This is a genomic window from Pseudoalteromonas sp. SWXJ133, assembly GCF_015864365.1.
GTDB classification, from domain to species: Bacteria; Pseudomonadota; Gammaproteobacteria; order Enterobacterales; family Alteromonadaceae; genus Pseudoalteromonas; species Pseudoalteromonas arctica.
Window position 1 is genome coordinate 57,672 of sequence record NZ_JADYXJ010000008.1, and the last position, 57,671, is coordinate 115,342.

Consider the following 57,671-nt stretch of genomic DNA (forward strand, 5'->3'; position numbering starts at 1 on the left):
ATTCACGAAAAAATTAGATTAAATGCCAGCGAACAAGCAGCTAATGCTGTGGCGGAGTTAATAAATGCAAATTGATAGACCTAATGTATCCTTAATTGCCGGTGTAGATGAAGTAGGGCGCGGCCCGCTTGTTGGTGATGTAGTTACTGCCGCCGTCATTTTAGATCCCACTAAACCAATTGCTGGCTTAGCGGATTCTAAAAAATTAACAGATAAAAAACGCCAAGCGCTTGCGATTGAAATAAAAGAAAAAGCATTGTGTTATGCCTATGGGCGCTGCAGCCCAACAGAAATTGATGAGTTAAATATTCTGCACGCGACTATGCTTGCCATGACCCGTGCAGTAGAGGCATTAAGTACGCAACCTGAATTTGTATTTATAGATGGAAACCGCTTACCAAAACTCACTATGCCAGCGCAAGCTATTGTTAAAGGCGATAGCTTAGTGGCAGAAATTTCAGCGGCGTCTATTTTAGCTAAAGTAGCACGTGATGACGAAATGATTGAACTTGATAAACGCCACCCTAAATATGGTTTTGCAGGGCACAAAGGGTATCCAACAAAAGCACATTTTGCAGCGCTTGAGCAGTACGGCGCGATTGATGAGCATCGTAAAAGCTTTAAACCTGTGCAGCGTGTATTGGCGCAAGCCAATGGTGAGGGTTAAGCATGGCTGCTCCTGATTTTGTTCATTTAAGAGTTCATTCAGATTTTTCGATGGTTGACGGCCTTGCTAAAACAAAGCCAATAGTTGCTAAAGCGCAAGAGCTGCAAATGCCCGCTATTGCGATTACCGATCAAATGAACTTTTGTGGCTTAGTGCGTTTTTACGGCGCAACACATAACGCCGGTATTAAGCCTATTGTGGGTGCTGACTTTTGGGTTCGTAGCCCAGAATTTCCTGACGAGCCAAGCCGCTTAACCATATTAGCCAAAGACAACGACGGCTATAAAAATATTACCTTATTAATATCTAAAGCGTATCAACGTGGGCATGTGTTTCATCGCCCAGTGATTGACCGAGAATGGCTGGTGGAGCATAAAACGGGCCTAATTATTCTCTCGGGCGCTAAAGATGGTGACTTAGGTAAAGCGTTACTAAAAAATAATCCAAGTGTTATTGAATCGGTAGTTAGCTTTTATAAGCAGCATTTCAGCGATAACTACTACCTTGAGCTTGTTCGCACTAACCGACCGCTTGAAGAAGACTACTTACACATGGCGGTAGAGCTTGCTACCAAAGAGCAGTTACCTGTTGTAGCGACCAACGAAGTAGTGTTTTTAAAGCCTGAAAACTTTGAAGCGCACGAAATTCGCGTTGCTATCTTTGACGGCTACACGCTTGATGATAAACGCAGGCCTAAGCGATTCTCTGAAGAACAATACCTAAAAACATCAGAGCAAATGGCTGAGCTGTTTAGCGACATTCCAGAAGCTCTACAAAACACAGTAGAAATAGCTAAACGTTGTAATGTTACTGTTCAGCTAGGGACTTACTTTTTACCTGATTACCCAACTGGCTCACTTAAGATTGATGAGTTTTTAGTTAAAGTGTCAGAAGATGGTCTTGAAGAGCGATTACAGTTTTTATTCCCCGACGACGAAGAGCGAAAAGTAAAACGCGTTGAATACGATGAACGACTTGATATAGAGCTTGGCGTAATTAACCAAATGGGATTCCCAGGTTACTTCTTAATCGTAATGGAGTTTATTCAGTGGAGTAAAGATAACAATATTCCGGTTGGGCCTGGTCGTGGTTCAGGTGCGGGTTCGTTAGTTGCATACGCACTTAAAATTACCGATTTGGATCCACTTGAATTCGACTTGCTTTTTGAGCGATTTTTGAATCCAGAACGTGTATCAATGCCCGATTTCGACGTCGATTTTTGTATGGATAGACGAGACGAAGTAATTGATCACGTATCGGCTTTGTATGGGCGTAATGCGGTATCGCAAATTATTACCTTTGGCACCATGGCTGCAAAAGCGGTAATACGCGATGTAGGGCGAGTGCTTGGGCACCCTTACGGGTTTGTTGATCGTATCTCAAAAATGATTCCAGGTGACCCCGGTATGACACTTGCTAAAGCGTTTGATATAGAACCGCGCTTGCAAGAAGCCTACGATGGCGATAACGAAGTAAAAGATTTAATCGACATGTGTCGCATCCTAGAAGGGTGTACACGTAACGCCGGTAAACATGCGGGTGGCGTAGTAATATCGCCAACCACTATTACCGACTTTGCCGCGCTTTATTGCGATGACGAAGGTAAGTTTCCGGTAACGCAATTTGATAAAAACGACGTAGAAACTGCAGGCTTAGTTAAGTTCGATTTCTTGGGTTTACGTACACTGACTATATTGCAGTGGGCGGTCGAAATGACCAATGTGCGCATGGAGCGCCAAGGTAAAGACCTCGTTGATATAAATACCATCCCACTGGATGATAAAAAAAGTATCGAGTTACTACTTCGCGCCGAAACGACCGCTGTATTCCAGCTAGAGTCGCGCGGTATGAAAGACTTAGTACGTCGACTTAAGCCCGACTGCTTTGAAGATATGATTGCACTCGTGGCCTTGTTCCGACCAGGTCCGCTGCAATCAGGCATGGTAGATAACTTTATCGACCGAAAACTGGGCCGCGAAGAAATCTCATACCCAGATGCGCAGTATCAGCACGAAAGCTTAAAACCAATACTTGATCCAACGTACGGCATTATCTTGTATCAAGAACAAGTAATGCAAATTGCGCAAGTACTAGCAGGTTACACGCTAGGTGGCGCCGACATGCTGCGTCGTGCAATGGGTAAGAAAAAACCCGAAGAAATGGCAAAGCAGCGTTCAACGTTTGAAGATGGCGCAAGAAATAACGGCATTGACGGCGAACTCGCAATAAAAATCTTCGACTTGGTAGAAAAGTTCGCAGGTTACGGCTTTAATAAATCTCACTCGGCGGCGTATGCACTTGTTTCGTATCAAACGCTGTGGATGAAAACGCATCATCCTGCAGAGTTTATGGCTGCGGTAATGTCGGCTGATATGGATAACACCGACAAAATCGTTATTTTGGTGGATGAATGTGAAAACATGAAGCTCACCTTATTGCCGCCAGATGTGAATGCAGGTGAGTTTAAGTTTACAGTAAACTTGCAAGGCGAGATTGTTTACGGCATTGGCGCGATAAAAGGCGTAGGTGAAGCACCGGTTGATGCAATATTAGAAGCGCGTGCAAAAGGGGGCCCATTTAAAGATTTATTTGATTTTTGTGCCCGAGTTGATTTAAAACGCTTAAATAAACGCGTCACTGAAAAATTAATTTATTCAGGTGCACTCGATAATTTAGGGCCAGAAAAAACGCAATCTGGCCGTGCTACATTACTAGCTAGTTTAAAAAGTGCAATGCGTGCGGCCGACCAACACAATAAAGCTGAGCTATTAGGGCAAAGTGATTTGTTTGGTTTATTAGCCACTGAGCCTGACGAAGTTGAACAAGCCTTTATTAAAGGCACAGGCCTAACTGATAACGAATGGTTAGATGGTGAAAAAGAAACCCTAGGCCTTTATTTAACTGGGCATCCGATAAATCAGTACCGCCGTGAGCTTAGGCATTATACCAGCGGGAAAATAGTTGATTTACAGCCAACGAACCGCGATGTATTTGCAACAGCCGCAGGTTTGGTGATTGCTTCTAGGGTATTAATTAATAAAAAAGGAAATCGTTGGGCCTTAGTAACTTTAGATGACAAGAGTGCACGGATTGATGTACGCTTGTATTCAGACGAGTTTGAAAAGTACCAAGATATGCTCCAAGTTAACAATATCTTGGTAATATCTGGACAGGTCAGCTTTGATAACTTCTCCGGTGGTATTACAATGACCGCCAGAGAAATAAACACCATTGCTCAAGCGCGTGAAAAGCGTATTAAAGCGATTAAAATGACGCTGAACATGGTGCAAGTCGAGGCAGGTTTCTTCGATAAATTACAAAAAGTACTCGAACCCTATAAAATGGGAACGTGTCCGATCAAGGTTTATTACCAACGTCCAGATGCGTTGGCGCAATTAACTCTTGGGATCGAATGGTGTGTTACGCCAAGTGACGACTTAATTCATAAGTTATCACTAATGGCTGCGCAAGATGTAGAACTAGAATTTAACTGATTAGGTAGTTTAGAGCATGAGCCTCAATTATCTTGATTTTGAGCTTCCAATTGCAGAATTAGAAGCAAAAATTGAAGAATTACAAAATATAAGCCGCGCTGGCGAATTAGACCTTGAGTTAGAAGAGGAAGTCAGCAAATTAAAAGAAAAAAGTGCCAAACAAAAACAGGAGATTTTTTCTAATTTAGGCGCTTGGCAAGTATCACAGTTAGCACGTCATCCGTTGCGTCCTTACACTCGAGATTATATCGAGCGCATTTTCACGGAATTTGACGAGTTTGCTGGCGATCGTACTTTTGCTAACGATCCGGCTATTTTAGGAGGCGTTGCGCGTTTAGATGGCGAACCAGTAATGGTTATTGGCCAACAAAAAGGCCGTGACACTGCTGAAAAAATTAAACGCAACTTTGGTATGCCAAAGCCAGAAGGTTACCGTAAAGCATTACGCTTAATGGAAATGGCTGAGCGTTTTAAAATGCCAATCATGACTTTTATCGACACGCCGGGTGCATACCCAGGTGTTGGCGCTGAAGAACGTGGTCAATCTGAAGCAATCGCGCGTAACTTAAAAGTAATGGCGACACTTAAAGTGCCGACAATATGTACGGTTATTGGTGAAGGCGGTTCAGGTGGTGCATTAGCTATTGGTGTTGGCGACAGAGTTAACATGTTGCAATACAGCACTTACTCTGTAATTTCGCCTGAAGGTTGTGCGTCTATTCTTTGGAAAAGCGCCGACAAAGCACCACTTGCAGCAGAAGCAATGGGTGTAACCGCAGAGCGAGTTAAAGAACTAGATTTAATCAGTAACTTAATTGATGAACCTCTAGGTGGCGCGCACCGCAATTACGATGCTATGGCACGTAACTTAAAAGTTCGCCTTAAACGTGACTTAGCAGACCTACAAGCGCTTACGCTTGAAGAAATGCTTGATCAACGTTACAAACGTTTAATGTCGTTTGGTTATTGCTAAACACATTAAATGTTAAAAAAAAGCCGCTTATGCGGCTTTTTTGCTTTAAAATGTTCAGAGTTTTTATATAAAAGTGCGCCCATATGCATACATCAGCAATTTATCAGCAATTAAAAAAATCATTAAATAGCTATATTGAGCAAGGTAACACCGCTTTTACAGTGGCGCTTTCTGGTGGCGTTGATTCTGTGGTGTTGTTGCATTTAATGCGCACTTTAAAAGTAGATAACCCTGCAATTAATGTATCGGCTATTTATGTCCACCATGGCTTGAGCCAGTATGCTGATGACTGGCAACACTTTTGCAAAAACGTATGCATTGAGCTTAATGTGCCTTTTGAAACTGCGAAAGTTGTTATTGAGCCGCAGTCGCGCACAAGTCTTGAAGCCCAAGCACGCGACGCCCGTTATAAAGCACTTGATGAACTAAGCCCACAAGGCAGCATTATTTTACTGGGCCAACACTTAAGCGACCAAGTAGAAACGTTTTTATTGCGCTTAAAGCGTGGCTCAGGTTTAAAAGGGCTTGGTTCTATGTATAAAGAGCGCTTGCTGCAAAGTGGGCGTATATGTTTTAGGCCATTGTTAAGTGTAACGCGCAGCGATATAGAAGCGTTTGCAGCGCAGTTTAATATTAACCACATAACCGATGACTCTAATACAGATGAAAGCTTTGACCGTAATTTTTTACGTTCAAAAATAGTACCCGTGTTAGCTGAGCGCTTTAATGGGTTTGAACAATGCACTGCACGAAGCATTGAACTACTACAGCAACAGCAAACTCTACTTGATGAATATACCCAGCTTGATTTAAATAAGTGTATTAACGAGCATCAAGCACTGTGCATTAGCAAAATAAGCGAGTACAGCGCAGCGCGCATTGCAAATATAGTACGTGCGTGGCTTGCACTATTTACACAAGTGATGCCATCGCAAAAGCAGCTCGAGCAAATAATTAATCAAGCAATGTGCGCAAAAAACGATGCACAAATGCGTATTGATTTGCTCGATGGGCAAATACGTCGTCATCAAGGTTATTTGTATTTTGTAACACCAAGTGAAGTATTAACAGATATTGAGCTGAATCATTCACAGCTAAAACTGGCAGACGGGCGCTTATTAATTAAAAGCACCGGTTACGGAGTAAGACCTCCACACGCTAATGAGCAAGTAATAGTGCGCTTTAATTGCAATAGCGCACGCATTAAACCACTTAAAAAGCCTGGTAGTAATACAGTTAAGCATTGGTTTAAAGATGCAAAAATAGCACCTTGGCTTCGCGCCAGTGTGCCGCTTATTTTTTATAATGATGAATTAGTGCAGGTAGTTGGTTATTTTATAAGTGCTAAGCATATTGATGAAAATGGTATTTTTTGGGAGTGTAAATAAATGAGTAAACAGCCGCATGTTGGTTTGTCGTTAGTAACAAAAGCGCCAATGGGTATGCTAATAACGGCCGTTATAGCTATTATTGCTAATATTTTACTTGAGCTAAATATAGTTACGCTAGGTTATGCAGTTGCGGGTGGAATTGTATCTGCAGTGCTTTTATTAGCTTATTGGTTAGGTAAAGGTGGATTGTTTTTTATTTTAGGCGTGAGCCTGCCACTGCTTTTAGTATTATTTACACCGCTTGCTACTATTACCGCATTACTTAATTTAATTAGCGGATTCTTTTTTGGCTTTTGTGCTGCTTTGTTTATTTATAAATTGATATACCAACCGGCATAAATATTTGAACAATTTAACGAATTAAATAACTCTATAACGTTGTTAAAAATTTTTCATTTAGAACAACTAGATATAAAAACTTGTGCCTAGTTATAGCGCAATTCCCTTGTCGTTAAAGAGACCCCATATATAAGTCGGTTGGTAAGTACCAAGTCTTGAAGCTGGAAGCTTTAGCAATAAAAAAACCTAGCGGGGGAAGCTAGGCTTTTTCATTCAATTAGTGTGAGCAAATGTTAGTAGGCTTTTGCGCAGTTTCTGCCAGATGCTTTTGCTTTGTATAAACCTTTATCGGCGCGAGCAAATATTTCTGTTTCGCAATCTTTGCTGCTAGCTAAAGTAAAGCCAATGCTGGTTGTTACTTTGTATTTAGACATTAGGGGTGACTTTCTTACTAGGCACATTATCCGCTCAGCAATCACTTTATTCGTTGTAAACTCAGGGTCTTCAATAAGTAAAGCAAACTCATCACCACCAAATCTAAATACAGAATCAGTGCCGCGTATGCTGCTACACAGTACTTTTGAAAACTCTTTAAGTGTATCGTCACCAATTTTATGGCCGAAGTTGTCGTTAACTTGTTTAAAGTTATCTAAATCAAGCAGCATTAAACTGAATGGACGTTGGTAACGACGACAGTTTTCAAGCTTTTGAAGTAAAAAGTCATTAAATTGACTGCGATTATTTAAGCCAGTTAATGCATCCTTTGTGGCAAGCTTTAATACTCGGCTATACATCATCGCATTACGAAGTGGATAAACCAGCGCAGTATGTAAAGTATGTAGCTTTTTCTCAATTGCTTGACCAAGCGGAAATTTACTAAAATAAATTAGCTGCCCTAAATGTTCTTTACCAATCGCCAAGTCAAAAATATAGGGTGTACTGCTTGTTTCGCTCTGTGATGTTTGTATAGTTCCCAGTGTTGACTGAAACTGTAAACCAGAGAAATTTAACAATTGTTTTGTAAATTTTGCATATATAGCTAAAACATCCTCAATTACTAAGCTAGTTTGTAGCTCTGCGACGAGTTTATGCGCTTCTGTTATCTCATTGGTTGGTGAGTGTTCAGCCGAAAACGGCAAAAAATCACCGCGACCAGACACACGCTGCGTCAAAATATGGACGTTTTCCATTAAATTCTCCCCCGTGGGTATTACTTTGCAATACCTAAGCGATTTTTGTGCCACATTTAAAATTGCATGAAAAAAAGATGGTTGTTATATTTAAAATAAGTCCCTTGGTTTAATTGACGCGTGAGGCCGAATTTGCAGAGTATTAATGTTCAAATTTTTGGCTTGCTAGTGGCAGCCGTTCTTTTTGTGTGGTTTTTTAAACGTATTGGCTTGCCGCCTATTTTAGCGTACCTAGTAACCGGGGTTTTAGCCGGTAGCCATGGTATTGGTTGGTTAGCGCAATCTCACGAAATAGAGTTTGTAGCAGAGCTTGGTATCGTTTTTTTGTTATTTAGTTTGGGGTTAGAATTTTCTATTTCGCGGCTAATGGCAATGCGAAGCCTAGTATTTGGGCTGGGCTCGTTACAGGTGGGTATAACCAGTTTATTCTTCATTATTATTTTATATTGTTTAGACTTTTCTTTACTTACTAGTTTTACCATTGGCACAATTATGGCGCTTTCTTCTACGGCTGTAGTGGTTAAGCTATTAAAAGAAACGGGTGAGCTTAATCAGCGCCGTGGGCAATTGGCCGTTGGTGTACTGCTTTTTCAAGATATTGCTGTTGTTCCTCTATTAATAATACTTCCTTTATTTGCATCAAGCGACTCTCAAAGTATTGGCTGGGCTTTAGCGTTTGCCCTAAGTAAGGGCGCATTTGTATGCGTGCTTCTTTGGGCAATTGGTAAATGGGTATTGCCCATTGTGTTTAAAGAAATAGCGCAAGTACGAACCGATGAGTTGTTTGTGCTTACCACTATATTAGTAGCCTTATTTGCGGGCTTTTTAACGTATATGTTTGGCTTGTCTATGGCATTGGGCGCTTTTTTAGCGGGAATGATGTTAGGTGAGAGCAATTACAGGCATCAGTTAGAGGCCGATATACGTCCATTTCGCGATATTTTAATGGGGCTGTTTTTTGTAACTGTAGGCATGCAGCTCGATATTTTATTTGTGTTGGATCATGGCTTAATTATTATTGGTGCATTACTTGGTTTACTCATATTAAAAATAGCCGTGGTTACAATAAGTGCACGGCTGATGCATGAGCGAAATCAAGACTCGCTTGCCTGTGGCATCATGCTATGGCAAATGGGGGAGTTTGGCTTCGTACTTATCGCACTTGCTGGGCAGCATGAGTTATTAAATTCAGAGCAGGCATCATTTTTAATTGCCCTTGGTGTGTTATCAATGGCATTTACACCATTTTTGATTGATAAAACGCCATTTATTTTAAAGCGTTTGGGTATACTCGATCGCCCTAGTTTAGCGCTGGAGAGTGAGCCACAAAGTAGTACACTTTATAGTGACCATGTTGTTATTTGTGGTTTTTCGCGTGTTGGGCAAACTATAGCGCGTTTTTTAAAGCCCGAAGCAATAGACTACGTTGCCATTGAAAGTAACCCAATTTTAGTACAAGAAGGCAAAGCGGCAGGTGAGCCTGTTATATTTGGCTATGTTAAACAAAAAGATATTTTAAAGTGCGCAGGAGTAGAGCGAGCTCGCTTGGTTATTATTACTTTTACAGAGCTTGATCACGCACAAGTTGTTATTGATGCCATAAAGCAAATAGCACCCAATGTTAAAATACTTATTCGTACTCGTGACGATAGCCAGTTAGATTATTTAAAAGGGCTAGGCGTAACCGAAGTAGTGCCAGAGTCGTTAGAGGCGAGCTTAATGCTCGTGTCGCATGTGTTGTCTATGTCGGGCGTACCGATGACGCGTATTGTGCGTAGAGTAAGTAAAGAACGTCGTAATCGTTATCCATTAATGCAAAGCTTTTACGCAGGGTATTTTAAAGATAGCGAAGATGCCTCAAGTGATAGGCTAGAGTACTTACATGTTGTAGCGCTACCTCAGCAAGCTTATGCCGTGGGTAAAACAATTGAAGATCTTAATTTAGAAAAGCGGCGAGTACTGGTAAAAGCACTACGCAGAGAAGGAGCCGAAATAGATACGCCATCAGCGCAAACAACATTATTGGCTAATGACGTTTTAGTATTACAAGGTAAACCAAGGCGTGTTGAGCGGGTAGAGCACTACCTGCTCGACGGAATCGAATAGTGACTTAGATTAATCTAACTCTGAAAGATTAATCTAGCTCTAAAAATTCACGCATCTTAGGCAACTGCGCCATACCGTCTTCATAGCCAATTTGCATTAAATGCTGGGTGTAGCGTTTTTCAAACAATAGGTAACTGGTTAAGCTCGATTGCGAATGCTTTTTTACACCTATGGTACGTAGCAATACTTTAATGGCCCATGGCATATCGTCGTAATACTGCGCTGCAATTGCGTTAAAGTTTTGCGAAGGGTTAATGACAAAGGTATCGATTTGTTTAAGTTCTTGATGTTTATCACGAGCGGGTAACAGCCCTAATGTCCGGTTAATACGAGCTAAACGCTCCAAATCCGATTGCATGGTGTCGGTAAATACACTGTCGAGTAAATGCCCTGCAACAGCAGATAGACCCGGATAATGTGGCGAGTAACCCGGTGGATGTAATTCTTTAGGTTGGTCGACCCCAATAATAAATATTTTTTCAGCACCTAAATGAATCGACGGACTCAGCGGAGAAAGTTGATGTATAGAGCCATCCCCAAAGTAATGGTTATAAATATTTACACTTGGAAACACCATAGGGATGGCACTCGATGCCATTAAGTGCTCAACATTAATGCGCGTAGCTTGGCCTTCGCGTTTAGCACGCTGCCATGATGTTTGCGTATTAGATTGAAAAAATGCAACAGAGTCGCCCGTTGTATAACTTGAGGCCGTAATAGACAGCGCATCTAAATAATTACGATGTAAATTGCGCTCAATGCGGTGTAAATCTAAAATTTCGTTTAATAAACCACGCAGAGGGCGGTTGTTTAGCAAGCTCGCTGGTGGATGGTTAATATGTTCTGACTGAAAGCTCGTTAAAATATTACGCGCAATATGACCAAATACGCTTAAAAAATCACTTTTATAGACCATAGAGGTTGAAAAGTTTTTCCAAACTGATTCAAGCTTTCGTACAGCTAGATGCGCACAGGAGGCGTAACATGCTAAGGCAGCTGAGTTAATAGCCCCAGCAGAGGTGCCATTTATTACTCTAAATGGCAATGGAGCAGTACGAGGCATACTATGAGCTAGCGCTTTAAGGACACCCACTTGATAAGCAGCTCGTGCGCCACCACCTGTGAGTAATAAGGCAATTTTAGGTTTTTGTGGATCAACTTGCTTGATTTTCATATTGGTGGTTAAACTGTTCTACGTCTTTACTTTATTTATTAACTGTAAGTCTTTAAGCTAGAAGAATCAAAGGATAACTGCCCTAATACTTATTACATTGTTTAATCACCCAATTTAGTACGTAACTTACTTTGCTATAATTGCCGTATTATAAAATGTCATAGTATTTGTGTAAGAATGAATTTAATCCACTTAGCGTACTCTAAGTGATATCGCATTTTAATTTTTATGGAGTTTGTATGTCAGATAAACCAGAAGCGTCAGATGTTCAAAAACGTCCGCCTAATAATAATTTTCTTTTCGCCGTTATTGTTTTAATAATAGTTGTGTGCGCAGCCGCGTTTGTACTATTAAAGCCAAGTGATGAGCCACAAACACGTACAGAGGTAGAGCCCGCAGTTAAAGAGCAACCTATGATGGAGCTTAAACCTGAAAACGATCCCGTAGTTGACGCACCATCAGTTATGCCAGAAAAGCCAGCAGAGCTTGAAGTGCCAGTACAAAGCTCAAGTGAGCCTCTGCCTGAGGTAAAACCATTACCAACGCTTAACGAAAGTGATGCAGTTGTTGTTGCTAAAATGGACGAGTACCTAAGCGACTCAGTAATGAGCTTAATGGTGACTGACGATGTTATTCGTCGTGGTGTGGTATATGTAGATAACCTAGCAAAAGGAAAAATAGCTAAAAAACACATGCCTGTTGTACAGCCAGAAGAAAAATTTAGCGTGAATGAAGGTGATATCTTAACTATTAACCCTAACAGCTACGAGCGTTATACACCGTATGTAAAAATATTTACCAGTATGAGTGCAGCGCAAGCCGTTCGCATGTACGAAGAGTACAAGCCACTTATTAATAATGCATATAGTGAAATTGGTTACGGCGATGACGAATTTAATCAAACGCTAACGGATGCAATCGATTTATTACTTGATACGCCTGAGCCTGAAGGGGACTTGCCGTTACTTCGTGATTCAGTAACGTACCAGTATGCGTTTTCGGAGTGGGAGCAATTACCAGATGCACAAAAACAGCTTTTACGTATGGGTCCAGAAAACATGAAAAAAGTAAAAGCAGCATTACGTAATATAAAAGCGCAGTTAGAGAACAATTAATACGCACTAAAATAGCTAAATACGCCGCGATTGTATATGAAGTATGCAATCGCACTTTCTTTTTAGATTATCCCTTGAATAACAGAGCAAAAGTAGAGATAATCCCTCCCGCGCCAACCAAGGCCCTCAATGGTAGTCTTATTGGTCCTCTCGCAACACTAGCAGGCGAACCTGGTCAGGCCCGGAAGGGAGCAGCCACAGTTTGTGACGTGTGTGCCGAGATGTGGCTGGTAAGACTGCCACCCAAATTCCTCATTTGGGTGTTTAAATTAATAAATATTATTCTTCAAAAAATATTACATCCTTTTAATAAATCCCATTTGTTTTATAGATTAATTTACAGATTACTTTATAGAAATATGTGTCATTTTTGTTAAAGTAGTTGCCAAAAGGTATGTGGTGATATTAGCAAATAGTAATATTAACTCCCTTTTTAATATATTGCTCATCCTCGATTCGTAAATACGACTTAAGTCTATATTGTGTAGTACGAAGTTAGGATTAGAATAATGTCAAATTTAGAGAGGAGCTCAGTATGCACTTGGAACGTATTCGCAATAGTAACCTGCATGACAAGGTAATGCCGGCAGAACAAGCAAGCCAATTTATTAAAGATGGAATGACTGTAGGGATGAGTGGTTTCACTCGCGCCGGAGAAGCTAAAGCAGTACCCAGAGCATTAATTGAGCAAGTCAAAAAAAATCCAATCAAAATAAATTTAATGACGGGTGCGTCATTAGGTAATGATCTAGACAAGCTATTAACAGAAGCGGGCATTTTAGCGCGTCGTATGCCTTTTCAAGTAGATAGCACTTTACGTAAAGCGATTAATAACGGCGAAGTTATGTTTATTGATCAGCATTTATCTGAAACGGTTGAGCATTTACGTAACCATCAATTAACCATGCCTGATGTGGCTGTTATTGAAGCCGTTGCCATTACCGAAGAAGGGCATATTGTGCCAACTACATCGGTTGGTAATTCAGCGAGTTTTGCTATTTTTGCCAAAGAAGTCATCGTTGAAATTAATATGCTGCATAACCCGAATCTTGAAGGTTTGCACGATATATACATTCCATCTTATCGTCCTACTCGCCAACCAATGCCGTTAGTTAAAGTAGATGATAGGATTGGTAGCACTGCAATTCCTATTGATCCTGCAAAAATTGTTGGTATTGTTTTTACTAACCAAAGCGACTCGTTTTCTACAGTTACCGACCCTGATGAAGACACCGCCGCTATTGCGCGCCATTTAGTTAACTTTTTTAAAGACGAAGTGGCTCAAAATAAATTGCCAGCTAATTTAGGTCCGCTGCAAGCAGGTATTGGTAACATTGCTAATGCAGTGATGATGGGACTACTCGATTCTGACTTTAAAGACCTAACAATGTATTCTGAAGTACTACAAGATTCGACGTTTGACCTAATTGACGCAGGTAAGATGAGCTTTGCATCGGGCAGCTCAATTGTTTTATCGGAGCGTTGTAATGCGCAGGTATTTAATAATTTAGAACAATACAAAGATAAACTAGTATTACGCCCTCAAGAAATTTCTAACCATCCTGAAATAGTGCGCCGTTTGGGAATTATTGCAATAAACACTGCGCTTGAGTTTGATATGTATGGCAATGTAAATTCAACACATGTTTGTGGCACACGAATGATGAATGGTATTGGTGGCTCGGGTGATTTTGCTCGTAATGCTCATTTAGCAATATTTGTGACTAAATCGATTGCTAAAAATGGCGCTATTTCAAGCGTAGTGCCTATGGCGAGTCACGTTGATCATAACGAACACGATGTTGATATTTTAGTAACCGAGCAAGGCTTAGCTGATTTACGCGGTTTAGCGCCGCGTGAGCGAGCGATACAAGTCATTAAGCACTGCGTGCACCCAGATTATCGTGACGATATGTTAGATTACTACAATCGTGCTTGTGAGCGTGGCGGGCATACCCCTCATTTACTTGAAGAAGCGTTTAGTTGGCATATTCGCCTTGAACAACAAGGCAGCATGAAAAAAGTATCCGCAACAGATGCTCCAGTGCAACTGTCTGCATAAGCATTTTGGTTTATTAAAATTGAATTAGTTAGTTTTATACTTACTTTTGAACCGCACTAGTGTCAGCTCAATCAGCTTTGATTAGTGCGGTTTAATAAAAACTTTAAGCCCAAAATAATTTTATACCTACTATTTGCATACCTTTCCCAGCCACCTTTTATTTATATAATCCTACAAATACAAAATACATTGGTTTGAGCGATGGTTTAACTAAGGCTATTTAAATTTAATAACATATCCTTAAGTTTTGCTTGTTCTTGCATAGATAGAGGTAAAAGTGGCTTTCTAGGATCACCAACGTCAATCCCTTGCAGTGAAAAGCCCGATTTAACGGCAGCAGCCAAACCCGATTTAACAATAAACTCTAAAAATTCGTACTGTTGATAAAATAACTCTTTTGCTTTGTTGCTATTACCACTTTGAACAGCTTCAAATAGTTGCTTAGGTTTATCGCCAATTAAGCACGGAGCGGCAGTGCACCAACCAATGGCGCCAGCGTTTAGGGCCTCAAGAGCCGTATGATTACAGCCATTAAAAAATGGTACCGCGCCATTGGAAAGCTTATAAATTTTGTGCATACGTTGTATGTCGCCAGTACTTTCTTTAATCATGGTTGCATTTTTTATGTTGTTAACCATCTTCAGCATAAATTGAGGAGACATATCAACTCCACACGTCGCAGGGTTGTTATATATCATAATAGAAAGAGGAGTCGCATCAGATACACTTTGATAATGCGCATAAATCTCATCTTCACTCAATTTATAATAAGAAAATGGCGAAAGCATTATCACATCAGCACCAATGCTGTGCGCATACGTCGCGCGCTTTAGTGCTTGCTCAGTGGTTAATTCAGCAATACCAATAACAACGGGCACTCTACCTGCTACATATTTAACTGTGTAACTGGCAACATTTTCCCATTCGGTTTGGCTTAAATAAGCGGCTTCGCCTGCACTGCCTAAAGCGGCTATAGCATCTACTTTGGCTGTGAGTAATGTATCAATAACAGCTCTTAGCTTATCAAAGTCAACACTTTGGTCATTGTTAAAAGGGGTTATTGGGTAACCTATAATTCCTGATATATTCATTTTATGTGCCTTAAATACAGTTAGTGTGATTTTTTAATGCCTGTCTTGCGTAGTACGCAAAATTGACTTTATTTCGTTTGTCGGTAGAAACCCAGTCGTGAGCTTCTTGAGCTGGTTTGTGAGGAAGCGGCTTAATTTCACCTGCAGCCATTGCGAGTAATTGCAATTTAGCGGCTCGTTCAATCAATATTGCGAGGTTGCACGCCTCTTCAATATTTTTGCCTATAACAAGCTGCCCGTGATGTGCAAGAAACACAGCACGGTTTTTACCTAGTGCTTTTGAAATAAGCATTCCTTCTTCGTTACCAACCGGTACGCCAGGCCAGTCAGCCACAAAAGAACAATCGTTATACAACCCACATGTATCCATTTGAGATATGATCAAAGGGACTTCTAGCATCGATAACGCAGCAATATGTGTTGGATGTGTATGAATGATGCAGTTTACTTCTGGGTGCTCTTTATAAATCCATGTATGAAAACGGTTCGCAGGATTAGCCATACCTTCTTCATCTAAAGGCTTTAGATCCTGATCGACTTCAATTAGATTTTTGGCACTTACTTCGTCAAAACCTAATCCAAATCGTTGTGTTAAAAAGGTATTATTTTTCTCTGTACGGCTAGTAATTTGCCCCGCTAACCCAGAGTCGTGGCCTTTATCAAATAATATTCGGCATGTTAGCGCCAGTTTTTCGCGATCTGTTAAGTTGCTATCTTGAATGAGTGTTTGCATGTCTTGCTGCGCATTTTGCATCAAGGCTTCTTTAGTTGTATTTAGTGTTTTCATGTGAGTTATTCTCTTTTTATGTTTTGACAATGGCAGTAAGATAGCGATAATCTGGGTTAAAAATAAGAGCCAGAAATGCAAAGTTAAGGGGTCCAGTGATGAGGTATTTATGTTAAGACCTTGGGATATTCAGTTCACTTTTGAGGATAGCTGCGGTAAAACGCTCCATTCGAAACTATTGAACCGTATAACAAAAGACATTCAAACTGGGCGTTTAACGCCAGGAAGTATGTTGCCTGGCTCTCGCTCATTGGCTAATCAATTAGGTATTAATCGAAAAACAGTGCAACAAGTTTACGAAGAACTTGAGGTGCAAGGCTGGTTGAAAAGCAAACTGAGGCGCGGTACGTTCGTATCTGAAACACTACCAGAGCAAAGTTTGTCAGCTGCAAATACCAGTTTGATCAGCAGTACAAAAAAAACGAAACCATCATCTAAGCTGGTCGAAAATTTATATCTTGATGCTTTGGCGTTAGCTGATTGTGTATCAATAACAAATGATGGCACACCAGATGCTCGTTTAATTCCATATGAGTTATTGGCACGTACCTACCGGCGAGTATGCGTTAATTTAAGTCGTCATTCTAAGCTAGGTTACGGCGATCCTCGCGGTGCTATTGAACTTCGTAACTCAATACAAAAAATGCTCTCCAGCGATCGATTCATGAACTGCTCAGAACAAGAAATATGTATTGTGAGGGGGAGTCAAATGGGCATCTATTTAGCATCTAGAGTATTAGACTCCAAAAAAGGGGTCATTATTATGGAAGATTTATGTTACTTACCTGCAAAAGCCGCGTTTGAATCAAATGGTTTTAAAGTCGTTAAATGTAGATTAGATGACCAAGGGCTTGATATATCACATTTACGCGAAATACTCGAAAATCATAGTGTATCGGGTGTTTATGTTACTCCTCATCATCAATATCCCACAACGGTATGCTTGCCTATGCACAGAAGGCTGGCTTTGTTGGAGTTATCTAAAACACATCAATTTTCTATCATTGAGGATGATTACGATCATGAATTTCACTACGAGGCGAGTCCAATTCCGCCATTAGCGAGCCTTCCTAATTCTGAAAATGTAGTGCATATTGGCTCTATGTCTAAAGTGTTTGCGCCAGGACTTAGGCTTGGATACATCGTTTCGGATATTCAGTTTATTGAGCGTGCGGCACAAGAAATAGTACTTATTGATAGGCAAGGCAACACAATAACTGAGCATGTAATATCTGACTTGATGGAATCAGGTGAAGTAAAACGCCACATAAGAAAAGTAAGGCGTGAATATAAACAAAGAAGAGACTATACCGCGCAAGAGTTTACTCGAGTGTTTGGTGAAAAAATCTCTTTTATACTGCCCACTGGAGGTTTAGCTATTTGGGTTGATATTTCTAAGCTAGTTGAGGGAAGAGATCTTTCTGATTTTAAAAATAACGATTCGACGTTAAGTACGTTTTTTGCTATCGATCAAGAGTCACCGACCCACATACGTTTTGGCTATGGCGCTATTAGTATGGATGAGATAGCTGAATCGATTAAAAAATTATCGCAGCTACTAATAAAATAATGCCTTTATTGTAAGCTTGATGATCAATAAAAAAGTTTATAAGAGGATGAATAATGTATTTGTTGTTAGTACCTACTATTGCTTAGTAGCCTACATAATTAATCTCAGATTCATTCATTTAAAAAAAGAGATACTAAAATGGCGTTTGACAGAGGGTTAGAAGAGCGACTTTATGAGTTGTTTAATGCGCCCACGATTTAGTAGTAAAGAAAATGTTTGGTGGTTTATGTTTTATAATTTCGGAGTATATGTGCTGCGTAATAATAGGCAACAAGCTGATGGTGCGAGTCGGGCCTGAAAACTACAGCGATTGTTTAGCTAAACCTCATGTAACTGAAATGGACTTTACCGGAAAGCCAGTTAAGGGCTTGGTTTATATTTTGCCTGAAGGTTTTGAGTCTGATTCTGATTTAGCATATTGGGTAAATACGTGCGTTAACTTTGTAGAGTCTTTGCCGCCTAAACCTTTTAAAAAACGACCCGCACTTAAGTAAATTAGCGAAGTATCACCTTAATTAAAATAAGCACTGCAATCAAATTACTGGCGCTATGAGTATGAATACTTCATAATTGAGCGACTGCTCACTTATGTGTTTTTTACTTATGTATGATTCATACTGTTTCAAAAGACGCTTTAAATTTTTTAGTAAATAAAAGAGAGAATGTAATGATTAAAGTAAGCGTATTATACCCAAATAATGAAAGTGCTACTTTCGATATGGACTACTACTGTAAAACACATTTACCACTAGTTGCAGAGTTAGTTGGTAAAGCGCTTATATCAAGTAGTGCAGATGCAGGTTTAGCAGGTGGCGCACCGGGCGAAGCGCCAACTTATATTGCTATGGGGCATTTAGTGTTTGAATCGGTAGAATCTTTTCAGCAAGCCTTTGCACCTCATCAAGAAGTAATAGCGGCTGATTTAGTTAATTTTACTAACGTGTCTCCAGTAATTCAAATTAGCAATATTGCTGGGTAAATTACACGCTAAAACTAATTTAAGAATTACTTAATAACCCCTACTGTATTTAATACAGTAGGGGTTTTATTTTAACTGCAATAAAAGGGCTAGCGCTCTGTTTTAATTAATATTAGTTCTAATATTTAGATGTATTAAACCCGCCCTTGTGTTGATTATGAAAATGATAAGAGTTATCATTTAGCTTGTTGGCTATCTACACTTCTCCCAGGAATTATCATGTTTAACCCTAATTATTTGGCATTAAGTATTGCTGCGTCTTTATCTGTTTTTTCTAATATAGCTTTTTCACAACAAAACGACGACATTGAAACTATTGAAGTAACTGGCCGTGCCCAGCAATTTTACCTAGAAACCGAAAGCAAAATTGGGACTAAAACTAATTTAGATCTTATTAAGCTTCCGCAATCGGCTCAGGTTTTAACAGAGCAACTTATAATTGACCAAGCAGCGCGTGACATTACCGATTTGTACCGATCTATTGCGGGAGTGAGCGAATATAGCTACTCAGGCGTAACTTTTCGTGGTTTTAGAGATGACGCAAATGTATTTTACGATGGTGTGCGTGGCGACCCATATTCGGGCTTTGGTGTACCGCAGTTATTTAATGTTGAACGTGTTGAAGTATTAAAAGGGCCAGCCTCTGCTTTGTATGGCGGTGGCGAACCTGGTGGGATGATTAATTACGTAACCAAAAAGCCAAGCTACACACAAAAACGCGAACTAAAGCTTACTCTGGGTAATTACAACACCCGTGGTGCATCACTCGATATGACGGGTGGTTTAAACGATACAATGGCTTATAGATTGGGTGGTTATTATGAAGAGCAAGATAGCTTTCGTAACAATGCTGACTCAAAAAACACCGAGCTGACGGGTGGATTGTTATTTGATTTAAGTGATTCAACAACCCTAACCACAAGTGTTGACTACATTAAACAAGACCTAGGCGGAAACCGCCTACGTGGCGTACCGGTAGATGACAACGGCAATTTTTTAGTTGACCCAAGTTATAACGCTAATGAAGCGGTTGATTATCAAGATATGGAAGCGTTGGTGCTTCAAGCAGAACTTAGCCATTATTTTAATGATGATTTTTCTTTAAGTACTACGTTTCGTTACATGGATAACGAGCGAGACCAAGCCTACCATGAGTCGCAAAGTTGGGTAGATGTAAACGGCGATGGCATTGCCAATATTGACGACGAAACGATTAAGCGTGAATACCGCAAGCAATATCGCGCCAATAAAGAGGCAAGTGTAACCACCGACTTTGTTTATAACTTTGGACAAGGACAATTAACCCATCAGTTTTTATTTGGTGGTGATTACCACACCGTTGATACCGAATATGACTACTTACGTGCCCGATATGAGGCCGATGGCGTCGCTAATTTAAATATTTTTAATTTAAACTACGGTGAAACCGATCCAAGTACTTATAACCTCACCGACATGAACCGTGATGGCGTTGATACCGACCGATTTGGTGTATATGCACAAGACGTAATTAGCATAGGCGAGCAGTGGACAATTATTGCAGGTTTGCGCTATGACCATTTTAAAGAGTTTAATCAAGAAACTGGTTTTAGTTACTCAGATAACGACATAACGCCGCGCGTTGCTGTTACTTATCAGCCAGTAGAAAACACATCGGTATATATTAACTACTCAGAGAGCTTTAACCCTACATCGTCAGCCGACCAAGAAGATGTAGAAGGCGAAGGTAATTTAGAACCAGAAACCGGCAAGCAAATAGAGCTGGGTATGAAAAACCAATGGCTCGACGGCAAAATAATGAGCACCTTTGCAATTTACCAAATTAATAAAGAAAACGTGGTAATGAGCAACCCTGACGATACGGGAGCGGGGGATGGAATTGCTGCACTTTTAAATATAGGTGAAGTAGAAAGCCGAGGGTTTGAAACAACTTTAGTCGGCGATTTATCAGCGCACTGGACCGTAACGGCTAACTACGCTTACAACGATACGCAAGTGGTAGACGGCGTAACGGGTGATACGCTTTCAAATACATTTGGAGATGGTTCGCGCTTTGCTAATGCACCACGCCACCAGGCAGGTTTATGGACTCGCTACGCACTGGATTCGATTGACTCATCAATTGCCTTTGGTGCAAATTACGTAAGTGAGCAACTTAGTACAAGTGGTCAAAAAGTAAAACCATTTACCGTATTTGATATGAGCTGGACGAGTCGCTTTGACGACGTATTACTGAGTGTAAATATTAATAACCTGTTTGATAAAGAATACGCGGTTAGTGGATTTAGTGAACGAAACGGCCACTTTCCCGGCAGCCCTCGCGAAATTATTGGGCAAATAACCTACAAGTTTTAATACTTATTTAGCGCGAGAGTTACTCGCGCTTTGTTTTAAGTGTCGCCTTGCACCTTTTTATCACTATTAAATTTAGCTGATTCTTGAGTAGTGTTAATAGCCGTAATAGGGAAGGGGATTACAATACCTTCTTTTTTATAGCGTTTATGCAGGGCTTTTATAAAAGCAGATTTTACCCAAAAGCGATTAAAGTATTCTTTAGCTCTAAGCATTACCGTAAAGTTAATGCTTGATCTATCAAAGGTATGAAAAACCACAAAGGTATTGTAATCATCAACGCCCCATTCGTGTGAAATAAGTATTTCGCGAGCCACTTCAAGTGTTACTTGTTCAACAAATTCTAAATCTGAATCGTAATGTACACTTATATCAACAGGTACGCTTAGCTCTTTTTCAGGGTAAAAGTAATTAATAATACGCGACTTAGATAATTGGCTATTAGGTATAATAATCATATTGTTAGGTAGCATTTTAACCCATGTAGAACGCCAGCCTATATGATCAACAAAGCCTTGCTCCTTAGATTCAAGCTCAATAAAATCACCCACCCTTATAGGTTTATCTATTACTAGCTGCACGCCAGAAAAAAAGTTTTCAAGGGTGGGTTGCAAAGCAAGAGCAACAGCCAGTGACGTAATACCTAACGAGGCAATAATGGGCGTAATAGAAATACCTAACGTGCCCATTAAAACCAGTAATCCCACTGACGATAATGTAACGCGTATCACGCCTTTAATTATGCTTTTTGAATTAAAAACCACGGCTGATTGTTTACCATAGTAATTAATAGTGCCAATAATAAAGCGGTCTAAAAACATAATAAGTGCAAGCAGCGCTAATACAATATTAATGCTATTAAAAGGGATCTGCTGAGAAATAGAAGTACTAATAATGAAGGTGTCGTGCTCTAAAATGGTGAGCAGCACAATAATTGTGCACAGTGTTAGCGGCTTAGATATTGACTCTATTAGTAAAGTATCGAATATAAATTTGGTTTTTGAAGTCCATTTTTTTAGCCAGTACATTACAAAAAAACGAATTAAAAACAGTAGTATAGCTATAAGCAAAAGGGAGGACGCTGCGCCTAACCAAGGTGTGCTGTTAGAAAATTCCAGCGCTTTATTTAGCATAACTTAAACCTGTTCAATATAGTTTTATATATATTGCAGCAAGTTATGTACCTTTGTTTGGGTAAAAGTAGCTGCCGAGTTTAGTCGGCAGCAAATATTATACTTTTTTGGCTAACCACATACCGCCTAGCACGGCTGCAAAAAATAATAAAAACTCCATTTTAAGAGATACTAATTGAACCAAGCCCGGGCCTGGGCATATACCACTTAAACCCCAGCCTAAACCAAAAAGTACTGAACCGATTATTAAGCGTGCATCAATTTTTTTTAAATCACTTAAATTAAACGTTCCTGAAATAAGTGGCTTTTCTTTTTTTGCAACCCATAACCATGTAAGCATCATTATTAGCATGGCAACAGCCATCACTATAATTAAGCTTGCGTCCCATTGGTTTCCATAGGTAAGAAAGTTAATCACTTTAGCGGGGTTTGTCATCCCGCTAATAATAAGTCCTAAGCCAAATATAAAGCCTATAACAACCATCATAATTGCTTTCATTATTTATCCTACAAGGTTTGCTGTAATGAAGGCGACAAGCATAAATGTGCATGTTGCAACCCAAGAGCGAGCAGAAAAGCGCGACATGCCGCACACACCATGGCCACTTGTGCACCCATTAGCTAAAGTTGTACCAGCGCCAACTAAAAGCCCTGCAACAACAATAAGCCAAGGCGGTAATTGCAATTCGCCTTCTAATAAAGAAGGTGCAAATACCCTTACAGCCACTCCTGCCAACAACAACCCTAAAATAAAGTATAACTGCCAACGAGAGTCTGAATTTGCTTTAGCGAATACAGACTTAACAATGCCTGATATACCCGCAATTTTTCCGTATAAAACCAGTAATAACGTACACGCTATTCCTATTAATGCACCGCCTATTGCAGCCGATACTGGGGTGAATTCTGTTATCATTTTTAAATTTCCCAAACAATAGAAACGCCTAAACCGGTTTGTTTCATTTCGATTGATAATTGTTGATTAGGCGCTAAGTAGTTAGCACCCGTTACTTTTTTTGATGGCGAATAAAAAGCCATAGCGTTTAATTGTACCTTGTTGGTAAAAGAATGGCTAAAGCCAGTAGTAAAATGCCACTCTTGAACGCCCGGGGCTAAAATATTTAATATAACTTGAGAAGAAGGAATAGGCTGCTCGGTGTAAGACACCCCAAAACGAATCTTTTGTTGCGATGTACGCTGCCATTGATAACCAAGCTTATAAATAGTCATATCGTTCCAGCCAAACCCAGCGCCGGCGTTAGCTCCTAAAGGCGCTGACATTAAATTATTGACTGGATTTGCAATACTTTTTACTTCGCTGTAATTTATTTTTTGCCAATCAAATACAACCTGATTACTTGGGGTAAGCTTGTAGGCTGCGCCAAGTTGAAACGAACTTGGTAGATCAAATCCGCCTTGCTCTGCAAACAAACCTTTATAGCTATCAAACTCTTGCATAGACACTGATGAGCGGTAACTTGCCCCCCAGCTTAATGACGAATTTATATCTTGGCTAATACCCAGTTGAATGCCTAGGCCTGTGCTTGTATCGGTACCATTATTTGTAAGCGCTTCTGGTGATTGCGAAAAAGGAGCAAAGTTTCCAAGCCCTTGTGCTTCAAACTGTTGCACCACGTAAATAGGGGATACACCAAGGCGTGTTTGTTCATTCAACTTATAGCTTACTGTTGGGCTAATAAAGAGTTGTTTTAAATCAACGCCTGTTGTACCAGCGTAAAAAGTCCCCTCAGGAGAGGATTCTGCGCCGTACTCGGTATTCATACCGCCGTTGCCATACACTAATAAACCAATATTTACTTTTTCATTTAATTGATGGCCAATAGCAAACTCTGGAATTGCAAATACGGTGTTGTCGCTTTTTTGTGTTTTTGCTTCAAGATAAAATGCGCCAGGGTAAAAAGTATCTACTTTTGATGCAGTATATTTTCGTTCAGGTGAAAAAAGCTCTAAGCCCAGTGATAGCTCTGTTCCGTTAGGTAAAAAAGTTGCTGGATTATTAGCGCCAGACATTAACTCTTCTGACAGCGCTACACCTGCACCAGCCATGCCTTTGTGGGTCATGCCATAGCCGTGAGTAAAATAACCATTAGTAGCAAATGCACTGAACGAACCTAACGCGCACGTTAAAGCTAAGCCTGAAATTAACTGTTTTTTCATTTTAGTAAATACATAAAGTTGGAATGGGCGGACAATAGCTAATTTTTGATATTCTAAAAAGGAATTTAAATAGATTAGTTATAATAAAAGGTAATACGGCAATAGTTATAAAGCTAAAATAAATGAACGTAGATTGCTATTCAATCTTAGCTTAAGTTAAAAGGTTCGCTAACGTATTGAGCTATAGTGATATTTAAGCATGCAATCGGTAGCTACACACTTTGATATTAAAAGTATGCTGGTAAAAGGAGCGTTTACGTATCAACAGCAGTTTAAAATATATTTATTAATTAACGTCTAGCTCATCTAAACAATCATTCTTAAATAACGCCATTGTATGTAAAAGCAAAGCGGCGATTAATATCACCGCTTTTAAAAATCACATAGATTCAAGTGTTTTACCGCGTGTTTCTTTAATGTATTTAACAACAAAAAATATGCTTATAAGTGCCGATAACGCATAAAAGCCATAAGCGCCTGCAAGTCCAATGTTAGCCAGCATAATAGGGAAGGTCATGGTGATTGCAAAGTTAGCAATCCATTGTGCGCTAGCCGCAACAGCAAGCGCTGCACCACGAATACGATTATTAAACATTTCGCCCAATAATACCCATACAATTGGGCCCCAACTTAAGCCAAAAAATACCACAAATAAGTTAGCCATAATAAGCGCAAACGTACCCATGTTATCGCTAAGTGCAAGTTTGCCTGCTTCATCAAGGCCTGCACTGCCAAATATATAAGTAAGCGCGCTTAAGCTGATAAACATACCAATACTGCCTACAAGCAACAGTGGTTTACGGCCAACTTTGTCAACTAGGGCAATGGCAATAAAGGTCGATACAATATTAGTAGTACCTGCGAGCACATTTATAAATAACGATTGCGATTCATCAAACCCAGCGGCTTGCCAAAGCTCAGAGCCGTAATAAAACACCACGTTAATACCCACAAATTGCTGAAACACACTCAGCGCTACACCCACCCAAACAATTGGGTGTACTTTTTTACTGCCATCAATAAATAAATCGCGAATGCTTGGCTTTGTGTCGCTATGCAATGAGCGTTTAACATCGCTTATTTGCGCATTAACGTTGTCGTTCGATATTTTACTAAATACCGATTTTGCATCATCCACTTTACCTTGCGCCACTAAATAACGAGGCGACTCAGGAATAAACAAAACACCGACTAAAAACAACACAGCAGGCACAAGCTCAGCCCAAAACATCCAGCGCCAAGCGGCTATATCAAGCATTAAAATATTTTGTGCGCTGCCTGCTGCATCAGCAATTAAGTAGTTACTTAAAAAAGCAGCAAATAAACCCAGTACAATAGCGAGTTGTTGTAGTGTAGCTAAACGACCACGAAGGGCTGGTGGCGCAACTTCAGCAATGTAAGCTGGCGCTAATACCGATGCCGCACCAATACCTAAACCACCAAATAAACGGTAAAAAATAAACTCCGCAGAGCTTTCGCTAATGCCCGAACCAAATGCACTAATGGCAAAAATAATCGCGGTGATGATCATAATTGCACGGCGACCAAACTTATCAGCCAGCGGCCCCGCAGCAAGCGCACCTAAGGCACAGCCAAGTAACACAGACGCTACGTTAAAGCCCGTAGCTACACTGCTTGAATTGAAGGCATTACCCAGTGCCGATACCGTGCCGTTAATAACGCCCGAGTCAAAACCAAATAAAAAGCCACCAATAGCAGCAACGGCCGATATAAATATTACGTAAAAAAGAGAGGTGTTTTCAGCTGTGTTGGCTGAGTGGGAAGGCGGTGTGCGCGTTGTCATTATATGCCCTGAAAGTTAAATTAAATATAAAAGAGCATAATATCGTAAAGCGTTATGGTTGAATACATTTGTGCAGGTACAAAGGGTTTGGCCGGTATAAATTGAGCAGTGTTTTGAAGGTTTAATTTAAAGGTATTAGCTTAAAGGCGTTAGATTCAATACTTTGAAATTAAGTAGCGCCTTTTAAATAACACATGCTGAATTTTAATAAACAATGTGCTTTGTATGGGAAGTATCTGTTAGATCAATATCACTGTTCTCACCCATTTTGGTGTGTTTCTGCAATTACATAATCTGTTCGAAATTAAGTAATTGTTTACAGTTGGCTATTTGGTGGATAAGGTAAATGCATTGAATATAGGAACATTGTCGGTTTATAAAGCGAAAATGTCGTCGATTAAGTTGTTATGCCAATTCTATTCAGGGTGTGTGGAATTTGAACAATTATTTTAAGTATTGCCCAATCAATTCTCATGATGAATTAGATAAAGAATACTCCCTGATTAACTTGTTTAATGATCAAGTAACATTTTCACGGAGAAATAACTTCAATGATCTTTTTGATTCGAGAGTCGAGTTTAGAACACCGTCTCGAACGCGCGTAAGGAACACTTATAAAAAGCTCTCTGGGAGTTCAAAACTAACATTCAAACAACTTTACATGGGTAAAGAATCAAAACACAATTTTGAATCACTTCATACAAAAATGAATGAAATATTGGATAGCTACCTTTTTTACTGCATTACGGATGATCCCACTAATAATTTAATGTGGTCTCATTATGCTAATTCGCATAATGGTTTTTGTATTGAATGGGATAAGAGTTATGTAACCCCAGATAAGGTTACATACAAAAAAGCATTAGCAAATATTGATATTTTAGAATTAATAGAATCAACACTAGATTTGAGGTCAAAAGATGAATTAGGTATTCAAGCGTGGGATGCTCTAAAGGTGAAATTAAATGAATGGGAATATGAAAACGAATTTCGTTTAAAGTTAGGTAATGATTCTAAGCACCTTATTAAGCAAGATTTCAAGGACTTTGCGTTAGTTAAATCCCAACCTGAGTGGATTAAATCTATTATATTTGGGTATAGAATGCCTATGAAAACAAGGAAATATATTCGTGATAATGTTAATAAAAATATGATATTTAAAGAGATAGTTATTGCACCAGATAAATGTAGTCTTAATCTTCGAACATTGGCATAACAAGCACTTTAAACGGAACAAAAACAGTTTGTTACGTTTTGTTCCGCTACACATTATAGTCAGCAATTTTGTCCGCTTAAGTGGGCGTTAAAAGGAGAGACGGTGGCAAAGGTTAAGAATTTTTTTCTTTTAACATTATTACTTTTATCCGCATGTTCTTATGTAACAAACGAAACTGAAGTTGAGCGTAGGTATAAAAATGCAGGCTCATTAATGGGAACGGCCTTAGCCTGCGAGAACAATTTGCAAATTATCAACTCATCAAAAGCACTGGAAATGTATATTTCAAAGCAGGAGCTAGCTAAGTATTACACGAAAGAAAAACTAGACTACTTCTTAGCTGTGCATGACAGAGTTGCAATGGAAACATGGCAACATTTAGATGAAATTAAGGCAAAAATAGGTAAGCCACATAAAGTCTGCCAAAGCCCTAGTTTTAAAAACAATACTACAAAAAGTCTATATCGTTGTATTCATATGGGTGAAGCGACGGTGTGTCTGTAGTGTTTGTAACATATACAAGTGGTTAAACCCATCAACGGCTAATCCATAACTGGTATTAAAAATATTATTGGCACTATTCATGTGCTAAATTTTTCCTTACTTCTCAAAATTCTCAAAGTATTCTTTTTGCAGCTCTATAGTGAGTGCTTTAGGGCGAGTGCTTTGTACTCGGTTGCATACCTCTTCTTTTGTGTAATATGTCGTTTTTTAAATTCAGTGCTTATTGACTCTACATTATTTTTATATGGCAACTATAAGCATTACTGATTACAAGTTTAAGATTGAATAATAAGCATAAATACTAGATACTGTTTTTATATACAGTTATGGCGATATTATGAAAAAAGAATTACCAGCAAAATACTATTTAGCGCATTTTAGAGAGCTTATTGAGTTTGTAACTAGTAAATGTATGCATTTACTTGAGCCCAAACACAGTGAATTTATTAGTAAAATTAACCAGCTAGATGAGCAAAGCCAATGCATGTTGGCGCGTGTGTACTCGCGAAAGCCTTATTTAGTGCAGGCGCAATCGCTTAATTATGAAGAAATAACCTCGCCGCATCAGGCTATTTATACGCTAAAAAAAGCCGGTATTTTATTTGAGCCAAACGCGCAGCATTACCAGCAGCTTTTAGCGCACTTAACTAAGCCTTCTTTGGTTGAGTTGCTAAGTAATTACAGTGAGCAAATAAGCTTTAAAAAGAGCGCCGCTAAAGGCGCGCTGGTGGATATTGCGCGTGAGTTTTTTAAAGCATGCCCACAAGAGCTTGCGCCACTTTATAGCCAGTATGTAATTAACAACCGCAGTGATTACTACGAGTATTTTGAGTTTTTATTTGCAGGCAAACTAAGCAGTGGTGATGTAAATCATCAAAATCGTTTTGTAATGCGAGACTTAGGCTTAACCGCTACGCGCGAAGGGCACAGCGAGAGCTTGTCGCGGTTTGAAATACTTGACGAAGCGCAATCGAACTATTTACTAAACCGTTACCGGTTAGCATTTAAAAATATAACAGATGAGAGCGACTATGTTGCTTTAGCGTCGCAGGTTTTAGTGCAAGCTGCACATGGTGCAATAGCCGTTGCATTAAAAAATAAATTATTAGTTAGGCTTTATAGGCAGCTAAAAACAGGTGATAGCGAACTTGCTTTTAGTTTACTTGAAGGGTGCGCGGATGATAGCGAAGCACAAGAAATTCAAATAAGAGAGCAATACAGGTTTGGCAATAAAGAGTGGGTAAAAGCTCGATTAGAAGCCATTATCGAAAACCCACTTACTGATGATTTACTGTATTTTGCTGACGATTTTTTAATGCGTAAGTTTAATAAAAAAACACGTTCGCGTTTAAGTACCATGCTTGCCGACACTCAGTGCGTGCTAGAAATAGATGAACTGTACCGAGGTGAAGTAGAGCAGGGCGTAAACGATTATTATACTCGCCAAGGTATGGCTGTATTTAATACCGAAAACACGCTTTGGCAAAGTTTGTTTGGTTTAGTATTTTGGCATGAGTTATTTGTGGAGTCGCCTTATCCACCATGCAATGAGTTTGATATTTATCCGCAAGTGTTAAGGCTTGGTAATTTTTATGAAGCGCAGCAAACACAGATAAATGAGCGCTTAGCACAGTGCCAAACGTCGCAAGCATTACTTAATTTAGTATGCAAAAATGCAGCGCAATACTTTGAGCAGCCTAACGGTTTGTTTAGATGGCGCAGCAATTTATTAGAGCCGTTAGAAGCGCTTATTTTAAACAGCCCTATTAAGGCACTAATTGCGCACTTAACAGCCATGAGCAAACATTATTTACAGCTAAAAGACGGCTACCCCGACTTAATGGTAATTAATAATGGCCAAGTACATTTTGAAGAGGTAAAAGCACCGGGCGACAAACTTAGACGCAACCAACTAACCACTATTGATAATTTAAAAAATGTGGGCTTTACAGTACACATTGCTGCGGTTAAATGGTTTGTAGATCCACACCGTATTTACAGTGTGGTCGATATAGAAACCACGGGCGGCTTAAAAGGCGGTAACCGTATTACCGAAATTGGCCTTGTAAAAGTACAGCACGGAAAAGTAATTGATACTTGGACAAGCTTAGTTAACCCCGAGCGCCATATACCTGGATTTATAACGTCACTAACTGGCATAAGCGATAGCATGGTACGCAACGTGCCTGTATTTGCCGATATAGCCAAGCCGCTATTAGATAAACTCGCAGGCAGTATTTTTGTAGCCCATAACGTTAATTTTGACTATGGCTTTATTAAAAAAGAATGCGAGATGGCAGGGCACTTTTTTAAAATGCCAAAAATGTGCACCGTGGTTGAATCGCGCAAAGCGTTTAAAGGCTTAAAGTCGTATTCGCTTGGTAATCTCTCATCGCATTTTAATTTAAATTTAACCAGCCATCACCGCGCACTTGCTGATGCAACGGCTACTGCTGAGTTATTGTTACTTATTCAGCAATCCCAATTTAATTAAAGAGTTTGAGAAAAAGTACAGCTTAATAATTTAAAGACGCAAGGCATTCATGGCACATTCATTTTTAGTGTTCAATTGTGTATGATTAAATAATTACTTATAAACAAACCCTGAGCGGTCTATGAGTAAGTTAAATAATACACATTGATTGTGCGAGTAGTCGCTTTTTCAAAAATAAATAAGGGAATTTATGAAAATAGCATTATTAGCAGTGGTTACTATTTTGTTAACTGGGTGTACTTATACTGATGAATGCTCTGAAAATAAGCTTTTGTATGGTTACACAGAGGATAAAATTGATAATAGTAATTATCGAGTAAGGTTTAGGAATAAGGCGAGTGAGTCGGGTGATGCTAGTAATTTTGCTTTATTAAAAGCAGCCAAACTTACCCAAATACAGGGCTATGATTGGTTCGAGGTGACTAAGAAAGAAGTTTTTGTGAATCCTAAATTAGATGAGTGTGGTTTAATTACCAGGTCAAAAACTGAAGGTTTATCTATAAAATCAAGTAATGAAATATACACGCTAATAGCTATTAAGATGGGTAAAGGGATTAAAACAAAAGTGACCAGCTATGATGCGCAAGGTGTAATCAACGATCTAGCATCGAACATGGAATAGTAGTTTAATAATAGGGCTCCAGCGTTTTTTTGTAGTATAAAAATAGAAAAATACCATATCTATAGTTATAAATAGTGTGATTAAAAAGGTAACTGTTAGTATTGGGTGGAGTTAATATCTTTAATTAATTTTAAAACAACTTATAAGTTAGTGTTATACAGACTCTACAATTTTCCTCTATCAGAGCAACAATTCGATGAAATAGTTGCCCTATACAAACAGCAATATGATTTAAAAGTACAAAATATAAGTTGTCAAAAATCAGTAAGCGCTAAACATCGCTTTAACGAAGTGAAAGTTGATTGTGAGAAATACGAAGTCGTTGTAACAACTTACCCAATTGAGCTGGTTGAATAAAACTAACTTTCAGTTTGTTTTTTTTCAAAGTCGCTTTTAACAATATCGAGTGCTTTTAAGACCTCTTCTGGAGCAACATCGTGTTGCTCTAGTATCATAATTAAATCTACTGCAAGTTTAATATGTGTAGGGGCTTGATCAAGTGGGCTTGTCATTTAATTCTTTCTTTTTTGATATGTGGCTAATGGCAACATTTATTGCGGTTTGTACGCGTTGTTCCATATGTAGACGTTCTGATTGTGGTAGGTAAAACGCCATATCTACATCGTAGCGAATATATCGTGGCGGGAGCTGATTTAGTACCGTACAACAAAAGTCAGCCATTACATCTTCATCATATTTTTCATCAAGTTTAAGTTTGATGATTTCTTCAACTACAATCTTTTCGTAATAGTTGTGTATGTCTTCGTGTAATCGCATATTCCCACCGCTTTAAAATAATCCGTTTAACTGAGTCTATACTAAGGCTTACTATAAATCGATAGCGGCTTTAAATAGTTGTTTATGAACATTAATTAGTGAACTCAAATTACGCTGATAACCGCCGCCTAAAGCGCACATTAGTGGGATTTGATGTTGCTTACAGAAGTTGAGAACAAACAAGTCGCGCTCATATACGCCATTGAGCGATATATTAAACAAGCCTAACTCGTCTTTAGTGTAAATATCAGCGCCTGCATTATACAAAATAATATCAGGGTTATGTATGCGCACGCAAAAATCGAGTGCTTGCTTTAATGTAGCAAGGTACTCATCGTCGGCTGTTTTAGCGGGCAATGCAAAATCGTAAGTGGACTCTTGCTTATTACGAGGAAAATTTTGTTCACAATGAATTGAGCAGGTAATAATTTGGTTATGGTTATGGTTATGGTTATGGTTATGGTTTTGAGTGATTTGTGCTGTGCCATCGCCTTGGTGTACGTCGCAATCAAAAATTAAAACAGTGTCGGCTTGCTCTGTATTTATTAAATGTGCTGCTGCAATAGCTAAATCATTAAAAATACAAAAGCCACTGCCAAAATCACTATGAGAATGATGATAACCACCGCTTAAATTAGCCGAAAAACCATGTTTTAGCGCGTGTTCACTACTTTGGATGCTTGCCCCAACTGATAGTAATGTGCGCTCTACCAATTCATTTGAATAAGTGAAGCCCATTTTTTTTATGGCTTTATTGCTAAGCGTGCCGTTTAAAAAGTTATTTATATAAGTTTGATTATGACATAGCGAAAGTTGAGATTTGGTTACTTTTTTAGGCTCTTGAAAGTGAATAGCCGAAACACCTAGATTTTCTATTTCGGTTTTAAGTAACTTATACTTTTGAATAGGGAATCGATGACGTTCTGGGAGTATAAGGTCTGAATACAAAAGATGATAATAAAGCTGCATAGTAAAGTGCGGCTTAACGTAGCTGCTGTTTTTCTACTTGTTGTATTTTGTCCTCAGTGGCAGAAATTGCTTTTCTGCAGCGGCCTAATCGAGCGTGTGTGCTTAATATTTCAAGGTTAAGCTTTTGTGCTTTAGCTGGCGAGGCTTTATCCATTTGCATTTTACGCTCTTCAATCATGAGCACTAAACGGCGTTCAAACTCATGGTTTTGTTTTAATTCGTCGTAAAGCTCGTGCGATGATTGCATTATTTTTTGTACCGCTTGCTTATAAACGGTTTGCTTAGGGCGTGGTTTATAATGGCTTTTGTTTTCTTTAACCCAAATAGGCGTTGATTTAATAACGTTGAATACAGCTTGTACCTGAGCTCCTATACGTTCAAGCGCGTAGGTATAAGCATGGCGATGCTCACTTGGCGGTAATCTTGACACTTCATCTTCTATTTCTATTACGTAATCGACTAGATTCATGCTTTTTGTACTAAAAACTGCGCGGTCAAACAAGCTAGGTTGCGCCTGCATGTAGCGATTTTTAGAAAAAAGTTTAGCTTTATCAAATTGCTCGGCTTGTTGTTTTAGCGTTGCAACTTGTTGACGTAGTTTATCTAAAGCCATTGAATGCATATTAAAAGTAAGCCTCGTAAATTAGTTTTAAAGCTAAAAGTATAACCATAGTATTAAATACAGGGCGAATAAATTTACTACCAAAACGTATTGCCGAATGTGCTCCAAACCATGCGCCTAGCATAATAAAAAAGCCCATTGTTATGCCAAGTAAAAAGTTTACATGTCCGAGTGCCACAAAGGTGATGAGCGATATAAAATTAGAAACAAAGTTCATTGAACGCGCTAAACCGCAATTGAGTAGCAAGTTCATTTTATAAAGCATGCCATTAGAAGCAGTCCAAAATGTACCCGTACCTGGGCCTGCTAAACCATCAAAAAAGCCTAATGCTAAACCCTGTAGCCATTGTTTTATTTTCATCGCTTTGTTGAGCTTAGGGAGCTCATCGCCTTCTGTGGTACTTAAATTACCAAATAAGCTATAGGCGGCAACTAAAATAATAATAATGGGTAGTAGTTTGTTTAAAAAATCGATACTTAAATGATCAACAATAACAGTCCCTATCAATGCACCTATTGCAGTAGCAATTACGGAGGCAGCCCAAAACTTTGGGCTAAATAAGTTCTTTTTATAATAAGTATAGCTTGCTGTTAAGGAGCCAAAACTTGCTGCTAGTTTATTGGTGCCTAATGTTAAATGTGGAGGTAAGCCTGCAGTTAATAAAGCGGGCACAGTTAACATACCACCGCCACCGGCGATAGCGTCTATAAAACCTGCGGCAAGTGCAACAGCACATAAAACAGCCCAAGTTGTTGGATCGAGTGCGAGTTCAAACATTAATAATCTATTTGTCTTTTAAAAGGTGGTAGGGTGTCGAGCATGGCTTTACCGTATCGCTTAGTAACTAAGCGCCTATCGAGAATAGTAATACAGCCTTCATCACTCTCTTTTCGCAGCAGTCTACCACAGCTTTGTACCAATTTCTTTGCGGCGTCTGGTACGGTAATCGTTAAAAACGGGTTACCGCCTTTGCTTTGTACAAATTCTGCTTGCGCTTCTTCTATTGGCGAAGTAGGTACAGCAAACGGAATTTTAGTAATTATTAAGTTCTCTAAATATTTTCCAGGTAAATCAAGGCCTTCTGAAAGGCTTTGTGTTCCAAATAAAATACTGCCTTTGCCTTCATCTACATTTTTGGTGTGTAATTTAAGCAACGCTTCTCGCGACATCTCACCTTGTACTAATAAGTTAAAACCTTTTGTTCTAAGAAACTTTGTTACGTGGTCCATTTGCCAATAAGAAGCGAATAGTACAAGGTTCGCTTTTTTATCATTTAGGTACTCTGGTAATGTTTTAGCTAGGTGATCACTAAAGTCTTTATCGGTTGGTTCTACTTTAGATACCGGAATACGTAAAGTGGCTTGTTTGGGGTAATCAAAAGGAGAAGGTACTTTAATAAACTTAACGCCCTCTTCTTTAGCAAGTCCTGTTTCGTAAGCAAAGTGATCGAACGAGCCCAGTGCACTTAATGTAGCAGAGCACAAAACAGCGCCCGCGCATTCTCGCCACAATTTATCTTTTAAGTAATAACCGACCTCGATAGGGCAGTCGCTTAATAAGTGGTCGTGATGGCTTTTATATTCAAGACGTTTTATCCACCGTGCATGGGGAGCACCTTCGCCTTTTTTTGCGTAACTAAACCATAGTTTGTTTAGTTGCTCTAACCGGTTTATGTATTGACCGCTTTCGCCTAGTATTGGGTCGGCAACGTAAGGTTTTATGTCGCCATCACTTACATCTTGGGTAAGGGTGTCGTGCATTTTGTTTAAACAGCGCAGCGCATCTTGCGTGGCTTCGCTTATATCTTTTGCTTTACTGTGCAGCGATTGTGGAATTTCACCGTGTTCAAAGCGATAAGTATCGTCTTTTGAGTATTCAAAGTCGGCATTATCAAGAATATCGCGAACTACTTTTAAATCTTTATTCGCGTCATTAATGCTGTCGCAAAGTTTAAAGTTTTGCCCAATAGCTCTTTGCCCCACTAAAACCTTCGCCATTTTCCCGCTAAACTTGGTGAGCTTATCAAGCCATTCTATCGTGCCTTTGATTGTTGCTGCGGCCGATGAAAAATCGCGTGTTATATGTGCTAAATGGTGCGCTTCATCAATTACATAAATGGTGTTGTCGGGCTCTGGTAAAATTTTACCACCGCCTAGGTCTAAATCGGCAAGTAATAAAGAGTGGTTAATTACCAGCACATCCATTTGCATTAATTGATTACGAGCAAGCTGAAACGGACACGTTTGATGGGCCTTCATTTGGCGTTGGCATGAATGTTTATCGCACGCTATTAAGTTCCACACTCTATCGGGTACAGTATCGGCCCAACTGTCTCTATCACCTTGCCATTTTTTATTCACATAGGCGTTATATAGCTCATTCAAACACTTGGTTTCCATTGCGCTCAATGGTGAAGTAAGCGTTGGCATAAAGTCCATTTGTGTTTGGCTATCGCCGTTTACAGCATTATGTAATTTGTGGGCACAAATATAACGATGGCGACCTTTTACTAAATCAAATTTAAAGTCGAGGCCTGAATGCTTTTTAAAAAATGGGAGTTCTTTTGCTATTAATTGTTCTTGCAGTGCAACGGTTGCGGTAGAAATAACCAGCTTCTTTTTTTGCGCTAAGGCAAGCGGTAATGCGCCTAAACAATAGGCAAGAGACTTACCGGTACCGGTGCCTGCTTCAATTACGCAAATGCGCTGCTTTTTATGGTATTCGCCAGCAAGCGTTTTTGCTATTTCGGCTACAAGGTAGTTTTGACTGCTACGAGGGCGATAATCGTTTAGGTTGCTAGCCACATGCTGGTGTACTTGCCTAATTGTTTTTTTTAGTGAGTCAGAAAGCATGGGATGATTTACCTAAAGTATGTATATAATTACAGTGCTATGGATTTTAGAGTTATAAGAGTGTAACTACAAGAAGTGATGAGATTAATTTAGCAAATAAAGTATCTGAGTGTTTATTTAGGTTGAATGTATGGCTTTAAAGCATTTTGAATTAAGTAAAAACTTACATATATATGAATAAGGTTTAGTAATAATGTACTTAACAGCCGGTTTTATTGTTTCTTCACATGCTTATGATACTGCTAGCGGCATCTGCTACGAAGCGTGGTTTTGTAGTGATAAAGGGCCTATAAAAACTATATCAGTTAACGAAAATGCGCTGTTTTTTATCAAAAGTAAAGATGCTGAAATAGCGCATGAAATATTAGCAGCTGAGTCACTTATCTTTAATATTAAAAGTCTTGGGTTAAAAAACTTTCAGCAAGAAGATATGTCGGCCTGTTACTTCAAATCACTAAAGCATTTTTATTCTGCTGCTAAAGCTTTAAAGCAACGTGGAGTTGTATTATTTGAAGAAGATATTCGACCAATAGAGCGCTACCTAATGGAGCGTTTTATAAAAGGAGGTGCTTGGATAACGGGTAATGTTTTTTATCAAAATGGTTATACATTAGTAACAGAGGCAAAATTAAAAGCAAATGATGAGTACTCCCCAACTCTTAATAAGCTGTCGTTAGACATTGAATGTAACGAAAGTGGCGTTTTGTTTTCTGTTGGACTTGTGGGCTGTAATTTAGACTGTGTTTTAATGATTGGCGAGCCAGATAGAGAAGCTGAAAACCTAGAGTTTGATATTATTTGGTGTGTAGATGAGGCTGAGCTGTTAAGGGGGGTAGAGCATTTTATTAAGCTTAGCGATCCTGATGTCATAATTGGCTGGAATGTAATTGAGTTCGATTTTTCGGTTATTCATGAAAGAGCTGAAGCACTAGGCATTAAGTTATTACTGGGTAGGGGAGATCAACCTTTATATGTTCGCAAAGGACACTTTACTCGAGTATCGATCCCTGGGCGATGTGTGGTTGATGGAATAGACACTTTAAAAAATGGTACATATAGCTTTGAGAGTTTTTCTTTAGCTAACGTTTCAAATCAAGTGTTGGGTGAGTCCAAATTAATCGACACGGCTAATAGTCTGCAGGAAATTATTAGGCAATTTAATGAAGATAAGCTTTCTTTAGCAAAATATAATCGACAAGATTGTATTTTGGTAAATAAAATTTTTGATAAATTAAAGCTACTCGATTTTTCTATTATAAGAACAAAGCTCACAGGATTAGAGCTTGAAAAAAAGGGCGGCTCTGTCGCTGCTTTTATTAATATGTATTTACCATTACTGCATCGCAGCGGTTATGTTGCCCCTAATATGGGCGATCATGGACTTACATTTGAAAGCCCAGGCGGTTATGTAATGGAGTCTATTCCTGGGCTTTATAAAAATGTCATTGTTTTAGATTTTAAAAGCTTGTACCCCAGTATTATGCAAACTTTCTACATTGATCCACTTGGACTGATAGAAGGTTTAAAAAATCCAAACCAAAGTGTGCAGGGTTTTAATGAAGCCCTATTCTCGCGAGACAAGCATCACTTACCTTTACTTGTTAAAAGCTTAGCGTCCCAAAGGCAGCTCGCCAAAGACAATCAAGATCAAATGCTTTCTCAAGCAATTAAAATAATAATGAATAGCCTATATGGTGTTTTAGGCTCAAAAGGATGCAGGTTTTACGATCCTAGGTTATCTAGCTCTATTACGTTAAGAGGGCACGAAATAATGCTACAAACTAAAAAATGGATAGAAGAGCTTGGTTATAGCGTTATTTATGGTGATACCGATTCTACATTTATTAAGTTGGATGATGATTTAACCCACGACGAGTGTAATGAAATTGGCGTGTTTTTAGCTAAAAAGATAACTACAGATTGGATTAACGAGATTAAACAAACGCACAACTTAACAAGTCATTTAGAAATAGAATTTGAATCTCTTTATAGCCCTTTCTTTTTGCCAACCATAAGGGGGAAGCTAGTTGGATCTAAAAAGCGCTATGTCGGTAAATTAATTAAACCAAACGAATCAAAACTAGTATTTAAAGGATTAGAAACAGTAAGAAGTGATTGGACTAAACTTGCTCAACAATTCCAGTTCGACCTATTTACTAGTCTTTTTGATGGAAATTTAAATATAAATGACCTTGTTAAAGACTATACAACAAAGTTATACCAAGGTGATTTTGATCATTTACTCATTTTCAAAAAGAGATTAGGTCAAAACTTAATCGATTATAAGAAAAATATCCCCCCTCATGTTCAAGCAGTTAAAAAACACCAGAAAAAAAATAGCGAATTTACGGTTAATAGAGGTGAATTTGTTACATTCGTTTACACAACTGCTGGAGTTGAGCTGTATCAAGGCTTTCATAGCTATGACTATGCAATTTATGTAGAAAAACAGATTGTACCGCTAATTGAAATGGTGGGGCCTGTAATATACGAAGATATAAAAGAAAGTGAGATTAATCAATTTAAATTATTTTAGTTATCATTTAAAATAAATGTGTTTTTAAACAAGGTGTTATTGTGATTTTAAATGTTGAGGGAAATTCATAATTATATAAGAAACCTCATCTTGTATCATCATATCTTAATTCTCTCTGTCCGCATTTCTATTGTTGTTATATTTACATTTGTTGTTTTTTTTAAATAATTACTTTTATTTCTTTGTGTTTTTGTAAATAAATTAATTTATTTAGTTAGCTAACTGTTGACCTTTTGGTTGAGTTAAGATTACTATTCAAGTCAAGATAGGTATTGTGATTAATTACAAACCTATTTTAAAAATAAAATAATTAAAATAGTATTCTAGGGAGAATCAAATGTTAAATAATAAAGTTTCAAAAGCTGTGCGCTTAGCAATTGCTTTTGGTGCAGCATCAACAGCTGCTTTTTCAGCAAGTTCGATTGCAGCTGAAGAAGGTGCCGACAGCGTAGAGCGTATTCAAGTAACTGGTTCTCGTATTAGAAGAACAGATATGGAAACTGCATCGCCTGTTACAGTCATTACTGCTGAACAAATGAAAGTTCAAGGCATCCAAGATGTAGGTCAGTTTTTGCAAAGCAGTGCCATAATGTCTGGCTCGCCTGCAATGACAACCACTAATAATGGCGGTAATGGTTCAACATCAGTTGAGCTTCGTGGTTTAGGTTCATCACGAACGCTCGTATTAGTAAATGGTCGTCGCCCTGTAACAAGTGATTTTCAATCAATACCTAGCTCAATGATTCAGCGCATCGAAATTCTTAAAGACGGTGCATCTGCTACATATGGTGCAGATGCTGTTGCTGGCGTAGTAAATATTATTACACGAAAAGATTTCGAGGGTGTTGAGTTAACTCTGCAAACCAAAGGTTCATTTGATGTAGGTGAAAACGAAGAAAAAGGTTTTAGCCTTGTTCTAGGTAAAGCTTTTGATAAAGGACATTTAGTTGTTGGCGTTGATTACGTTGATCAGTCCGCGGTATATCAAGGTGATACTTCAATAGATTTTATGAATAATCCATGGCAAGTGTTTGGTGAAGCAGAAGAAGAATCTTTTTGGAAAAATGGACTAATCGGAACAGGTGACAACGCAAATGTGATTTCTGTTGGCTCTGGATCTATTCCTTGTGGTAATTTTTACCTACAGCATGGAGTAAGTCAAACAAATGGAACTTGTGACGGCGGTATTGCTACAGCTTCTGATATGAGAGATTACGTAGGTGGCGGTGAAAATAATGATACATATAATTATGCTCCAGTAAATTATTTACAAACACCTTATAAAAAATTAAATATCTTTATCGAGGGATCATTTGAAATTAATGATTCACTTCGTACTTACTCTGAAACAAGAATAAATAAGCGAACTTCTCGTCAAGAACTTGCGGCAGTGCCTTACGATACAAATTTTGATCCTGCATACACGGGTACATATGGGCAAACTAATGCCGATGGTACACCTGTACTTGATGAAAATACTGGCCAACAAGTAATGGTTGAGTTTAATGGCATATCGAAAGATAACTATTACAACCCATTTGGTGAGGATGTACTTCGCTCTCGCCGTAGAATGCTTGAAGGCGGTCGTAGCTTTGAGCAAGATATAATTGGTATGCAGCAAGTTATTGGTTTTGAAGGTGAAATTAATGATGATTGGTATTATGATGTAAATTATAACTATGGTTATCAACAAAACACTTCTACAGACTTTGGGCAATTGTTTGGACCTAACTTAGCTCAGGCTGTTGGACCTTCTTTTCAAAATGATGCTGGTCAAATTGTGTGTGGTACTTCATCGGCTCCAATCTCTAATTGTGTACCTATGAACTTATTTGGTGGCCCAGGTTCTGTAACACAAGAAATGTTGGACTATGTAACTGCCCCTCTAGTAGATTCAAGTAATTACACTATTCAAACACTAACAGCGTTCGTTGGTGGTGATATGTTCGAATTACCAGCTGGTGTTGTTTCTGGTGGCTTTGGTTTTGAACATCGTAAAGAAAAATTAGAGTCTCAAGTAGATTCTGGTAAATTTATGAGTGCTGTTACAGGTAACAAATCTAAAGGCACTAACGGTGACTTTGACGTTTCAAGTTTATTTGCTGAATTTAGAGTACCATTAGTAGAAGATGCCCCATTTATTGAGAGACTAGAAGCTAAACTCGGTGTTCGATATGATGACTTTAGCGCTTTTGGAGACTCTACAACATATCAGTTAGGTTTAGAGTGGAAGGTAGTTGATTCACTTCTTTTACGTAGTACTTATGGCACAGTATTTAGAGCTCCTGATATTTATGACTTATACTCTCCAGGTAATGACTCGTTTTCACCTGCGACAGATCCATGTAGCTCATCTAATTGGGCTGCACTGAGTTCGGCACAACAGGGCTACTGTCAAGCAGATGGAGTATCAGCTGGTGGAACAAATAACTTTGACTCTCAACAGTTAGCTAAAGTTGGTGGTAATGAAGATCTTCAACCAGAAGAAGGCGATACATTTACTATAGGTTTGGCTTATTCACCAGAGTTTATTGATGGTTTAGGTTTAACTGTTGATTACTGGGCTATTGAAATTGATGACGTTATTGATAGCATTAGTGCAGGCGATTCACTTAAAGGTTGTTACTTGGGTGGTGTTGAATCTTTATGTAATAATGTGACACGCGCAAATGGTAAGTTATCTACAATAAGCGAACAATCTGTAAACTTAAGCAAAATGACAGCTAAAGGTATTGATGTTGAAGCTAACTATGGTGTTGTTGGTCTAGGTGGCGATTGGAAATTCAATCTTACTTGGACTCACTTCTTAGAGCGTGAGAACCAAGTATATAACGGCGATAATTTCAGTTTTGAAATGAAAGATTTAAATGGCTTATTTGAAAATGATACGAGTTATGCCACAGATAAAGTAAACTTTAATGCAAGTTACTCCCTTGACAATTTAACTCTATCTTATGCTGCAAATTATACAAGCGGACTAGAATATACAGACCTTTTATACTGGGGCACGACTGAAGGTCATACATATGAAGTTGATTCATATATGTATCACGACTTAACTGCTTCATATAATTTTGAAACGGGTACTGCGCTTTCTGCAGGTATTACAAACGTTACTGACGAGCAGCCTCCTTATATAGAGAATGCTACTAACGGTAATACTGATGAAAGTAACTATCGTTTATTTGGCCGTAGTTGGTTTTTAAGATTCACACAAACTTTCTAATCAATATAAACACATAAAAATAATAAACCGATATGACTAGTCATATCGGTTTTTATTGTTTTAGTACTTAAATAAAATTCTAATTTATTAAAAACATTATACTTAGGGCTGATTTAAGTAATAGTAAATTTATTTACGATGAAAGTAACACTGTTTTTGATATATAGACTTCCTATATTTTTGCTAGCCACCGGTGTGTTGTATTATAGTTTTTAATTTGAGGTACTTTATGAATTAAAAACATATGATAGTAAAAAATTTTTACGCATGGTTAATCAGTAACAAAAATAGCTGTACGATTAGTATATCTACCAAAACTTTATACCGATAGTTAAGTCAGTAAACATTTAAACCCAAATCAATTGATTCACCTATGGGTAACTGAGAAGCGCTAAACTAAAGGTCGAATTAAAACAGATCATATAGGAACTAAGTATTTAAAAAAGGCGGTAAGGGACCTGCTAGTAACCACTGTGTCGTGCGGTTGGTGGATAGAAAGATGTAGAAGTACCCTGTTCATAATGTATTATTTATGGCTGTTTACTAACTATATAAGAATCGAGACCGTTTATAGGATAGCTAAAATTATTTCACATTTTTGAGGTAGCCATCAGTGAGTCGATCTATAAATTATTGTAGCAGTGGGGCTACCGAAAATTTTTTACTAAAGTTAAAAGATGAGTAATTAGGCGAAAGATATACTCAGTGTGTGATGATACGAAATCTGAGATATTTAACTTTATAGAGCTGTCTTACAACACTAAAAATGTTATTCACATATAGGCGGTATCCACCTACTAAGTTTGAAAAAGGGTTTTGTTGAGAGTTATGAACTGCCCAGTGCAAGCTGAAAATACTTTGAATCTAAGGTTTATTTTTAAAGATGCATATATAATGCTTAGATTACTATTTTTATTAAATTATGGTTCTAATTAGATAATGGCAAAAATAAATACTTAGTTTATACTAGGCAGGAATATTTAAATAAATCCAATCTTACAATTTAGCGAGATATAAATGAAAGAAGTCCGATCTTTTATTAAAACAGCATTATTAACGGATCTTGAAAAAGCTCAACAGCTTATCAATGATGCAATTTCAAAATATACCCAGCAGCAAAAAGCGAAACAGGAAGTTTTGGATCTTTTAAAAGAAAAAGGACTTACGCTAGAAGATTTACAAGATGGAGCATCTGATAAACGTACTAAAGTTAAGCCTAAGTACCGCATGGAACTTAATGGTGAGACTATTGAATGGACAGGCCGTGGCCGTCGTCCTAAAGCGTTTGAAGGTGTTGAGCTTGAGAAATTTTTAGCCTAAAGCTAAATATAAGAGAAGCTTCGACTTCTCTTTTTTGTTTACCCCTCAATAAAATATAATTAAAGTTTAAAACTCCCAGCTATTATTTGCTAAAATCTCTTCACTCAAACCTATTTGTTTTCCTATGAGCTATACACTAAGACCTTACCAGCAAGAAGCCGTAGAACGTACCGTTTTACACTTTAGAAAGAGTAATGATCCTGCCGTTATTGTACTACCAACCGGTGCAGGTAAAAGCCTTGTTATAGCTGAACTTGCCCGTATTGCTAAGCAAAAAATATTAGTACTTGCTCATGTAAAAGAGTTGGTAGAGCAAAACTCGCAAAAGTATAAAAGTTTTGGTTTAGAGGCGAGTATATTTTCAGCCGGTTTAAAAGAAAAGTCATTAAACCATCAAGTAACCTTTGCTAGTGTGCAATCACTTTCTCGTAATTTAAATAAATTAAATAAGCATTATTCGTTACTTATTATTGATGAATGCCACAGGGTGAATGGGGATAAAAAAAGCCAGTACGGAAAAGTAATAAGCAGTTTAAAAGAATATAACCCTCAGTTAAAAGTATTGGGTTTAACCGCAACACCTTATCGCTTAGGAATGGGGTGGATATACCATCACCATTATCATGGCTTTGTTAAAGGGACTAAAGAAAGTCCGTTTAAAAGTTGTATTTTTGAATTACCACTCAGGTATATGATAAAACATAATTATTTAACGCCGCCAAACGAAGTTGATGCAGCGATTAGCCATTATGATTTTTCGTCTCTAGATAGCAATGCATTTGGGCAATGTACGACTGATGATATGAATGCGCTTTTAAAAAACAGTGAGCGCGCAACGAAGGCGATATTACAGCAAGTAATTCACTACAGTGAAGAGCGTGAAGGTGTTATGGTTTTTGCCGCCACGGTAATGCATGCTCAGGAAATATTAAGCTACCTACCAGCTCATCAAAGTGCACTTATAACAGGTGATACGCCAAACACTGAGCGCGATAAAATCATTAAGCAATTTAAAGCTAAGCAATTAAAGTATTTAGTTAATATTTCGGTACTAACAACCGGCTTTGATGCGCCACATGTCGACTTTATAGCTATTTTAAGACCTACAGAATCAGTTAGTTTATATCAACAAATTGTGGGGCGAGGCTTGAGGCTATCTGAATCAAAAACGGATTGCTTAGTAATAGATTATGCCGGCAATGGTTTTAATTTATTTCACCCAGAAGTAGGCGATAAAAAAGGCGATAGTGATAATGAACCTGTGCAGGTACTTTGTCCTGGCTGTGGTTTTGCGAATATATTTTGGGGTAAAACAGACTCCACTGGCAAAGTAATAGAGCACTTTGGCAGGCGCTGTAAAGGGCTGTTAGAAGACGATGATGGGCATAAAGAGCAGTGCGATTATCGTTTTAGGTTTAAAGAGTGTGAGCAGTGCGGTACCCAAAATGATATTGCTGCACGTAAATGTCATGATTGCGGCGCGGTAATGGCCGACCCTGATGATAAGTTACGTAATGCATTAAACTTAAAAGACGCACTTGTGCTTCGATGCAGTGGGTTATCGGTAACTCAAATTAAAGATGAACTTATTAAAATAACGTATTTTGATGAAGATGGTGCAAGTTGCGATGAAGTATATAACCTCGCAAATAAAGGCGGGCAATTTATATTTAATAAGCAATTTGGTCAACGTGTGGGGCTTGGGCAAACACCTATTAATTTTAAAACTGCAGCGCAAGTAGTAAACGCACAATTTGAATTAGTACCACCGGATTTTGTTATTGCACGAAAAAGCAAAAAGTATGGTTGGAAAGTAGCTGATAAGCTATTTGACTATAAAGGGGGTTTTAGAAAGGCAAATCAGTTAAGCCGCTAAGCTTAACTGATAGAGTACATTGAACTAAAAGGCAATTAAGCCTCGTCACCGTCCATTAATCCCCAGCCATCACCGTATCCATTAAAGCTATTAGCAATACTTTCAATGTATTGCTCTGCTTGTCCTAGAAGGGTGTGCTCTGGCACCATTTGTACTTGAGTGATTACTTCCCAAACGCCAGTGTCTTTACATTTTTCAAGCTCAGCATTTTGAACTAATGCATCAGAGACTATTTCTTTAGCAAATTTTTCAGCATCGGCTTTTTGTTCAAATAAAATAAAAAAATCGACTTGGTGCATTTTATTTAAATCAATGCCAGCAGCGGCTATTTCGGCTAAAAGTTGGCCGTTATCATCATCAGGGAATTGCATTAAAAACTCATTTAAAATTAATTTTTTATTCGTAGGCACTATTGTAACTAAAATATTGTCTTAACGCGTACTAATTTTAATTATGCTGATATTTATTCAAAGTTAAATTTACGCGTTAGATTGTTATTAAGTTAATGTGTTGCTCATTATGGCTATGCTAATATGCGGGTAATTAACCAGTTTTTTGTAAGATATTAAAAGTAAGGATATTTACTTGTTTATTAAGTTTTTACGTTGCATGTGTGTTGTGAGCGCTTTAATTGCGACAAATAGCTATGCGGCAGAAAGAGTCATAGAAGATTACGAAATTGAAGGGTTAAGTGGCGATTTAGAAAATAACGTAGCTCTTTACCTCAAGCAGTTAATTGGCGAGAAGCCAACCCGTACACTTCGCCGTTATGCTCAAAAACAAGTACAAAATAGCATCAAAGCTCTTGGCTATTATAGCCCGACCGTCGAGGTTATTTATGATAAAGACGACAGCGAACTAATTGTTAAAGTTGAACGGGGGCCTGCAACTCGCATAGAAGCAATTAATATTACGCTAAACGGTGATGGTCAAAGCGATACCCAATTACAGGCATTGATTAAAAGCAATCACTTAAAGCAAGGTGATGTTTTAAATCATGGTAAATATGACTCTGCTCATAAAAAAATAGAATCTATGCTACTAGAGCTAGGTTATTTTGATGCTAAGTGGCCAGCGCGCAAATTAGAAGTGTCGCTTAAAAAAAATAGTGCTGTTATTACTTTTATAATTGATACCGGAGTTAGGTATCAGTTTGGCGATATACAAATTGCCAGTAGTACACCCGCTGAAAAATACATACGCTCTATAGCGCCTTTCTCGCAGGGCCAACCTTATAAATCAACACATATTGCTGACTATAACTTGGATTTATCAAGTACCCCTTATTTTGCCAGTGTACGTGTTTATGCTGACATTGCAGCGCGCAAAAACAGCCAAGTACCGATTAAAGTTGAAGTATTACCCAAGCCAGCTAACAGCTATGAAATTGGCGGTGGTTTTAGTACTGACTTAGGGCCCAAGGTGCGTTTTAAATGGAGTAAACCATGGATCACAGAAGACGGCCATTACCTCGAAACTAATTTAAATGTGGCACAAAAGCAGCAAGATATTTCCATGGCTTATACAATTCCGGTTGATGATCCTAATGATGATTTATGGCGATTCTCTGTCGGTTATAAATTAGAAGATGAGCTCACAAACGACACTTACAGTGAAATATTAACAGGGCAAGTTCAGCGCCAATGGTTGACCGAAAATAAGTGGGTGCGTACTGCATTTTTACGCCGCGACCAAGAAACCTACCGTATTGGTGATGAAGACGAAGAAAGTACCGAAATGTTAATGCCGGGCATTAGCTACGCGCGCAAAAAATCAAAAGGCGGCACGACTCCTTATTGGGGAGAGCAGTGGCTTATATCTGCTGAGTTTGGCTTAGATGATGTGCTTTCGAGTACTAATCTGATTAGGGTGCAAATGCAACATGCATGGCTACGCACTTATTTTGACCGCCACTTGGTGTTTTTAAAAGCGAATGTGGGAGCAATGCTTGTTGATGATATTAACAACGTGCCATTTTCACTTCGGTTTTACGCAGGTGGCGATCAAAGCGTTCGTGGTTTTGCGTACCAATCAATTTCGCCTGAGAACGATGACGGCGAGCTAATAGGTGGTAAGTATTTACTATCGGGCACGATGGAATATAACTACCAGTTTGCTAAAAATTGGCGAGCAGCTTTATTTGTTGATGGTGGTACTGCGACTAATGATTTTTCTGATGATTTTGAAGTAGGTGCTGGTTTTGGTTTTCGCTATTTAACACCCGTTGGCCCAGTGCGTATAGACCACGCTTGGGGATTAACAAAAGAAAGTAAAAGCACACGTTTAAGTATTACCATAGGACCAGAAATTTAATGTCAGTATTAAAAAAGATAACAGCCGCCGTAAGTGCTATTTTTGTCACGTTAGTTGTTGCACTATTTTGTTTGTTATTTACCGCACCCGGTAATCAATTTATTGCTTATAGTGCAAACAAAGCGGTAGATGGACTACATATTGAAATTAAAGATGGCCGTTTTATTTATAATGATGCCTTTAATGTACGCTTTGCTAGCAACGGATTGGACTTTAATGCACAACAATTGAAAATTGATTTGTTTTGGTGGCAGTGCGATGGAATTTGTATAGATAACTTAAGTGCTAAATCTATAAATTTAACATTACCAAAAACTGCAGAGTCACAAGAAGAAGCCGCGGCAGAGCCGCTTGAAAAAATCAGCTTACCTTTTAATATTGTTGTAAAAAACATTGCGATCAATAAATTTACTCTAGAGCATCCAAGTGCAAACGTAAGCGTTAATAATTTTAAACTCTCAGCAAAAGCAGAGGGTTCAAAGCTGACGGTTAAAAGCCTGAGTATTCCCACCATACTTGTTGCTTTAAAAGAGCAAGAACAAGATGCGAAAACACAAACGGCGCAAAATACTCAAGCGCCTTTAACGCACCTACCCGCATTGCCTAATATAGAATTTACTTCGCCACTTGATTTAGTTGTTGAAGACTTTGAAATTGCTAACATTACGATTGAGCAAAACGAAGCCCAGCATGTTATTGAAAACATCTCGCTGCAATTAAGTGTGGAAGATGCGGTTATTAATTTAGAGTCATTCTCAGCAAAGTATGAACAGTGGCAGCTTAATACGCATCTTAACGCTGAGCTTGCAGGGAATTTGCCCGTGAAAGGGGATGTTGTTTTACAAAGTGATGAGCACCAAGCCAATTTGCAGTTGAATGGCGACTTATCAAATCTAAACTTAAATTTAGAAACACAGGGACAATATCCACTTAGTTTAACGGCAACAGCAAATTTAAAGCAAAAAAACTATCCGTTTGAGTTAAATGGCAAAATTAAGCAGTGGCTTATTGATGCACAAAGTAATGAGCTTAAAGTGCGAAATGTAAGCCTTAACGCACAAGGTAATGCTGACGACTATCAGCTTAGCCTTCAGGCGAATAGCCAACTAGGCGCGTACCCAGCTGTTGACTTAAATACCCAATTAAAAGGTAGTCTTACCAAAGCAACTTTACAAGCGCTAAGCATTAAAGCGAACGAAAGCAGTGCAACTATAAAAGCCAATGTTGATTGGCAAAAGGGCATACAGGCTAACTTTAATGGCACGCTTGCTAACTTAAAAGCGCAGTATTTAACTGATGCCGCTACCAGTGATATTTCAGGACAGTTTAAAGGCTCATTTAATGCAGCTGACGACAAGTGGCAGCTACAAATGAATAATACAAAGTTAAACGGATTACTTAACGACGTGCCACTAGAATTTGCCTCAAACTTTAAGCTAGACAACACGTTAAAAGCTAATATTGATAGCTTTTATTTAAGTAGCGGCACCAATAAATTAGCACTAAGCGGGCAAGTTGACGATACTTGGCAGGTTGATGGCAAAGTAACGCTAAAAAGTGATGAAAAAGCTAATATTCCATTTACTGCTGACGGCAACGCAAATTTAAAAGTAAGGGGGGAAAGGTTAATGCCCTCTGTTGATTTAGCACTAATACTCGATCGCTTTATTTTTGATGAAATAAACATTAATAAATTATCAGTAAAAGGGCAGTTAGATACCGCAGCCGATTGGCAAACCGATGTTTCGGTAAGTGTTGGTTCGGCGCTTGTGGCCGAACAACAAATCAATAGTGTTAAAATTGATATTAGCGGCGACAAAACAGATCACCAACTTACGGCATCTATAGATGCCGAGCAAGGCAGTGTAGAGCTTGAAGTTAATGGCAAAGTTAATAATACCACTTGGAATGGCGAGCTTAGTAATGTAACGCTTAGCGATAAAAAGCTTAGTTTTAGTAATACTAAAAATATTGCCATTATGGTTAATACACAAAGTGGCGACTTTGATGTAAGTGCACATTGTTGGGCATCTGAGCAAAGTAAATTATGCATAGACACCTTAGCGCAGTCAAAAAATCTCGGTCAGCTAAATGCTAAACTAAGCAATTTAGCACTTGAGGAGCTTAAGCACTTTTTACCTAATAGCATTCGTACTCGCGGTAATATAGCTGGCGATGTAGCACTTAATTGGCAAAGCGGCGCGCTTAAAACATTACGCGCAAATATCGATTCTAGCGACTTAGAAGCAGTGCTAACCTCGGAAGAAGATCGTTTTAAATTACCAATCGAAACATTAAGTATTAGTGCGTTTTCGGACTCTCAAATTGGCAAGCTTGAAGCTAATTTAGAATCAAGTGTATTAGGCAAAATTAATACACAAATTAATATCGATGATATACAAGATACGCAAGCGCTTAATGGCACCATTAATATCGATAAAATACTCCTTTCAGACTTACAACCTTTTCTTGAAACCCTTGAGCAGTTAAAAGGTGATATTAGCGGGAAAGTGGCGTTAGCTGGTACGTTAAAAGATCCTTTATTAAATGGCGAACTTAATGTGAGCGATATTAGTTTAGAGGGCGAGCAACTACCTATAGCGCTGCAAAAATCAAACATAAACGTATTGTTTGATAAAACAACAGCCACAATAAAAGGCAACTTAAACGACAATCAGGGCGGTAAAATAAATCTCACCGGTGACGTTGATTGGCAAGGTGCGCAACCTGCTGTAAATGTTGCGGTAGTTGGCGAGCAGTTTTATGTACGCGCGCAGCAAGGGGTTACTTTTAAAGTATCGCCGGATTTAAAAATAGGCTTGGCTAATAATGCACTCAAGCTTGCTGGTGAGGTAATTGTGCCTTACGGTCGTATAATGATTGAAGAGCTCCCTGAGGGCGCGGTGCAAGTTAGCGATGATGAAATTATTGTTGATCAAAAAACTGAGGCCACCGAAACAGTCCCGTTTGATTACGACATAGATTTAAAAGTGATTGTTAAAAACGATGTAAAAGTAGAGTCGTTTGGCTTGGAATCAAAAGTTGCGGGTGATTTAGCGATAAAAATGAGTCAAGGTGCGCCAATTATAGCCACAGGTGAGCTTAACTTAATTGAAGGTACTTACTTAGCCTTTGGGCAAGATTTAATAATCAGCACCGGGCAAGTAGGTTTTAGCGGTTCAATTGAACAACCATTTTTAAATATTAAAGCAATACGTAACCCCGATACGACTGCAAATGGTGTCATTGCAGGGGTTACGCTCACGGGTAATGTTGAACAACCAACGCTTAAAATATTTTCTGAGCCTGCGATGGATCAAGCTCAAGCACTCGCATATTTACTTAATGGCCAACCTTTAGGTGATGGGGAAAGTTCGTCAAGCGATGCTATGCTCACACAGTTATTACTCTCTCAAGGTGTTAGTCGCAGCGAAGGGGTTGTTTCTAAGGTAGGTGAAACCTTTGGGTTGTCAGATGTAAGTTTAAGCTCATCAGGTAGTGGTGATAGCACCAAAGTAGAAATATCAGGTTACGTAGCACCCAGTTTGCAAGTTAAATATAGCGTGGGTGTATTTGATTCGCTCAGTGAAGTGGCTGTGCGATATCAGTTACTTTCACAGCTATACATAGAAATAACGAGCGGGCTATACCAAAATGTTGATGTGCTATATAAGTTTGATTGGGAATAACCAAAACTATAATAATTATAAGGATATAAGCGATGAAAAAAATTATATTGCCAGCTCTGCTTAGTGTTTTGTTGAGCGGTTGTGCTCAACAACTCGGTGATGATGTTGCTAATCAAGAGCTACCTTTATTGAGCGCGAGTGAAGTAATTGCTAGTGCAACAGATAATGACTGGCGAGTAGTGGACGCTCAAAATACTTTAAAGATAACGCTGCCAACGGGCGATGCATACATTGAGCTTAATGAACTGTTTGCCCCAAAGCACGTTCAAAACATTAAAAAATTAGCGCGAGAAGGGTTTTATAAAAATACTAGCGTTTATCGGTTTGTTGAAGGTTTTGTAGCGCAAGGCGGAGACAGCTCGGGTAAAAAGTTAATTAAAACAGCGGATAAAACAGTCCCTGCTGAGTTTTATTTAACAACAAACAAACCACTTTTAATTACTGAGCTAAATGGCGACGGATATGCACCAGTTACTGGCTTTTTAAACGGCTTTGCAGTAGCTCAAAACTCAGCACATACGCAAACATGGCAAGTGCATTGTAGTGGTGTGTTTGCAATGGCGCGCGATAACGATATAAATAGTGCGAGTACGGAGTTTTTTGTAACGATAGGGCAAGGCCCGCGCTACCTTGATAAAAACATTACGGTGTTTGGTCGAGTGCTCGAAGGTATAGAGCATTTTAATCGTTTAGCGCGTACACCAACTGAAGATAAAGTATTTAACCCAATTACCAATATACAAGTACTTGGCGATGTACAAAGCGATAAAAGTATATTTAAAGTGATGAAAACAAATTCATCTGTGTTTAAAAACTTAATCAGTGCTCGTAAAAACCGTGTTGAGCCATGGTTTGTTAAAGCACATAATTACGTTGATGTGTGTGGTATGCCCATACCCACTAAGCGCGAAGTTAATTAAAAAATGTAAAAAGGAGCCTAGGCTCCTTTTTTAATACCCATATTTCAGTTTAAAATAAACTACTGACGATTAATTTTAACTGCAAATGGCGTGTCGTTATAATGCGTAGAGCGGTACGGGTTTATATCAAGCCCGCCGCGACGAGTATAACGCGCGTAAACCTCTAACTCTTTAATATTTAGTTGTGTTGTTAAATCGCTATAAATACGCTCAACACACTGCTCATGAAATTCGTTATGTGTTCTGAATGAAATTAAGTAACGCAGTAACGATTCGCGACATATTTGCTCGCCTGTGTATCGTATAATCACACTTGCCCAGTCAGGCTGGGAGGTAATTAAACAGTTCGACTTAAGTAAATGGCTGTAGAGCGTTTCAGTAACTACGTTATCACTTTTTGCTTTAAGTGAATTAGCATCAATATCGTAATTATTAATCTCAATATCTAAGTCATCAATACATTCACCTGGCAGCGCTGTACACGGTAAGCAATTGTAATCATCAGGATTATATAAAGTCACTTTGACAGGGCTGTTAACCGCGTTTGATAAATCATCAATTAAATGCTGTTTTACTACATCAATGCTTTCAAATCGGGTTTGGTTAAAGCTATTCAAATAAAGTTTAAACGACTTTGACTCAATAATATGGCTGCTTTGGCATTCAAAGGTAAATAAGGCTACGGCAACTTGCGGTTTACCTTTATTGTTTAGCCATGAAAGCTCGTAACCTGTCCAAATGTCTTGGCCTTTAAATGGAAGCTCTGCTTCGTCAATATTTAAAGCATCACGATTTAGTTTGCGCGCAATAGGGAAAAGCAAGCTTGGCGTGTACACATCTACATACTCAGTAGATTGGCCTAATACGCTACCTTTAAGGTCTGGAGAATTGCTGTAATCTGTCATGTTTGCTCTTAAATAGTTACAATAGGGACATTATATCTAATTTAAATGAGTTTCACAGTATGTCTGTTGCATTGCTTATAGAACAACTACATCAAACATTTAGCGAAAATACGCTTAAAAACACAGCTAAGTATCCACTCATCACACACGACGAACAATGGCCAAGCCCATGTGAAGTTGGTGAGATTGACGAGCAAGGAAACATTCAATGGCAGGGCGCGCGTCAGCAACCTGCAGGTTCGCTTAATGATTTAGCTAGTGCACTTGAGCTTAATTTCCCAAAAGAGCTTAGCGAGCTATATGGGCATATGTACGGTGGAAGCATTTCAGCAGTTATTGATGGGCATCAGGTTGAATTACTACAAGCATGGAACGAAGAAGATTTTAATTTGTTACAGCAAAATATAACGGGTCACGTTTTAATGAAACGCAAGCTCAAGCAGCCAGAAACGGTATTTATTGGTTTAACAGATCAAGATGATTTACTAGTGAGTGTTTTGGTGCACACTGGTGAAGTATGTTTAGAGCACGTAGGCAAAAAAACACACCATGTACTTGCACCTAACATTAATGCTTTTTTAAAGGCATTAGAGGTTTAAAACGTGTTTAATAAATCAGCTTAGCGTCATCACTAAGCTGATTTTTAGAGCCATTACTAGGGCGTGTTGACCTTTCGTGGTTGATTTTGCAGCTGTATGTTTGGTTTTTAGGCAAGGCAGAGCCTATGTAGTGTGGTTACTCCCCATAAATAGGCGATAACGAAGCATAAATGCCAAACATGCCTGCCCTTTGGGTTCTTTCTAGGGACGATTTACTCTTTGTTGCTCGGTTTTTACTTAGCCCACTAGGTTACAAACCTCGCGCCGCGATTAAATCGCCCCTAGATTGAACAAATTTCAATCCACAAAGGTCAACACGCCCTAATGGTTACTGAAAATCCCACGATATATTAGACACTAAGCCACATGGCTCACACCTAAAGTCGAATAACCCAAACCACGATTCAGGTAATTTCCAATCGCCATTACAACTAGGGCATTTTCGTTCAAGTTCAGACGCTTTATCTACGCCGCCTACACGGTATAAATAATAATAGGTTGGCTTTTTAGTTAAAAAACTAATTCGCTTTGTTATGTCTTTTCCGCGTCTGTATAAGTCGCTTTGGATACTCGATATTTCTTCAAGCGCCGGAAACTCACAACGGGTTGCGCCATTAATTTGAATTTGATCGCAGGCTTGCCAATCTTCTTGCCATTTTATAAGCGTTTTATAGTCACCATTAGCAATTGCCGGAATACGAAATAGCGGCACAGGCAAAAAGTCATCACCACAATAAAGCGGGCTGCACGTATGCACATAGGTTGTATATAAAATATAACTTGATGGTTCTTTGCAGCAATCAGCACCGTTGGAGTGAATATCTTGTCCGATCACTTTTACTTTTGGCGCAAGTAGCCCAGCACTATGTAACTTTTCGATACTGTGCTTAACAAACGGGCTGTTATTTAGCGGGTGCATTGCATCTTCAGTAGGGCACATTACACGGGTAATAAAAAATCCATCTTTTAAAACGGTTGGAAATTCTTCGCCCATTATTTGACCATTAAAACGCAGTGCATTTACTAAGCGATTTATTGCTTGTTCGGCTTGTTCTAGGGTGGTGTCTTGGTAGCAATCAAAAGTTAAATCAACAACGAACATTTATAGTCTCAAATTATTTTTGTTCTAGCAGTGCAAGAAGTTTATCGAGTTTTTGCTCAATTCTATCTAATTGACTTGTTTTAAGCTCAGTATTATCTGACTGCTGTGGGTTTCTCATGAAGTTATTTATTGAATCAGGATTGTTTTTATATTGGCTTACTGCTGCAATAATCATCGGCATAGGAACCGGTTGCGCCAAACGGCTTTTAGTTAGTGCTACAGTAGGGGTTTTGCCTTCATCAAGAAGGGCTTTAATTGCATCAAATACAACTGAATTCATTAGATATATAACTCTTTAATAAAATAAATACGCAGCATATAAATGCTGCGCAGATGCTATGTTAGCAATAAATAAGGGAGGGTACATTAAATAAAATTACTTACTTTGACGAATGCGTACATCTAACTCGTCAATTACTTCACTCCAATCACCGTCTTGTGCAAGCGATTCAGCTAAAAAGTGCTGTTGTGCCTCATCCCAAAAAGAAGCTTCTTGGAGTAGTGTTGTGTCTTCTAATTCATGTGAGGCAATAAATGCATCTATTTGTTCATCAGAATTAGGTAATCCAAGCTGTGCAAATAGTGTATTGATGTCGTGTTTAGTCGTATCCATGATATTGCTCCTTTAAACGAATGAAAACTTATTCTAAGGATTAACTTTACTCCTAGCTAGTTAAACTCTCGCTGAATTTACGGTTAATAATTTTAGGTATATAGTTAGGTATAAAGTTAAACAGTCTACAGCTAAAATAATAAAGGAAATACAATGAGTGTAACCACGCCAGCTGATACGTTCAGCGTACAGTATTTAGCCGCAGAAGATATTAGCACTGCAGCAAGCCTAATTTATCAGGCTTATCATGACGATCCTGTATTACAAAACATGCTTAGCTACAATGACAAAAATAAATCAGTATACGAAAAAAAATTACGATCATTAATTCGCGAAGAGCTCAGTAGTTTTTGGCAAGAAAAGCAGCCATTAATTGGTTTATACCGCAACGATAAATTAAAAGCAGTAGCGTGTGTATTTGAATCTAATAGCCAATTACAAGCGCAGCGTTATTGGCACTGGCGTTTAAAATTGATGCTGAGTGCGGGCTACTTACAAACAAATCAATTAATAGATAAAGAACAAACAATTAGAGATGCCCTTAAAGAGAAAGGCAATTACTACTTTTTAGCTTTTATTGCCGTAGATCCACATTTTCATGGGCAAGGGTTTGGTCGTTACTTACTACGAGGGCTTGATGATTTAGTTAAATGTAACGCTGAGTCAACGGGGATGGCTGTATTTGTAACGCGTAAAGAACACACTGAATTTTTTAAAACCGAAAAGTTTGAAGCATTTAAACACCTTACTTTTAACCAAGTAGAGGGCGAGTTACTATTTAAATCAATAATTGAGCCAACTATTTAAAATTATAATGTAAGCCAATGCGCCCAAACGGACATAAGGCCGTAAGATATATCTCACATTATCGTGAGCATTATCAGTTAAAGGCTATTAATAAGTAGCCTTTTTACATTCAAGCTATTGTTATTTAAAGTCTATTTTTATTTTTCATTTTTGTGACGTTTATTTATTTAGTGTTAAGTCCTATTTCTCCCCCCTGATTGCTTTAAACTTCTCTTCGTCAAGACGACATAGCTCAATGATTGAGTTACTGCCAAGGATACGGAATAGGCAACATAGCGGACGCTAGCAGGAAGCATAAAGGACAAGCTAAAACGGATACAAGGAAGAATAAGGAAGTGCATGAAGCACTTAGTAGCTAGGAGTTACTTTAGGATAATCACGGATGACGCTACAGGAAGTAGCAGGAGCGTTAGTTTACGCAGGACGGCCAAGATGGCAAGTGGACATTGCAGGATGCAAAAGTGGCAGGAGCTACTTTAAAGGATTGCCAGGGATGATGCTACGGGATGTAGCTAAACGATAGGTTTCGTGGGTTTGCCAAGATGGCTATGGATATTGCAGGATGCAAAAAGTGGCAGGAGCTACTTAAAAGGATTACCAGGGATGATGCTACGGTATGTAGCCAAACGATAGATTTCGTGGGTTTGCCAGGTGGCTATGGATATTGCAGGATGCAATGTGAGGGTAAACAAGGTTGTTTACTCGTTCAGGGGATGATAATACGGATTTAAGATAATGGATATCTAGCAGGATGCAGTCCAATTGGGGCGTAACTTTAGTTACGCCTTAGTTTTTTGTGTTGAATTAAGTTTATTAATTTAAGACAAATACTCTCAAAGTATATTCAGTTTTATATTTTATGCGGTGGAACAACCACACTTTTCAAAAACTCATTTTCCATAATTAACACACCTTGATAAGCATTTTCACCATCGCTTGAAAATTCAAATATAAATTCACTTTTGATGCCTGGCTTGCCGTTCTTTAAAAAACCAAAGCGGCGTTTTGTGCATGCAACACTCATCAACTGCACCTGCAATTGCTCACTTTGACGTTTAGCATGAACGTTCGCCGCTTCAGCAACCTTTCGGCTAAGCCAAAATAAGTAAATTACACTACCAATAAGTATGAACGTCCATAAACTTGCCATTTAAGAGAATAACCTTCCAATTGCACGCGCGAGGGTTTCGCTACGATTTTCTTTACGTAATAAGCCTAATAAATGCGGGCGAATAGTCGGTATTGCAACTAAGTCAGCAAAAATACTAGGAAACAACTCATCAATTTTTTGATGATGTGCGCAATTATCCATAAATACATGTAAGCGTTCAGGGTTTTCTAATTGTTTAAAACACCGCCCAGC

49 protein-coding genes, 1 other RNA gene and 1 pseudogene (2 of these 51 cut by a window edge) are annotated in these 57,671 nt (G+C 38.6%); 28 read left to right on the plus strand and 23 right to left on the minus strand.

What is annotated here, in order from left to right; translation table 11 throughout:
* The 6 genes from lpxB to I6F40_RS08165 form a co-directional block, all read left to right on the plus strand.
* A protein-coding gene (gene lpxB, locus I6F40_RS08140; protein ID WP_197192741.1) for a lipid-A-disaccharide synthase crosses the window boundary here: on the plus strand, positions 1 to 75 show its end. The gene continues 1,083 nt to the left of window position 1, outside the view; only the last 75 of its 1,158 coding nucleotides appear in the window; its start codon lies beyond the left edge, outside the window; the stop codon is at positions 73 to 75.
* Positions 65 to 667 (plus strand): ribonuclease HII, encoded by a 603-nt coding sequence (gene rnhB / locus I6F40_RS08145; RefSeq protein ID WP_166379133.1) that lies wholly within the window; start codon positions 65 to 67, stop codon positions 665 to 667. The genes lpxB and rnhB overlap by 11 nt, the downstream gene beginning before the upstream one ends.
* A gap of 2 nt (positions 668 to 669) precedes the next feature.
* Positions 670 to 4,161 carry a DNA polymerase III subunit alpha gene (gene dnaE / locus I6F40_RS08150; protein WP_166379131.1) on the plus strand — a complete coding sequence of 1,164 codons (3,492 nt, stop codon included), beginning with the start codon at positions 670 to 672 and terminating at the stop codon, positions 4,159 to 4,161.
* A gap of 16 nt (positions 4,162 to 4,177) precedes the next feature.
* Complete coding sequence (gene accA / locus I6F40_RS08155) at positions 4,178 to 5,134, plus strand: acetyl-CoA carboxylase carboxyl transferase subunit alpha (RefSeq protein ID WP_007581016.1); 957 nt, start codon at positions 4,178 to 4,180, stop codon at positions 5,132 to 5,134.
* Positions 5,135 to 5,217: 83 nt separating this feature from the next.
* A complete protein-coding gene (tilS, locus tag I6F40_RS08160; protein WP_166379127.1) occupies positions 5,218 to 6,522 on the plus strand; it encodes a tRNA lysidine(34) synthetase TilS in 1,305 nt (434 codons plus the stop codon).
* On the plus strand, positions 6,523 to 6,864 hold the full coding sequence (locus tag I6F40_RS08165; RefSeq protein ID WP_166379125.1) for a hypothetical protein: 342 nt from the start codon (positions 6,523 to 6,525) through the stop codon (positions 6,862 to 6,864). It begins immediately after the preceding gene.
* 233 nt (positions 6,865 to 7,097) lie between these two features.
* Here I6F40_RS08165 and I6F40_RS08170 read toward each other — a convergent pair whose 3' ends face one another.
* The gene (locus tag I6F40_RS08170; RefSeq protein WP_166379123.1) at positions 7,098 to 7,994 is read right to left on the minus strand and encodes a GGDEF domain-containing protein; all 897 of its coding nucleotides are present in this window, start codon (positions 7,992 to 7,994) and stop codon (positions 7,098 to 7,100) included.
* 132 nt (positions 7,995 to 8,126) lie between these two features.
* Between I6F40_RS08170 and I6F40_RS08175 the strand changes: the two genes are divergently transcribed.
* Entirely contained in the window at positions 8,127 to 10,100 is a 1,974-nt protein-coding gene (locus tag I6F40_RS08175) for a monovalent cation:proton antiporter-2 (CPA2) family protein (protein ID WP_166379121.1), read from the plus strand.
* Positions 10,101 to 10,128: 28 nt separating this feature from the next.
* Here I6F40_RS08175 and I6F40_RS08180 read toward each other — a convergent pair whose 3' ends face one another.
* Entirely contained in the window at positions 10,129 to 11,274 is a 1,146-nt protein-coding gene (locus I6F40_RS08180) for a patatin-like phospholipase family protein (RefSeq protein WP_166379119.1), read from the minus strand.
* A gap of 239 nt (positions 11,275 to 11,513) precedes the next feature.
* Between I6F40_RS08180 and I6F40_RS08185 the strand changes: the two genes are divergently transcribed.
* The 3 genes from I6F40_RS08185 to I6F40_RS08195 all read left to right on the plus strand — a co-directional run bounded on the left by I6F40_RS08185 (position 11,514) and on the right by I6F40_RS08195 (position 14,451).
* Positions 11,514 to 12,389, plus strand: a complete 876-nt coding sequence (locus I6F40_RS08185; protein WP_166379117.1) for a DUF3014 domain-containing protein — start codon at positions 11,514 to 11,516, stop codon at positions 12,387 to 12,389.
* Between the two features lie 139 nt (positions 12,390 to 12,528).
* An RNA gene (gene ffs / locus I6F40_RS08190) (signal recognition particle sRNA small type) lies at positions 12,529 to 12,625 on the plus strand.
* Between the two features lie 299 nt (positions 12,626 to 12,924).
* Positions 12,925 to 14,451 (plus strand): acetyl-CoA hydrolase/transferase family protein, encoded by a 1,527-nt coding sequence (locus I6F40_RS08195; protein WP_197192742.1) that lies wholly within the window; start codon positions 12,925 to 12,927, stop codon positions 14,449 to 14,451.
* Between the two features lie 206 nt (positions 14,452 to 14,657).
* On the opposite strand, the gene I6F40_RS08200 is transcribed toward I6F40_RS08195, so the two are convergent.
* Together I6F40_RS08200 and I6F40_RS08205 are read right to left on the minus strand one after the other, a co-directional pair.
* Positions 14,658 to 15,542 (minus strand): dihydrodipicolinate synthase family protein, encoded by an 885-nt coding sequence (locus tag I6F40_RS08200; protein ID WP_197192743.1) that lies wholly within the window; start codon positions 15,540 to 15,542, stop codon positions 14,658 to 14,660.
* A 10-nt stretch (positions 15,543 to 15,552) separates the two neighbouring features.
* On the minus strand, positions 15,553 to 16,329 hold the full coding sequence (locus I6F40_RS08205) for an aldolase (protein ID WP_197192744.1): 777 nt from the start codon (positions 16,327 to 16,329) through the stop codon (positions 15,553 to 15,555).
* Positions 16,330 to 16,438: 109 nt separating this feature from the next.
* Between I6F40_RS08205 and pdxR the strand changes: the two genes are divergently transcribed.
* The 4 genes from pdxR (at position 16,439) to I6F40_RS08225 (ending at position 21,233) form a co-directional block, all read left to right on the plus strand.
* Positions 16,439 to 17,899 (plus strand): MocR-like pyridoxine biosynthesis transcription factor PdxR, encoded by a 1,461-nt coding sequence (gene pdxR / locus I6F40_RS08210; RefSeq protein ID WP_197192745.1) that lies wholly within the window; start codon positions 16,439 to 16,441, stop codon positions 17,897 to 17,899.
* Positions 17,900 to 18,147: 248 nt separating this feature from the next.
* On the plus strand, positions 18,148 to 18,393 hold the full coding sequence (locus I6F40_RS08215; RefSeq protein ID WP_231609330.1) for a TfoX/Sxy family protein: 246 nt from the start codon (positions 18,148 to 18,150) through the stop codon (positions 18,391 to 18,393).
* A 173-nt stretch (positions 18,394 to 18,566) separates the two neighbouring features.
* Positions 18,567 to 18,878, plus strand: a complete 312-nt coding sequence (locus tag I6F40_RS08220; protein WP_002958288.1) for an EthD family reductase — start codon at positions 18,567 to 18,569, stop codon at positions 18,876 to 18,878.
* Between the two features lie 219 nt (positions 18,879 to 19,097).
* Positions 19,098 to 21,233, plus strand: coding sequence for a TonB-dependent siderophore receptor (locus I6F40_RS08225; RefSeq protein ID WP_197192746.1), 2,136 nt, complete (start codon positions 19,098 to 19,100; stop codon positions 21,231 to 21,233).
* 35 nt (positions 21,234 to 21,268) lie between these two features.
* On the opposite strand, the gene I6F40_RS08230 is transcribed toward I6F40_RS08225, so the two are convergent.
* From I6F40_RS08230 to I6F40_RS08250, 5 genes are all read right to left on the minus strand, one after another.
* Entirely contained in the window at positions 21,269 to 22,363 is a 1,095-nt protein-coding gene (locus I6F40_RS08230; RefSeq protein ID WP_197192747.1) for a mechanosensitive ion channel family protein, read from the minus strand.
* Positions 22,364 to 22,460: 97 nt separating this feature from the next.
* Positions 22,461 to 22,862, minus strand: a complete 402-nt coding sequence (locus I6F40_RS08235) for a DUF6691 family protein (RefSeq protein ID WP_024592794.1) — start codon at positions 22,860 to 22,862, stop codon at positions 22,461 to 22,463.
* A 3-nt stretch (positions 22,863 to 22,865) separates the two neighbouring features.
* Positions 22,866 to 23,279: a YeeE/YedE family protein gene (locus tag I6F40_RS08240; RefSeq protein WP_007584056.1), complete on the minus strand. Its 414-nt coding sequence runs from the start codon at positions 23,277 to 23,279 to the stop codon at positions 22,866 to 22,868.
* Between the two features lie 2 nt (positions 23,280 to 23,281).
* Positions 23,282 to 24,541, minus strand: coding sequence for an OmpP1/FadL family transporter (locus I6F40_RS08245; RefSeq protein ID WP_197192748.1), 1,260 nt, complete (start codon positions 24,539 to 24,541; stop codon positions 23,282 to 23,284).
* A gap of 379 nt (positions 24,542 to 24,920) precedes the next feature.
* A complete protein-coding gene (locus I6F40_RS08250) occupies positions 24,921 to 26,345 on the minus strand; it encodes a sugar porter family MFS transporter (protein WP_197192749.1) in 1,425 nt (474 codons plus the stop codon).
* 661 nt (positions 26,346 to 27,006) lie between these two features.
* On the opposite strand from I6F40_RS08250, the gene I6F40_RS08255 reads away from it, so the two are divergent.
* Both I6F40_RS08255 and I6F40_RS08260 read left to right on the plus strand, forming a co-directional pair.
* Positions 27,007 to 27,561: a DUF2971 domain-containing protein gene (locus I6F40_RS08255; protein ID WP_231609331.1), complete on the plus strand. Its 555-nt coding sequence runs from the start codon at positions 27,007 to 27,009 to the stop codon at positions 27,559 to 27,561.
* 102 nt (positions 27,562 to 27,663) lie between these two features.
* Positions 27,664 to 28,065 carry a hypothetical protein gene (locus tag I6F40_RS08260; protein WP_166379219.1) on the plus strand — a complete coding sequence of 134 codons (402 nt, stop codon included), beginning with the start codon at positions 27,664 to 27,666 and terminating at the stop codon, positions 28,063 to 28,065.
* A gap of 96 nt (positions 28,066 to 28,161) precedes the next feature.
* Here I6F40_RS08260 and I6F40_RS19695 read toward each other — a convergent pair.
* Positions 28,162 to 28,260: pseudogene (locus tag I6F40_RS19695) on the minus strand (protein phosphatase); the annotation flags it as partial.
* A gap of 142 nt (positions 28,261 to 28,402) precedes the next feature.
* On the opposite strand from I6F40_RS19695, the gene I6F40_RS08265 reads away from it, so the two are divergent.
* The 3 genes from I6F40_RS08265 to I6F40_RS08275 all read left to right on the plus strand — a co-directional run bounded on the left by I6F40_RS08265 (position 28,403) and on the right by I6F40_RS08275 (position 31,538).
* The gene (locus I6F40_RS08265; protein ID WP_166379221.1) at positions 28,403 to 30,559 is read left to right on the plus strand and encodes an exonuclease domain-containing protein; all 2,157 of its coding nucleotides are present in this window, start codon (positions 28,403 to 28,405) and stop codon (positions 30,557 to 30,559) included.
* Between the two features lie 190 nt (positions 30,560 to 30,749).
* Positions 30,750 to 31,181, plus strand: a complete 432-nt coding sequence (locus tag I6F40_RS08270) for a CC0125/CC1285 family lipoprotein (RefSeq protein ID WP_166379223.1) — start codon at positions 30,750 to 30,752, stop codon at positions 31,179 to 31,181.
* Between the two features lie 150 nt (positions 31,182 to 31,331).
* Positions 31,332 to 31,538, plus strand: a complete 207-nt coding sequence (locus tag I6F40_RS08275; RefSeq protein WP_166379225.1) for a hypothetical protein — start codon at positions 31,332 to 31,334, stop codon at positions 31,536 to 31,538.
* 2 nt (positions 31,539 to 31,540) lie between these two features.
* Here I6F40_RS08275 and I6F40_RS08280 read toward each other — a convergent pair whose 3' ends face one another.
* The 6 genes from I6F40_RS08280 to dinG are packed head-to-tail and all read right to left on the minus strand — an operon-like array spanning position 31,541 to position 36,402.
* On the minus strand, positions 31,541 to 31,693 hold the full coding sequence (locus I6F40_RS08280; protein WP_166379227.1) for a YbaM family protein: 153 nt from the start codon (positions 31,691 to 31,693) through the stop codon (positions 31,541 to 31,543).
* Positions 31,677 to 31,958, minus strand: coding sequence for a late competence development ComFB family protein (locus tag I6F40_RS08285; RefSeq protein WP_166379229.1), 282 nt, complete (start codon positions 31,956 to 31,958; stop codon positions 31,677 to 31,679). Before I6F40_RS08285 ends, I6F40_RS08280 begins: the two co-directional genes overlap by 17 nt.
* A gap of 51 nt (positions 31,959 to 32,009) precedes the next feature.
* The gene (locus I6F40_RS08290; RefSeq protein ID WP_197192751.1) at positions 32,010 to 32,927 is read right to left on the minus strand and encodes a histone deacetylase family protein; all 918 of its coding nucleotides are present in this window, start codon (positions 32,925 to 32,927) and stop codon (positions 32,010 to 32,012) included.
* A gap of 13 nt (positions 32,928 to 32,940) precedes the next feature.
* A complete protein-coding gene (locus I6F40_RS08295) occupies positions 32,941 to 33,549 on the minus strand; it encodes a primosomal replication protein (protein ID WP_007584039.1) in 609 nt (202 codons plus the stop codon).
* Position 33,550: 1 nt separating this feature from the next.
* Positions 33,551 to 34,327: a sulfite exporter TauE/SafE family protein gene (locus I6F40_RS08300; protein WP_010553699.1), complete on the minus strand. Its 777-nt coding sequence runs from the start codon at positions 34,325 to 34,327 to the stop codon at positions 33,551 to 33,553.
* Complete coding sequence (dinG, locus tag I6F40_RS08305) at positions 34,327 to 36,402, minus strand: ATP-dependent DNA helicase DinG (RefSeq protein WP_007584036.1); 2,076 nt, start codon at positions 36,400 to 36,402, stop codon at positions 34,327 to 34,329. The genes I6F40_RS08300 and dinG overlap by 1 nt, the downstream gene beginning before the upstream one ends.
* A gap of 193 nt (positions 36,403 to 36,595) precedes the next feature.
* Here dinG and I6F40_RS08310 point away from each other — a divergent pair, with 193 nt between their 5' ends.
* The 4 genes from I6F40_RS08310 (at position 36,596) to I6F40_RS08325 (ending at position 45,360) form a co-directional block, all read left to right on the plus strand.
* The gene (locus I6F40_RS08310) at positions 36,596 to 38,938 is read left to right on the plus strand and encodes a DNA polymerase II (protein WP_166379233.1); all 2,343 of its coding nucleotides are present in this window, start codon (positions 36,596 to 36,598) and stop codon (positions 38,936 to 38,938) included.
* A 337-nt stretch (positions 38,939 to 39,275) separates the two neighbouring features.
* Complete coding sequence (locus tag I6F40_RS08315) at positions 39,276 to 42,164, plus strand: TonB-dependent receptor domain-containing protein (RefSeq protein ID WP_166379235.1); 2,889 nt, start codon at positions 39,276 to 39,278, stop codon at positions 42,162 to 42,164.
* A gap of 1,017 nt (positions 42,165 to 43,181) precedes the next feature.
* On the plus strand, positions 43,182 to 43,484 hold the full coding sequence (locus tag I6F40_RS08320; RefSeq protein WP_197192752.1) for an H-NS histone family protein: 303 nt from the start codon (positions 43,182 to 43,184) through the stop codon (positions 43,482 to 43,484).
* Between the two features lie 124 nt (positions 43,485 to 43,608).
* Positions 43,609 to 45,360: a DEAD/DEAH box helicase gene (locus tag I6F40_RS08325; protein WP_166379239.1), complete on the plus strand. Its 1,752-nt coding sequence runs from the start codon at positions 43,609 to 43,611 to the stop codon at positions 45,358 to 45,360.
* 35 nt (positions 45,361 to 45,395) lie between these two features.
* Here the strand turns inward: I6F40_RS08325 and I6F40_RS08330 are convergent, their stop codons facing one another.
* A complete protein-coding gene (locus I6F40_RS08330) occupies positions 45,396 to 45,731 on the minus strand; it encodes a ribonuclease E inhibitor RraB (protein WP_166379241.1) in 336 nt (111 codons plus the stop codon).
* A 214-nt stretch (positions 45,732 to 45,945) separates the two neighbouring features.
* Between I6F40_RS08330 and I6F40_RS08335 the strand changes: the two genes are divergently transcribed.
* The 3 genes from I6F40_RS08335 to I6F40_RS08345 are packed head-to-tail and all read left to right on the plus strand — an operon-like array spanning position 45,946 to position 52,282.
* Positions 45,946 to 47,673, plus strand: a complete 1,728-nt coding sequence (locus I6F40_RS08335; RefSeq protein WP_024593667.1) for an autotransporter assembly complex protein TamA — start codon at positions 45,946 to 45,948, stop codon at positions 47,671 to 47,673.
* Complete coding sequence (gene tamB, locus I6F40_RS08340) at positions 47,673 to 51,362, plus strand: autotransporter assembly complex protein TamB (RefSeq protein ID WP_197192753.1); 3,690 nt, start codon at positions 47,673 to 47,675, stop codon at positions 51,360 to 51,362. The genes I6F40_RS08335 and tamB overlap by 1 nt, the downstream gene beginning before the upstream one ends.
* Positions 51,363 to 51,394: 32 nt before the next feature.
* Positions 51,395 to 52,282, plus strand: coding sequence for a peptidylprolyl isomerase (locus tag I6F40_RS08345; RefSeq protein WP_197192754.1), 888 nt, complete (start codon positions 51,395 to 51,397; stop codon positions 52,280 to 52,282).
* A gap of 59 nt (positions 52,283 to 52,341) precedes the next feature.
* On the opposite strand, the gene queF is transcribed toward I6F40_RS08345, so the two are convergent.
* Positions 52,342 to 53,187 carry an NADPH-dependent 7-cyano-7-deazaguanine reductase QueF gene (gene queF / locus I6F40_RS08350; RefSeq protein WP_024590784.1) on the minus strand — a complete coding sequence of 282 codons (846 nt, stop codon included), beginning with the start codon at positions 53,185 to 53,187 and terminating at the stop codon, positions 52,342 to 52,344.
* Positions 53,188 to 53,246: 59 nt separating this feature from the next.
* Here queF and syd point away from each other — a divergent pair, with 59 nt between their 5' ends.
* Positions 53,247 to 53,786: a SecY-interacting protein gene (gene syd / locus I6F40_RS08355; RefSeq protein ID WP_197192755.1), complete on the plus strand. Its 540-nt coding sequence runs from the start codon at positions 53,247 to 53,249 to the stop codon at positions 53,784 to 53,786.
* A 328-nt stretch (positions 53,787 to 54,114) separates the two neighbouring features.
* Here the strand turns inward: syd and I6F40_RS08360 are convergent, their stop codons facing one another.
* The 3 genes from I6F40_RS08360 to I6F40_RS08370 all read right to left on the minus strand — a co-directional run bounded on the left by I6F40_RS08360 (position 54,115) and on the right by I6F40_RS08370 (position 55,501).
* The gene (locus I6F40_RS08360) at positions 54,115 to 54,888 is read right to left on the minus strand and encodes a Zn-ribbon-containing protein (protein WP_002958242.1); all 774 of its coding nucleotides are present in this window, start codon (positions 54,886 to 54,888) and stop codon (positions 54,115 to 54,117) included.
* A gap of 13 nt (positions 54,889 to 54,901) precedes the next feature.
* Positions 54,902 to 55,168, minus strand: coding sequence for a hypothetical protein (locus I6F40_RS08365; RefSeq protein WP_007378199.1), 267 nt, complete (start codon positions 55,166 to 55,168; stop codon positions 54,902 to 54,904).
* Positions 55,169 to 55,264: 96 nt separating this feature from the next.
* On the minus strand, positions 55,265 to 55,501 hold the full coding sequence (locus I6F40_RS08370) for a DUF2789 domain-containing protein (RefSeq protein WP_002958240.1): 237 nt from the start codon (positions 55,499 to 55,501) through the stop codon (positions 55,265 to 55,267).
* Between the two features lie 153 nt (positions 55,502 to 55,654).
* On the opposite strand from I6F40_RS08370, the gene I6F40_RS08375 reads away from it, so the two are divergent.
* A complete protein-coding gene (locus I6F40_RS08375; RefSeq protein WP_197192756.1) occupies positions 55,655 to 56,308 on the plus strand; it encodes a GNAT family N-acetyltransferase in 654 nt (217 codons plus the stop codon).
* An 850-nt stretch (positions 56,309 to 57,158) separates the two neighbouring features.
* Here I6F40_RS08375 and I6F40_RS08380 read toward each other — a convergent pair.
* Entirely contained in the window at positions 57,159 to 57,458 is a 300-nt protein-coding gene (locus I6F40_RS08380) for a DUF3301 domain-containing protein (protein ID WP_166379257.1), read from the minus strand.
* Positions 57,459 to 57,671: the 3' end of a DUF3549 family protein gene (locus I6F40_RS08385; protein WP_197192757.1), read on the minus strand. Its footprint extends 816 nt past the window's final position; only the last 213 of its 1,029 coding nucleotides appear in the window; the start codon falls outside the window, past its right edge; it ends in the stop codon at positions 57,459 to 57,461.

Bases quoted from the DNA above. Each gene is read 5' to 3' on its own strand.
- I6F40_RS08330 (WP_166379241.1), bottom strand. From the start codon at position 45,731: ATGCAATTCCCTGATGATGATAACGGCCAACTTTTAGCCGAAATAGCC.
- I6F40_RS08170 (WP_166379123.1), bottom strand. From the start codon at position 7,994: ATGGAAAACGTCCATATTTTGACGCAGCGTGTGTCTGGTCGCGGTGAT.
- pdxR (WP_197192745.1), top strand. From the start codon at position 16,439: ATGTTAAGACCTTGGGATATTCAGTTCACTTTTGAGGATAGCTGCGGT.
- I6F40_RS08230 (WP_197192747.1), bottom strand. From the start codon at position 22,363: ATGCTAAATAAAGCGCTGGAATTTTCTAACAGCACACCTTGGTTAGGC.
- I6F40_RS08310 (WP_166379233.1), top strand. From the start codon at position 36,596: ATGTACTTAACAGCCGGTTTTATTGTTTCTTCACATGCTTATGATACT.
- I6F40_RS08220 (WP_002958288.1), top strand. From the start codon at position 18,567: ATGATTAAAGTAAGCGTATTATACCCAAATAATGAAAGTGCTACTTTC.
- I6F40_RS08245 (WP_197192748.1), bottom strand. From the start codon at position 24,541: ATGAAAAAACAGTTAATTTCAGGCTTAGCTTTAACGTGCGCGTTAGGT.
- I6F40_RS08250 (WP_197192749.1), bottom strand. From the start codon at position 26,345: ATGACAACGCGCACACCGCCTTCCCACTCAGCCAACACAGCTGAAAAC.
- I6F40_RS08180 (WP_166379119.1), bottom strand. From the start codon at position 11,274: ATGAAAATCAAGCAAGTTGATCCACAAAAACCTAAAATTGCCTTATTA.
- I6F40_RS08265 (WP_166379221.1), top strand. From the start codon at position 28,403: ATGAAAAAAGAATTACCAGCAAAATACTATTTAGCGCATTTTAGAGAG.
- queF (WP_024590784.1), bottom strand. From the start codon at position 53,187: ATGACAGATTACAGCAATTCTCCAGACCTTAAAGGTAGCGTATTAGGC.
- I6F40_RS08365 (WP_007378199.1), bottom strand. From the start codon at position 55,168: ATGAATTCAGTTGTATTTGATGCAATTAAAGCCCTTCTTGATGAAGGC.
- I6F40_RS08205 (WP_197192744.1), bottom strand. From the start codon at position 16,329: ATGAAAACACTAAATACAACTAAAGAAGCCTTGATGCAAAATGCGCAG.
- rnhB (WP_166379133.1), top strand. From the start codon at position 65: ATGCAAATTGATAGACCTAATGTATCCTTAATTGCCGGTGTAGATGAA.
- I6F40_RS08290 (WP_197192751.1), bottom strand. From the start codon at position 32,927: ATGCAGCTTTATTATCATCTTTTGTATTCAGACCTTATACTCCCAGAA.
- accA (WP_007581016.1), top strand. From the start codon at position 4,178: ATGAGCCTCAATTATCTTGATTTTGAGCTTCCAATTGCAGAATTAGAA.
- dnaE (WP_166379131.1), top strand. From the start codon at position 670: ATGGCTGCTCCTGATTTTGTTCATTTAAGAGTTCATTCAGATTTTTCG.
- I6F40_RS08285 (WP_166379229.1), bottom strand. From the start codon at position 31,958: ATGCGATTACACGAAGACATACACAACTATTACGAAAAGATTGTAGTT.
- I6F40_RS08185 (WP_166379117.1), top strand. From the start codon at position 11,514: ATGTCAGATAAACCAGAAGCGTCAGATGTTCAAAAACGTCCGCCTAAT.
- I6F40_RS08240 (WP_007584056.1), bottom strand. From the start codon at position 23,279: ATGATAACAGAATTCACCCCAGTATCGGCTGCAATAGGCGGTGCATTA.
- I6F40_RS08195 (WP_197192742.1), top strand. From the start codon at position 12,925: ATGCACTTGGAACGTATTCGCAATAGTAACCTGCATGACAAGGTAATG.
- I6F40_RS08380 (WP_166379257.1), bottom strand. From the start codon at position 57,458: ATGGCAAGTTTATGGACGTTCATACTTATTGGTAGTGTAATTTACTTA.
- I6F40_RS08300 (WP_010553699.1), bottom strand. From the start codon at position 34,327: ATGTTTGAACTCGCACTCGATCCAACAACTTGGGCTGTTTTATGTGCT.
- tilS (WP_166379127.1), top strand. From the start codon at position 5,218: ATGCATACATCAGCAATTTATCAGCAATTAAAAAAATCATTAAATAGC.
- I6F40_RS08215 (WP_231609330.1), top strand. From the start codon at position 18,148: ATGTGCTGCGTAATAATAGGCAACAAGCTGATGGTGCGAGTCGGGCCT.
- syd (WP_197192755.1), top strand. From the start codon at position 53,247: ATGTCTGTTGCATTGCTTATAGAACAACTACATCAAACATTTAGCGAA.
- I6F40_RS08235 (WP_024592794.1), bottom strand. From the start codon at position 22,862: ATGAAAGCAATTATGATGGTTGTTATAGGCTTTATATTTGGCTTAGGA.
- I6F40_RS08225 (WP_197192746.1), top strand. From the start codon at position 19,098: ATGTTTAACCCTAATTATTTGGCATTAAGTATTGCTGCGTCTTTATCT.
- I6F40_RS08375 (WP_197192756.1), top strand. From the start codon at position 55,655: ATGAGTGTAACCACGCCAGCTGATACGTTCAGCGTACAGTATTTAGCC.
- I6F40_RS08360 (WP_002958242.1), bottom strand. From the start codon at position 54,888: ATGTTCGTTGTTGATTTAACTTTTGATTGCTACCAAGACACCACCCTA.
- I6F40_RS08165 (WP_166379125.1), top strand. From the start codon at position 6,523: ATGAGTAAACAGCCGCATGTTGGTTTGTCGTTAGTAACAAAAGCGCCA.
- I6F40_RS08315 (WP_166379235.1), top strand. From the start codon at position 39,276: ATGTTAAATAATAAAGTTTCAAAAGCTGTGCGCTTAGCAATTGCTTTT.
- I6F40_RS08320 (WP_197192752.1), top strand. From the start codon at position 43,182: ATGAAAGAAGTCCGATCTTTTATTAAAACAGCATTATTAACGGATCTT.
- dinG (WP_007584036.1), bottom strand. From the start codon at position 36,402: ATGCTTTCTGACTCACTAAAAAAAACAATTAGGCAAGTACACCAGCAT.
- I6F40_RS08345 (WP_197192754.1), top strand. From the start codon at position 51,395: ATGAAAAAAATTATATTGCCAGCTCTGCTTAGTGTTTTGTTGAGCGGT.
- I6F40_RS08295 (WP_007584039.1), bottom strand. From the start codon at position 33,549: ATGCATTCAATGGCTTTAGATAAACTACGTCAACAAGTTGCAACGCTA.
- I6F40_RS08370 (WP_002958240.1), bottom strand. From the start codon at position 55,501: ATGGATACGACTAAACACGACATCAATACACTATTTGCACAGCTTGGA.
- I6F40_RS08280 (WP_166379227.1), bottom strand. From the start codon at position 31,693: ATGACAAGCCCACTTGATCAAGCCCCTACACATATTAAACTTGCAGTA.
- I6F40_RS08200 (WP_197192743.1), bottom strand. From the start codon at position 15,542: ATGAATATATCAGGAATTATAGGTTACCCAATAACCCCTTTTAACAAT.
- I6F40_RS08325 (WP_166379239.1), top strand. From the start codon at position 43,609: ATGAGCTATACACTAAGACCTTACCAGCAAGAAGCCGTAGAACGTACC.
- I6F40_RS08270 (WP_166379223.1), top strand. From the start codon at position 30,750: ATGAAAATAGCATTATTAGCAGTGGTTACTATTTTGTTAACTGGGTGT.
- I6F40_RS08255 (WP_231609331.1), top strand. From the start codon at position 27,007: ATGGGTAAAGAATCAAAACACAATTTTGAATCACTTCATACAAAAATG.
- tamB (WP_197192753.1), top strand. From the start codon at position 47,673: ATGTCAGTATTAAAAAAGATAACAGCCGCCGTAAGTGCTATTTTTGTC.